Annotated in this window: 63 protein-coding genes and 1 tRNA gene (1 of these 64 running past the window's edge); 41 read left to right on the forward strand and 23 right to left on the reverse strand. The window is 45.1% G+C overall.

The window, feature by feature from the left end:
- The first annotated feature begins 220 nt into the window (after positions 1-220).
- From oxlT to AOC28_RS09870, 3 genes are all read left to right on the forward strand, one after another.
- The gene (gene oxlT, locus AOC28_RS09860) at positions 221-1,474 is read left to right on the forward strand and encodes an oxalate/formate MFS antiporter (RefSeq protein ID WP_072583812.1); all 1,254 of its coding nucleotides are present in this window, start codon (positions 221-223) and stop codon (positions 1,472-1,474) included.
- Between the two features lie 114 nt (positions 1,475-1,588).
- On the forward strand, positions 1,589-1,960 hold the full coding sequence (locus AOC28_RS09865) for a DUF2946 domain-containing protein (protein WP_072583813.1): 372 nt from the start codon (positions 1,589-1,591) through the stop codon (positions 1,958-1,960).
- Between the two features lie 36 nt (positions 1,961-1,996).
- Complete coding sequence (locus AOC28_RS09870; RefSeq protein WP_072583814.1) at positions 1,997-3,109, forward strand: hypothetical protein; 1,113 nt, start codon at positions 1,997-1,999, stop codon at positions 3,107-3,109.
- Here the strand turns inward: AOC28_RS09870 and AOC28_RS09875 are convergent, their stop codons facing one another.
- Positions 3,110-3,568, reverse strand: coding sequence for a TlpA disulfide reductase family protein (locus tag AOC28_RS09875; RefSeq protein ID WP_158009061.1), 459 nt, complete (start codon positions 3,566-3,568; stop codon positions 3,110-3,112).
- Between the two features lie 98 nt (positions 3,569-3,666).
- On the opposite strand from AOC28_RS09875, the gene AOC28_RS09880 reads away from it, so the two are divergent.
- On the forward strand, positions 3,667-4,146 hold the full coding sequence (locus AOC28_RS09880) for a copper chaperone PCu(A)C (RefSeq protein WP_083564290.1): 480 nt from the start codon (positions 3,667-3,669) through the stop codon (positions 4,144-4,146).
- 78 nt (positions 4,147-4,224) lie between these two features.
- Here the strand turns inward: AOC28_RS09880 and ilvD are convergent, their stop codons facing one another.
- Positions 4,225-5,916 (reverse strand): dihydroxy-acid dehydratase, encoded by a 1,692-nt coding sequence (gene ilvD / locus AOC28_RS09885; RefSeq protein ID WP_072583815.1) that lies wholly within the window; start codon positions 5,914-5,916, stop codon positions 4,225-4,227.
- 229 nt (positions 5,917-6,145) lie between these two features.
- On the opposite strand from ilvD, the gene AOC28_RS09890 reads away from it, so the two are divergent.
- Together AOC28_RS09890 and AOC28_RS09895 are read left to right on the forward strand one after the other, a co-directional pair.
- Entirely contained in the window at positions 6,146-6,775 is a 630-nt protein-coding gene (locus tag AOC28_RS09890) for a response regulator (protein ID WP_072583816.1), read from the forward strand.
- Between the two features lie 78 nt (positions 6,776-6,853).
- Positions 6,854-7,888, forward strand: a complete 1,035-nt coding sequence (locus AOC28_RS09895; protein ID WP_072583817.1) for a helix-turn-helix domain-containing protein — start codon at positions 6,854-6,856, stop codon at positions 7,886-7,888.
- A gap of 34 nt (positions 7,889-7,922) precedes the next feature.
- On the opposite strand, the gene AOC28_RS09900 is transcribed toward AOC28_RS09895, so the two are convergent.
- The 3 genes from AOC28_RS09900 to ppa form a co-directional block, all read right to left on the reverse strand.
- Complete coding sequence (locus tag AOC28_RS09900) at positions 7,923-8,261, reverse strand: P-II family nitrogen regulator (protein ID WP_072583818.1); 339 nt, start codon at positions 8,259-8,261, stop codon at positions 7,923-7,925.
- A 70-nt stretch (positions 8,262-8,331) separates the two neighbouring features.
- Complete coding sequence (locus AOC28_RS09905; protein ID WP_072583819.1) at positions 8,332-9,951, reverse strand: NAD+ synthase; 1,620 nt, start codon at positions 9,949-9,951, stop codon at positions 8,332-8,334.
- Positions 9,952-9,982: 31 nt separating this feature from the next.
- Positions 9,983-10,519: an inorganic diphosphatase gene (gene ppa, locus AOC28_RS09910; RefSeq protein ID WP_072583820.1), complete on the reverse strand. Its 537-nt coding sequence runs from the start codon at positions 10,517-10,519 to the stop codon at positions 9,983-9,985.
- A gap of 182 nt (positions 10,520-10,701) precedes the next feature.
- Here ppa and AOC28_RS09915 point away from each other — a divergent pair, with 182 nt between their 5' ends.
- A complete protein-coding gene (locus AOC28_RS09915; protein ID WP_072583821.1) occupies positions 10,702-12,762 on the forward strand; it encodes a sodium-translocating pyrophosphatase in 2,061 nt (686 codons plus the stop codon).
- Positions 12,763-12,889: 127 nt separating this feature from the next.
- Positions 12,890-13,072 carry a hypothetical protein gene (locus AOC28_RS09920; RefSeq protein ID WP_143143930.1) on the forward strand — a complete coding sequence of 61 codons (183 nt, stop codon included), beginning with the start codon at positions 12,890-12,892 and terminating at the stop codon, positions 13,070-13,072.
- Between the two features lie 32 nt (positions 13,073-13,104).
- On the opposite strand, the gene trxB is transcribed toward AOC28_RS09920, so the two are convergent.
- Positions 13,105-14,061 carry a thioredoxin-disulfide reductase gene (gene trxB, locus AOC28_RS09925; protein ID WP_072583823.1) on the reverse strand — a complete coding sequence of 319 codons (957 nt, stop codon included), beginning with the start codon at positions 14,059-14,061 and terminating at the stop codon, positions 13,105-13,107.
- Between the two features lie 39 nt (positions 14,062-14,100).
- On the opposite strand from trxB, the gene AOC28_RS09930 reads away from it, so the two are divergent.
- Genes AOC28_RS09930 through serS form a run of 3 tightly spaced genes read left to right on the forward strand, consistent with a single transcriptional unit; the run spans position 14,101 to position 18,463 of the window.
- Positions 14,101-16,413, forward strand: a complete 2,313-nt coding sequence (locus AOC28_RS09930; RefSeq protein WP_072583824.1) for a DNA translocase FtsK — start codon at positions 14,101-14,103, stop codon at positions 16,411-16,413.
- Positions 16,373-17,104: an outer membrane lipoprotein carrier protein LolA gene (locus tag AOC28_RS09935; RefSeq protein ID WP_237767788.1), complete on the forward strand. Its 732-nt coding sequence runs from the start codon at positions 16,373-16,375 to the stop codon at positions 17,102-17,104. Before AOC28_RS09930 ends, AOC28_RS09935 begins: the two co-directional genes overlap by 41 nt.
- A gap of 48 nt (positions 17,105-17,152) precedes the next feature.
- Entirely contained in the window at positions 17,153-18,463 is a 1,311-nt protein-coding gene (gene serS / locus AOC28_RS09940; protein WP_072583825.1) for a serine--tRNA ligase, read from the forward strand.
- On the opposite strand, the gene AOC28_RS09945 is transcribed toward serS, so the two are convergent.
- Together AOC28_RS09945 and AOC28_RS09950 are read right to left on the reverse strand one after the other, a co-directional pair.
- Entirely contained in the window at positions 18,460-18,882 is a 423-nt protein-coding gene (locus tag AOC28_RS09945; RefSeq protein ID WP_072583826.1) for a type II toxin-antitoxin system VapC family toxin, read from the reverse strand. The two genes, serS and AOC28_RS09945, sit on opposite strands and share 4 nt — an antisense overlap.
- Positions 18,882-19,127: an AbrB/MazE/SpoVT family DNA-binding domain-containing protein gene (locus tag AOC28_RS09950; protein WP_072583827.1), complete on the reverse strand. Its 246-nt coding sequence runs from the start codon at positions 19,125-19,127 to the stop codon at positions 18,882-18,884. The genes AOC28_RS09945 and AOC28_RS09950 overlap by 1 nt, the downstream gene beginning before the upstream one ends.
- A 136-nt stretch (positions 19,128-19,263) precedes the next feature.
- Here AOC28_RS09950 and AOC28_RS09955 point away from each other — a divergent pair.
- From AOC28_RS09955 to phoR, 9 genes are all read left to right on the forward strand, one after another.
- Positions 19,264-19,353, forward strand: a tRNA-Ser gene (locus AOC28_RS09955).
- 120 nt (positions 19,354-19,473) lie between these two features.
- Complete coding sequence (recQ, locus tag AOC28_RS09960; protein WP_072583828.1) at positions 19,474-21,312, forward strand: DNA helicase RecQ; 1,839 nt, start codon at positions 19,474-19,476, stop codon at positions 21,310-21,312.
- 215 nt (positions 21,313-21,527) lie between these two features.
- Entirely contained in the window at positions 21,528-22,550 is a 1,023-nt protein-coding gene (pstS, locus tag AOC28_RS09965; RefSeq protein ID WP_072583829.1) for a phosphate ABC transporter substrate-binding protein PstS, read from the forward strand.
- Between the two features lie 73 nt (positions 22,551-22,623).
- Positions 22,624-23,610 (forward strand): phosphate ABC transporter permease subunit PstC, encoded by a 987-nt coding sequence (gene pstC / locus AOC28_RS09970; RefSeq protein WP_072583830.1) that lies wholly within the window; start codon positions 22,624-22,626, stop codon positions 23,608-23,610.
- Positions 23,607-24,473, forward strand: coding sequence for a phosphate ABC transporter permease PstA (gene pstA, locus AOC28_RS09975; protein WP_072583831.1), 867 nt, complete (start codon positions 23,607-23,609; stop codon positions 24,471-24,473). The genes pstC and pstA overlap by 4 nt, the downstream gene beginning before the upstream one ends.
- Positions 24,470-25,318, forward strand: a complete 849-nt coding sequence (gene pstB / locus AOC28_RS09980; RefSeq protein ID WP_304442074.1) for a phosphate ABC transporter ATP-binding protein PstB — start codon at positions 24,470-24,472, stop codon at positions 25,316-25,318. Before pstA ends, pstB begins: the two co-directional genes overlap by 4 nt.
- A gap of 12 nt (positions 25,319-25,330) precedes the next feature.
- Positions 25,331-26,038: a phosphate signaling complex protein PhoU gene (phoU, locus tag AOC28_RS09985; protein WP_072583832.1), complete on the forward strand. Its 708-nt coding sequence runs from the start codon at positions 25,331-25,333 to the stop codon at positions 26,036-26,038.
- A 16-nt stretch (positions 26,039-26,054) separates the two neighbouring features.
- The gene (gene phoB, locus AOC28_RS09990) at positions 26,055-26,768 is read left to right on the forward strand and encodes a phosphate regulon transcriptional regulator PhoB (protein ID WP_072583833.1); all 714 of its coding nucleotides are present in this window, start codon (positions 26,055-26,057) and stop codon (positions 26,766-26,768) included.
- Between the two features lie 64 nt (positions 26,769-26,832).
- Complete coding sequence (gene phoR, locus AOC28_RS09995; protein WP_072583834.1) at positions 26,833-28,131, forward strand: phosphate regulon sensor histidine kinase PhoR; 1,299 nt, start codon at positions 26,833-26,835, stop codon at positions 28,129-28,131.
- Between the two features lie 3 nt (positions 28,132-28,134).
- Here the strand turns inward: phoR and AOC28_RS10000 are convergent, their stop codons facing one another.
- Complete coding sequence (locus tag AOC28_RS10000) at positions 28,135-28,335, reverse strand: hypothetical protein (RefSeq protein WP_072583835.1); 201 nt, start codon at positions 28,333-28,335, stop codon at positions 28,135-28,137.
- An 83-nt stretch (positions 28,336-28,418) separates the two neighbouring features.
- On the reverse strand, positions 28,419-28,895 hold the full coding sequence (locus AOC28_RS10005; protein ID WP_072583836.1) for an MgtC/SapB family protein: 477 nt from the start codon (positions 28,893-28,895) through the stop codon (positions 28,419-28,421).
- 349 nt (positions 28,896-29,244) lie between these two features.
- Here AOC28_RS10005 and AOC28_RS11420 point away from each other — a divergent pair, with 349 nt between their 5' ends.
- The 7 genes from AOC28_RS11420 to ppx all read left to right on the forward strand — a co-directional run bounded on the left by AOC28_RS11420 (position 29,245) and on the right by ppx (position 35,944).
- On the forward strand, positions 29,245-29,421 hold the full coding sequence (locus tag AOC28_RS11420) for a hypothetical protein (RefSeq protein ID WP_158009062.1): 177 nt from the start codon (positions 29,245-29,247) through the stop codon (positions 29,419-29,421).
- Between the two features lie 24 nt (positions 29,422-29,445).
- Positions 29,446-29,949 carry an arsenate reductase ArsC gene (locus AOC28_RS10010; RefSeq protein ID WP_072583837.1) on the forward strand — a complete coding sequence of 168 codons (504 nt, stop codon included), beginning with the start codon at positions 29,446-29,448 and terminating at the stop codon, positions 29,947-29,949.
- 54 nt (positions 29,950-30,003) lie between these two features.
- On the forward strand, positions 30,004-31,446 hold the full coding sequence (locus AOC28_RS10015; RefSeq protein ID WP_083564291.1) for a DUF2252 domain-containing protein: 1,443 nt from the start codon (positions 30,004-30,006) through the stop codon (positions 31,444-31,446).
- Between the two features lie 83 nt (positions 31,447-31,529).
- Positions 31,530-33,275: an alkaline phosphatase gene (locus AOC28_RS10020; RefSeq protein ID WP_072583838.1), complete on the forward strand. Its 1,746-nt coding sequence runs from the start codon at positions 31,530-31,532 to the stop codon at positions 33,273-33,275.
- Between the two features lie 18 nt (positions 33,276-33,293).
- On the forward strand, positions 33,294-34,010 hold the full coding sequence (locus AOC28_RS10025; RefSeq protein WP_072583839.1) for an MgtC/SapB family protein: 717 nt from the start codon (positions 33,294-33,296) through the stop codon (positions 34,008-34,010).
- Between the two features lie 52 nt (positions 34,011-34,062).
- A complete protein-coding gene (locus AOC28_RS11620) occupies positions 34,063-34,269 on the forward strand; it encodes a GDCCVxC domain-containing (seleno)protein (protein WP_072583840.1) in 207 nt (68 codons plus the stop codon).
- 112 nt (positions 34,270-34,381) lie between these two features.
- Positions 34,382-35,944: an exopolyphosphatase gene (ppx, locus tag AOC28_RS10035; protein ID WP_143143931.1), complete on the forward strand. Its 1,563-nt coding sequence runs from the start codon at positions 34,382-34,384 to the stop codon at positions 35,942-35,944.
- A gap of 68 nt (positions 35,945-36,012) precedes the next feature.
- Here the strand turns inward: ppx and AOC28_RS10040 are convergent, their stop codons facing one another.
- The 4 genes from AOC28_RS10040 to AOC28_RS10055 are packed head-to-tail and all read right to left on the reverse strand — an operon-like array spanning position 36,013 to position 39,208.
- Positions 36,013-36,939, reverse strand: coding sequence for a GNAT family N-acyltransferase (locus tag AOC28_RS10040; protein WP_192846865.1), 927 nt, complete (start codon positions 36,937-36,939; stop codon positions 36,013-36,015).
- Positions 36,940-36,958: 19 nt separating this feature from the next.
- The gene (locus AOC28_RS10045; protein ID WP_083564292.1) at positions 36,959-37,363 is read right to left on the reverse strand and encodes a diacylglycerol kinase; all 405 of its coding nucleotides are present in this window, start codon (positions 37,361-37,363) and stop codon (positions 36,959-36,961) included.
- Positions 37,364-37,376: 13 nt separating this feature from the next.
- Positions 37,377-38,405, reverse strand: coding sequence for a glycosyltransferase family 1 protein (locus tag AOC28_RS10050; protein ID WP_072583842.1), 1,029 nt, complete (start codon positions 38,403-38,405; stop codon positions 37,377-37,379).
- A complete protein-coding gene (locus AOC28_RS10055) occupies positions 38,402-39,208 on the reverse strand; it encodes a UDP-2,3-diacylglucosamine diphosphatase (RefSeq protein WP_083564294.1) in 807 nt (268 codons plus the stop codon). Before AOC28_RS10055 ends, AOC28_RS10050 begins: the two co-directional genes overlap by 4 nt.
- Before the next feature lie 106 nt (positions 39,209-39,314).
- Between AOC28_RS10055 and AOC28_RS10060 the strand changes: the two genes are divergently transcribed.
- Both AOC28_RS10060 and ppk2 (AOC28_RS10065) read left to right on the forward strand, forming a co-directional pair.
- Positions 39,315-40,109, forward strand: coding sequence for a lysophospholipid acyltransferase family protein (locus AOC28_RS10060; protein WP_072583844.1), 795 nt, complete (start codon positions 39,315-39,317; stop codon positions 40,107-40,109).
- Positions 40,110-40,155: 46 nt separating this feature from the next.
- Complete coding sequence (gene ppk2 / locus AOC28_RS10065) at positions 40,156-41,061, forward strand: polyphosphate kinase 2 (protein ID WP_072583845.1); 906 nt, start codon at positions 40,156-40,158, stop codon at positions 41,059-41,061.
- 4 nt (positions 41,062-41,065) lie between these two features.
- On the opposite strand, the gene ppk2 (AOC28_RS10070) is transcribed toward ppk2 (AOC28_RS10065), so the two are convergent.
- Entirely contained in the window at positions 41,066-41,839 is a 774-nt protein-coding gene (gene ppk2, locus AOC28_RS10070; RefSeq protein WP_072583846.1) for a polyphosphate kinase 2, read from the reverse strand.
- Entirely contained in the window at positions 41,839-42,129 is a 291-nt protein-coding gene (locus tag AOC28_RS10075; protein WP_072583847.1) for a serine/threonine protein kinase, read from the reverse strand. Before AOC28_RS10075 ends, ppk2 (AOC28_RS10070) begins: the two co-directional genes overlap by 1 nt.
- Before the next feature lie 160 nt (positions 42,130-42,289).
- Between AOC28_RS10075 and AOC28_RS10080 the strand changes: the two genes are divergently transcribed.
- The 7 genes from AOC28_RS10080 (at position 42,290) to AOC28_RS10105 (ending at position 46,735) form a co-directional block, all read left to right on the forward strand.
- Complete coding sequence (locus tag AOC28_RS10080; protein ID WP_072583848.1) at positions 42,290-42,619, forward strand: metalloregulator ArsR/SmtB family transcription factor; 330 nt, start codon at positions 42,290-42,292, stop codon at positions 42,617-42,619.
- Positions 42,616-43,095: an arsenate reductase ArsC gene (locus tag AOC28_RS10085; protein WP_072583849.1), complete on the forward strand. Its 480-nt coding sequence runs from the start codon at positions 42,616-42,618 to the stop codon at positions 43,093-43,095. Before AOC28_RS10080 ends, AOC28_RS10085 begins: the two co-directional genes overlap by 4 nt.
- The gene (arsB, locus tag AOC28_RS10090; RefSeq protein ID WP_072583850.1) at positions 43,092-44,135 is read left to right on the forward strand and encodes an ACR3 family arsenite efflux transporter; all 1,044 of its coding nucleotides are present in this window, start codon (positions 43,092-43,094) and stop codon (positions 44,133-44,135) included. The genes AOC28_RS10085 and arsB overlap by 4 nt, the downstream gene beginning before the upstream one ends.
- A 5-nt stretch (positions 44,136-44,140) precedes the next feature.
- Positions 44,141-45,910: a right-handed parallel beta-helix repeat-containing protein gene (locus AOC28_RS10095; protein ID WP_072583851.1), complete on the forward strand. Its 1,770-nt coding sequence runs from the start codon at positions 44,141-44,143 to the stop codon at positions 45,908-45,910.
- Positions 45,911-46,024: 114 nt separating this feature from the next.
- A complete protein-coding gene (locus tag AOC28_RS10100) occupies positions 46,025-46,243 on the forward strand; it encodes a hypothetical protein (protein ID WP_072583852.1) in 219 nt (72 codons plus the stop codon).
- The gene (locus AOC28_RS11330) at positions 46,191-46,421 is read left to right on the forward strand and encodes a hypothetical protein (protein ID WP_143143932.1); all 231 of its coding nucleotides are present in this window, start codon (positions 46,191-46,193) and stop codon (positions 46,419-46,421) included. Before AOC28_RS10100 ends, AOC28_RS11330 begins: the two co-directional genes overlap by 53 nt.
- A gap of 56 nt (positions 46,422-46,477) precedes the next feature.
- Positions 46,478-46,735 carry a hypothetical protein gene (locus tag AOC28_RS10105; protein ID WP_237767789.1) on the forward strand — a complete coding sequence of 86 codons (258 nt, stop codon included), beginning with the start codon at positions 46,478-46,480 and terminating at the stop codon, positions 46,733-46,735.
- 32 nt (positions 46,736-46,767) lie between these two features.
- On the opposite strand, the gene AOC28_RS10110 is transcribed toward AOC28_RS10105, so the two are convergent.
- Complete coding sequence (locus AOC28_RS10110) at positions 46,768-47,646, reverse strand: hypothetical protein (protein WP_072583854.1); 879 nt, start codon at positions 47,644-47,646, stop codon at positions 46,768-46,770.
- A 217-nt stretch (positions 47,647-47,863) separates the two neighbouring features.
- Here AOC28_RS10110 and AOC28_RS10115 point away from each other — a divergent pair, with 217 nt between their 5' ends.
- Positions 47,864-48,079 carry a YdcH family protein gene (locus tag AOC28_RS10115; protein ID WP_072583855.1) on the forward strand — a complete coding sequence of 72 codons (216 nt, stop codon included), beginning with the start codon at positions 47,864-47,866 and terminating at the stop codon, positions 48,077-48,079.
- Between the two features lie 39 nt (positions 48,080-48,118).
- Here the strand turns inward: AOC28_RS10115 and AOC28_RS10120 are convergent, their stop codons facing one another.
- On the reverse strand, positions 48,119-48,463 hold the full coding sequence (locus tag AOC28_RS10120; protein ID WP_072583856.1) for a zinc ribbon domain-containing protein YjdM: 345 nt from the start codon (positions 48,461-48,463) through the stop codon (positions 48,119-48,121).
- Positions 48,464-48,528: 65 nt separating this feature from the next.
- On the opposite strand from AOC28_RS10120, the gene AOC28_RS10125 reads away from it, so the two are divergent.
- Entirely contained in the window at positions 48,529-50,328 is a 1,800-nt protein-coding gene (locus AOC28_RS10125; protein ID WP_072583857.1) for an AsmA family protein, read from the forward strand.
- A 27-nt stretch (positions 50,329-50,355) separates the two neighbouring features.
- Here AOC28_RS10125 and AOC28_RS10130 read toward each other — a convergent pair whose 3' ends face one another.
- The 3 genes from AOC28_RS10130 to AOC28_RS10140 are packed head-to-tail and all read right to left on the reverse strand — an operon-like array spanning position 50,356 to position 51,196.
- Positions 50,356-50,703: a phage holin family protein gene (locus AOC28_RS10130; RefSeq protein ID WP_072583858.1), complete on the reverse strand. Its 348-nt coding sequence runs from the start codon at positions 50,701-50,703 to the stop codon at positions 50,356-50,358.
- Positions 50,704-50,763: 60 nt separating this feature from the next.
- A complete protein-coding gene (locus tag AOC28_RS10135) occupies positions 50,764-50,964 on the reverse strand; it encodes a SlyX family protein (protein WP_072583859.1) in 201 nt (66 codons plus the stop codon).
- A gap of 10 nt (positions 50,965-50,974) precedes the next feature.
- Entirely contained in the window at positions 50,975-51,196 is a 222-nt protein-coding gene (locus AOC28_RS10140) for a hypothetical protein (protein ID WP_072583860.1), read from the reverse strand.
- Positions 51,197-51,229: 33 nt separating this feature from the next.
- On the opposite strand from AOC28_RS10140, the gene AOC28_RS10145 reads away from it, so the two are divergent.
- Entirely contained in the window at positions 51,230-52,228 is a 999-nt protein-coding gene (locus tag AOC28_RS10145) for an LLM class flavin-dependent oxidoreductase (RefSeq protein WP_072583861.1), read from the forward strand.
- Here AOC28_RS10145 and AOC28_RS10150 read toward each other — a convergent pair.
- Positions 52,223-52,639: a putative toxin-antitoxin system toxin component, PIN family gene (locus tag AOC28_RS10150; protein WP_072583862.1), complete on the reverse strand. Its 417-nt coding sequence runs from the start codon at positions 52,637-52,639 to the stop codon at positions 52,223-52,225. The two genes, AOC28_RS10145 and AOC28_RS10150, sit on opposite strands and share 6 nt — an antisense overlap.
- Before the next feature lie 9 nt (positions 52,640-52,648).
- Positions 52,649-53,194, reverse strand: a complete 546-nt coding sequence (locus tag AOC28_RS10155) for a YaeQ family protein (RefSeq protein WP_072583863.1) — start codon at positions 53,192-53,194, stop codon at positions 52,649-52,651.
- Positions 53,195-53,314: 120 nt separating this feature from the next.
- On the opposite strand from AOC28_RS10155, the gene AOC28_RS10160 reads away from it, so the two are divergent.
- Both AOC28_RS10160 and hemN read left to right on the forward strand, forming a co-directional pair.
- On the forward strand, positions 53,315-54,928 hold the full coding sequence (locus AOC28_RS10160; RefSeq protein WP_072583864.1) for an NAD(P)/FAD-dependent oxidoreductase: 1,614 nt from the start codon (positions 53,315-53,317) through the stop codon (positions 54,926-54,928).
- Between the two features lie 18 nt (positions 54,929-54,946).
- Positions 54,947-55,493: the 5' portion of an oxygen-independent coproporphyrinogen III oxidase gene (hemN, locus tag AOC28_RS10165; protein WP_072583865.1), read on the forward strand. The gene runs 869 nt beyond the window's last position; 547 of the gene's 1,416 nt are visible here — the first part of the coding sequence; the start codon lies at positions 54,947-54,949; its stop codon lies beyond the right edge, outside the window.

Raw genomic sequence — 55,493 nt, forward strand, 5'->3', positions numbered from 1 at the left:
TTCGGGTGGCTTTTTTTATGACCAAGGGGAATTGGGAATGCTGGCAACTAAGTGGAAGTGCCTTGCAATTCAATTACTTGGCTTAGGGGTAATCACTAGTGCGCAAATAAAATTATCTTGATTCCAATCAAGATAATAAAGAGGATGATGTTTGAGAATGATTGAGCCCCTAAAGAGGGCGTGAAATTTATAAGAGAAATAATTAAAAGGAGCACGGACAGTGAATAAGCCATGGCATAACCGTTGGGCGCAGTTGGTATTTGGGATTATTTGCATGGGATTGGTTGCCAATCTTCAATATGCATGGACTTTGTTTGTTAACCCCATTCAAATCAAAACCGGTTGGGCCTTATCTGCAATTCAATTGTCTTTTTCTATCTTCATCGTAGTTGAAACATGGTTAGTCCCTGTTGAAGGTTGGATGGTGGATAAGTTTGGTCCAAGAATTGTTATTCTGATTGGTTCAATCTTTGCTGCTGCCGGATGGGTGATGGATAGCTATGCCAACTCAATCGAAATGCTGTATGCGGCAGCTGTCGTAGCGGGTATTGGTGCTGGCTGCGTGTATGGAACTTGCGTTGGAAATGCGCTCAAATGGTTTCCGGATAAGCGCGGTCTTGCCGCGGGCTTAACTGCTGCTGGCTTCGGTGCTGGTGCAGCAATTACCGTAATTCCAATCGGCAACATGATTCTTTCTGATGGATATGAACATGCTTTCTTGTTCTTTGGCCTTGCACAAGGCGCATTGATTTTTTGTTTAGCATTGCTCATGACTAAGCCAACCCCACCAAAGGGGGTGCAGGCTGCGCCTCGCATTGTTACAACTAAAGTGGATTACACCTCCGGACAAATGATCAGAAAACCTTTGTTCTGGCTAATCTATGTCATCTTCGTGGTTGTAGCTGCTGGTGGATTAATGGTAACTGCGCAAATTGGCCCGATTGCTAAAGATTGGGGTCTCGCGAAATTGCCAATGGTGTTATTCGGCACTACTTTGCCACTACTCACAATGACTTTATCAATTGATAACCTGTGCAATGGCTTTACTCGCCCTCTGTGTGGATTTATTTCGGATCGTTTTGGGCGGGAGAACACAATGTTCTTCGTTTTCCTTGGTGAAGGTTTATCAATGCTCGGTTTGATGCATTTTGGTAAAGACCCATATGCATTTATGACTTTTGCTGCATTGATCTTCTTGTTTTGGGGTGAAATTTTCTCGATCTTTCCAGCGATCTGTGCGGATACATTTGGTGTGAAAAATGCGGCTGGTAATGCCGGCACTTTATACACAGCAAAAGGAACTGCTTCTTTGTTGGTGCCTTTGGCATCCATTCTTTCCTCAACCGGGGATTGGAATACGGTTTTCATTGCGGGCGCAATCGTGACAATTACTGCGGCCTTTGCGGCAAAGTTCATTTTGGCGCCGGCTCGTAAGCGCTTTATTGATGATGCCAACAAGAATGCTGGTCATTAAAGTAGCAGTCTAAGTTTGTCAAAAGGGGTCTTCGGACTCCTTTTTTATTGCCTGCACCAATACGAGGGCAAACCCAAGATGAGGTAGGGGAAAGTCAGATAAAATCCCATCATCATGAATTCCTCCAAAAACCGCTTCGTTCACTGGATTGCTGCCTTGGCAATTGCAATGAGTGCGCTGGCGCCGGCTGCATCTCAAGCAGTTTCAGTCGCTAAGCATGGCGAAGGTTTTGCAATGGAGATTTGTTCTATTGATGGCAGCAAGATGCAAATTGATGTTCAGGATGAAGGGCAGGATGGTGCCAATCAAGTGCAGCCATGTCCTTATTGTTTGGCGCATAGCGCAATTACCCCAGCATTTAATACCAACCTTACATTTGCAGCGCCACAAACGTATGCATTGCTTCCCCAGCTTTTCTATCAATCACCCAAACCACTTGCTGTTTGGGTAACTCCACCTTCAGCGGCACCCCCAGCACAAGCCTAATTCTTTTGAGGGCATAGCCTAGCTATGTAGTGGGTAATGAAGACAAACCATTACCGTAAATATGTGTGGAGAAGTAAATTGAAGTTTAGAAAAATTGTTATTGCTGTTGCGCTTTCTATTCCTGGGGCAAGTGCATTTGCTTGCGCTAGTTGTGGTTGTAGCTTAAATACCGATATTGGTACACAAGGAATGGGTATGACCTCTGGTTGGTCCTTAGATCTTAGGTATGACACTCTGAATCAAAATAAGTTGCGTTACGGCACCAAGGGTATTTCACAATCACAGGCTGCCAATACAACCAATGGCGCAACGGGCGCACCTGCTGAGGTCGAGGGATATACCCAAAATAATTACATTACCGCTTCATTGGATTACAACGATGGTGAAAATTGGGGTCTTACAACGGTAGTCCCATTCATCGTGCGTAATCACATGACCTATGGTTCAAACTCAGACGATGGTGTGGGCGGATTTCCTACCGGAGAAAATGGTTATAGCTCCAAAGGTTCTGGAATTGGAGATATCAAACTCATTGGGCGCTACTTTGGGTTTTCAGAGCAAAAGGATTGGGGTCTACAGTTTGGTGTGAAACTGCCAACTGGTAGTAATTCTCAAAGTGCTGTTGCAAATTCAGGTGGAACGGTAGCGGTAGATCCTGGTTTACAACGTAGCTCAGGATCGACAGATTTAATTGGTGGAATTTATAAGTTTGGTTTTGTAAATGATTTGGAGAATTGGGGGTATTTTGCCCAAGCCCAATATCAAGCGGCAGTGATAGTGACTAATGTGCCAACCTCCTTGGTTGGCCTATCTAGCGGACCAAGTGATGCACCAACTGTATCCACTGGAGGTTCTTATCGACCCGGTAATTCACTTAATGTGAACGTCGGGGTGAACTACCAAGCATTTGAAAAATGGGTCCCCACATTGCAATTAAATGTGATTAACAAGAGGGCTGACAGCGGAACAGCTGCAGACACTTGGGCTACTGGTGGAACGCTAGCTTATTTAACCCCTGGTGTTTTATATCGTCTTACTGAGCAAACTCAGGTCTATGCTAATTTGCAGCTTCCGGTATATCAAAACGTGAATGGCATTCAATTAACGCCCTCATATATTGCTTCAATGGGCGTCCGGGTGCACTTTTAATCACTGAGCTAATAAAAGCGGGGTAACTATTTCTTCTAAAAGTTTGGCATCCACCTTGGGGTCACCAGTGAGGCCATTCTTGCGAAGAATTCCCTGCTTATCGATGATGAATGAACTTGGAATACGCCAGATTCTGCCATAGCCAGAGTAATTCATTTGATTTTTATCAGCAAAGAGAAAAGAGTAATTACGCATGATTTGCTTTGCTTGTTCCATGTCGGTGGGCTTATCTACCGTAATCGCAAGCACTTCAAATCCTTTGGTTTTATTTTTCTTTAGATAGGTTTCGATGGCTGGCATTTCCTCCCTGCATGGCTCGCACCAGCTAGCCCAAAAGTTCACCAAGACTACTTTGCCCTTAGTGCTATTGAGTGAGAAAGGCTTGCCATCGATTAGCGTTCCTTCTATATTGGGTGCAGGCTGCCCGAGCTCGAGACCAGCAAATGCCGTGCTAGACATGAAGCAAATCAACAGCACTAAGTAGGTGAAGGAATTGGGAAAACAAGATTTACGCATAGCAACTAGTATTTCATGAATATCAATTAAAGGATTAATCAATGATAAAGAGTAATAAAGGTTTGGTGTTTAGGTTGGCGGCGGCTTGTATTGGCGCAACCGTGATTCTGAGTACTCAGGTTTGCGCTCAAGCTGTTAAGGTGGATGCAGTAAGTGTTTCGGATGCTTATACCCGGGCAACGGTACCAGGGCAAAAAGTGGCTGGCGGTTTCCTAAAAATTCAAAATAAGGGCAACACCCCTGACCAATTAATTTCTGCGAGTTCACCTTCTGCTGGTGACGTACAGCTTCATGAGATGGCAATGGAGGGCAACGTCATGAAAATGCGTCAAGTGAAGGATATTGCTGTGCCAGCAAATGGTTCAGTTGAGCTTAAGCCGGGTGGCTACCATTTGATGTTCCTTGATCTTAAGGGACCGTTTGTAGCTGGCGAAACGATTCCAGTCAAACTCAAGTTTGCTAAATCAGGTGATGTTGAGGTGAAGCTTCCTGTGAATGCAGCTGGTGCAATGAAACATTAAATAATTTACGAAGTAGCAATAAAAAAGCCCCTAGTTTTACCTGGGGGCTTTTTCTTTTAAGGCTCTTACTTGATTAGCTTAGTCACCCAAGTTCAGGTCAGTTACCGCGCCTTTACTTGCAGTACTGGCAAGGCGAGCATATTTTGCCAATAGGCCACGAGTGTAGCGAGGCTTAGGTTGCACCCAAGCTGCGCGACGCTTCGCAATTTCTGCTTCATCAACGTTCAATTGAATCAGTAGTTGATGGGCGTCAATCGTTACCGAGTCGCCTTCATGAATGAGGGCAATCGTGCCACCTACGTAGGCTTCAGGAGCTACGTGACCTACAACCATACCCCAGGTGCCACCAGAGAAGCGGCCATCAGTGATGAGACCCACAGACTCACCTAGACCTTGCCCTACCAGAGCGGAGGTTGGGGCAAGCATCTCACGCATTCCAGGGCCGCCTTTAGGGCCTTCATAACGAATCACAACAATGTCACCATCCTTGATCTTCTGCGCCATGATGGCTGCCATGGCATCGTCTTCAGAGTCAAACACACGAGCTGGACCAGTGATCGATGGATTCTTGAGGCCAGTAATCTTAGCCACGCAACCCTCTGGAGAAATATTGCCCTTCAAGATTGCCAAGTGACCTTGTTTGTACAAAGGATTGTCTAAGGTGCGAATCACTTTTTGATCAGCGCGCGGTACTGACGGAACATCTTTTAGTACTTCAGCGATCGTCTTGCCGGTAATGGTCATGCAGTCACCATGGAGTAATCCGCCATCAAGCAAAATCTTCATGACTTGTGGAATGCCGCCGGCTTGATGCAAATCCGTTGCAAGGTAAGTGCCAGATGGCTTCATATCGACGATCACGGGAACGCGTTTACGAATACGCTCAAAGTCATCAATTGTCCAATCAATTTCAGCTGCGCTCGTAATGGCCAAGAAATGCAATACGGCATTTGTGGATCCACCAACTGCCATGATCACACTGACAGCGTTCTCAATGGACTTCTTGGTGATGATGTTACGGGGACGCAAGTTATTTTTGACTGCTTCAACCAGTACGCGTGCTGATTCGGCAGCACTCGCTACTTTTTCAGCATCCACGTTCGCCATCGTAGAGGAGTAGGGCAAGCTCATGCCCAAAGCCTCAAATGAGGAGCTCATGGTGTTTGCGGTGTACATGCCGCCACAAGAGCCGCTACCTGGACAGGCGTGCTGTTCCACACCTTTTAAATCTTCTTCACTCAATCGACCGGAAGTAAATTCACCAACCGCTTCAAATGCGGAAACAATATTGAGTTCCTTGCCCTTGTAATGGCCTGGTTTAATCGTGCCACCGTATACATAGATGCCGGGTACATTCGTGCGGGCTAAAGCCATCATGCCACCAGGCATATTTTTATCGCAACCACCAATGACGACAACACCATCTTGCCAAAGACCATTGACACACACTTCAATACTGTCAGCAATCACTTCACGTGACACTAGGGAGTACTTCATACCCTCAGTGCCCATACCGATACCATCGGAAACGGTTGGTGTGCCAAACACTTGTGCTTTTGCGCCAGCCGCTTCTAGGGCTTCAACAGCAGCGTCAGCTAATTTTTGTAAACCACTATTACAAGGGGTAATAGTGGAGTGGCCGTTCGCAACGCCAACCATTGGCTTTACGAAATCCTTTTCTTCGTAACCCATTGCGTAATACATCGAACGATTAGGTGCGCGAGCGACCCCTTCGGTGACCATGCGCGAGCGTTCATTAAGGCGTTTCATGCTTATTACTCCAGAAAAGGTTTGTGTCGAAAGGCTCTATTGTGCCGTGAGATGGGTTAAGGGTGCTCTAGATCGATGAGCTCATATTAATTACTACAAATGCTGCACTGCAGTATGAAAATGCCAATGAAATCATTGATTTAGATCTATATATTAGCTAAGGAGCTAATAGCTTAGTAAAAGAGGCTGCAGTACATTAAGTCATCAATCACTTTTTCCTTTGAATTCAATGACTAAAGTCGGTCACATATACCTAGTTGATGATGACGAGTCGATGCGCATCTCTCTATCTAGAATGCTGCGTGAATTAGGCTATCTTGTCGATGACTATGCGTCTGCTACCGTTTTCTTGGAGAAATCAGTTCCAGTCTCACCCGCTGTCATTCTCTTAGATATGCAGATGCCAGATATGACTGGCCTTGATTTACAAGAAAAACTGCAAAAGTTAGGTCGTAAAACGCCCATCGTATTTGTGAGCGGTCAAAGTCACCCACACCAAATTGTTCAAGGCCTTAAGCGGGGCGCACTAGATTTCTTATTCAAGCCTTTTAATTTAGAGGAGCTCTTAAAGGCCGTGGCAGACGCAATTGACTTTGATAGTCGCCAATTGAAGCGCGTTTCTTTAGATGTTGAAGCTAAGAAAGATTATGAAAGTCTCACCCCTAGAGAGCGTGAGGTATGCGGATGGCTTGTTAAGGGGCTTCTAAACAAGGATATTGCTGTAAAGCTGGGAACTACCGATGCAACCATTAAAGTCCATAAGGCTAGGGTGATGGACAAAATGCATGCGGATTCTGTTCAGGCGTTGGTGAAAAAGTATCTTGAATCCAATCTTGAGAACCATTCATTAAACACCTAGCTTTGTGGCTAATTACCCTTGTCCCATTTTGGCATTACTATCAATCTTATTAATTTCATATGAGATGGTTATTGCGTAGTGAATAAACCGGTCAAACTCCCTGAGATTCGCAAAGAGGCATTTACTAAGGCTAGAGAAAGCCTTGGCCTCAGCACGAAAGATCTTTCGGGAATGGCCTGTCTATCTGTTCGCCAAATTGAGCAGATTGAGAATGGTGAAAGCAGCTCTTTTTACGGTGATCAAGTTAAATTCACAGCAACAAAAAAGGTAGCTGGATTACTCAAGCTCACACCTGAAGAGGCATTTGATTTTTCTGGTGTCGTGCAGCCTGTTAAAGCAGCTGATGTTGAAGAGAAATTTCAGGTGGAGACAAAAGCTTCTGCGGTAGAAAAAAAGGCAAAGACCGAAAAAGTAAAAGAAAAAGAGGCTAGCCCTGTAGCGGTAGAGAAAGTCGCAGAACCAAAACTAAAACCTGAGAAGGTCAGTGCTAGCAAATTCTCACAAAAAGCGATTGATTACAGCCAGAAATCAAAAGCTTCAGTAGGACCTAAAAAGAAACTTTTTTTACTGTTGGCAATTGGTGCGGCAGTGATTTTCTCTGTAGTGAACTTGCGCCCCCTATTTTTTCCCGAACCGGCTAAAGAAGAGGTGGTGATTATTCAAGAAGTAGCACAAGAGCCTGCGCCAGCAAATGCACCAGCAGAGCCTGTGACAGAGACTAAGCCAGCTCCAGCAACGGTACTAGAGCCAACTCCAGTAGCAGTTACGGCGGAATGCCCACCTGCAGATGCATCCGCACTCAATTACAAGCCCGAAGCCCCTAAAAAAGCGGGTGACATGGTTTATCTGCAATCAAAGACTGCGCAAACAGTATGTGTGGTGGATGCTACCGGTAAGACCCAGAATAAAACTCTTGAGCCAGGAGTTGGTGCGAGTGTTTATGGCAAGCCACCATTGAAGGTGCTTACTGGCGGTTTAAATCAAGTGGATTTGTATTACCAAGGTGCAAAGGTGCGTGTGGGTAGTACTGCTGGTAAAACAATTATTTTGGAGCCGGCTGAAATTATTCAGCCTGCAGCTCCATCAAACTCCACAGACTCTCAGTTGCGTTGATGGCCTGAGAGGTTCGCAGGTTTAATTCGTTGAATTAAACCGCAGCGTTATCAGTTTCACCGGTACGAATACGAATCACTTGCTCTACTGCAGTCACGAAAATCTTGCCGTCACCAATCTTGCCGGTGCGTGCAGCTTTAGTGATTGCCTCAATAGCAGCTTCAACACGGTCATCAGAGACCACGGCTTCTACTTTTACTTTAGGCAAAAAGTCGACCACATACTCAGCGCCACGATAGAGTTCAGTATGTCCTTTTTGACGGCCAAAGCCCTTAACTTCAGTAACGGTCAGGCCTGTAACACCGACTTCTGCCAATGACTCACGAACTTCATCGAGTTTGAACGGCTTGATGATGGATGTAATTAATTTCATGTGTTCCCCCTAATGCACTAATCATACCTAGATCTGCTCTGAAATACCAAAAATCGACCCGCTGAACGTTCTAGGCTCTAAATTGGGAGGTAATGGGGTAGCGCCAATCGCGGCCAAAGGCACGAGTGGTTACACGGACTCCCGGTGGGGCTTGGCGACGCTTATATTCATTAAGCTTGATTAAGCGGGTTACTTTTTCTACGCTCTTAGCATCAAAACCTGCAGCAATGATTTGAGCAATCGATTGGTTTTGCTCCATATAGCGCTCAACAATGCCATCCAGCACTTCATAAGAGGGCAGGCTATCTTGATCTTTTTGGTCTGGGCGTAACTCTGCCGAAGGTGCGCGGGTCAGAATTCGCTCCGGAATCACTGGCGTAATACTGTTGCGATAGGCGCACAGGTGATACACCAAAGTCTTGGCGATATCTTTAATGACTGCAAAGCCACCCGCCATATCGCCATAGAGTGTGCAGTAGCCGACTGCCATTTCACTCTTGTTGCCGGTAGTCAAAACGAGTCGACCTGTTTTATTGGATAGGGCCATCAGTAGGGTCCCACGCACGCGTGCCTGAATATTCTCTTCGGTAGCATCTACTTTTAAACCGGCAAATTGCTCAGCTAGAGAAGCTTCTAAAGCATCCACTGGCCCACTAATCGGAATCTCGTCGTATTGCACGCCTAAGTTCTTAGCCATCTCCCTTGCATCGATCCAGGAGATATCAGCGGTATAGCGAGAGGCCATCATGACGGTGCGTACCTTATCAGCGCCTAAGGCATCGACGGCAATTGCCAATACCAAGGCTGAATCTACGCCGCCAGATAGGCCAATAATCACGCCAGGGAAGCGATTTTTAGTGACATAGTCACGTACACCCAAGACCAGCGCTTGATAAGCCTGCGCCTCAACAGATTGGGGCAGGGTGATCAAACCTTTTTCTAGTTCTCCAGATGCTGTCACTGTAACAAGGCCTAGGCCGGTTTCAAACTGAGGCATTGCCATCACGACTTTGCCATCACTATTTAATGCAAATGAGCCGCCATCAAAAACCAATTCATCCTGACCGCCAACAGCGTTGACGTAAACCAGTGGCATTTTGGTTTGTGCAATATGCCCACGGAGCACTTCAATACGCAAGGCTTCTTTTTGGAGGTGGTAAGGAGAGGCGTTGGGGACTAACAATACTTGTGCGCCAGCAGCATGAGATTGTTTGGCGGGACCTGCATGCCAGGCATCTTCACACAAGATCAATCCATAGCGAACACCTTCGCATTCAAAAACACAAGCTTCATTGCCAGGTACGAAGTAACGAACTTCGTCAAATACTTCATGGTTAGGTAATTCTTGTTTTGCGTAGCCCGCAATGACCTTGCCGTTTCGTAAAACAGATGCGTGGTTTTGCAAACCTGCGGATGTTTGTTTGGGATGGCCGACGATGACTGTCAGATCAGAGTACTGAGCTAGCTCTTTCATCAAGAGCTCGAGCTGTAATTGTGCTGCCTCAATAAAAGCAGGGCGGAGGAGTAAGTCTTCTGGGGGATAGCCGGTCAGCGAAAGCTCAGGGGTTACAACAAGTTTGGCGCCTTGTGAGTAGGCGTCTAGAGCGGCTTTGTGAATGAGTTGCGCGTTGCCAGCCAAATCACCCAGTAATGGGTTGATTTGGGCTAAGGCAATTTTCTGCGTGCTCACTCCGAATCACAAAGCCTTTTCAATAAAAGAATTACTTGTTCTCTTTGTTGTAGCGCTCGATGCCTTCAAGAATTTCTTTATGAGCATCAGCAACGCCACCCCAGCCTTTAACTTTTACCCATTTACCTTTTTCGAGATCTTTATAGTGCTCGAAGAAGTGTTGAATTTGATTCAAGCGCAATGGGTTCATGTCTTCAGGTTTTTGCCAGTGTGTATAGATAGGCAAAATTTTGTCTTCTGGAACGGCCAATAATTTAGCATCTTGACCAGCCTCATCTTCCATTTGTAAGATGCCAATTGCACGGCAGCTTACAACTACACCTGGAATGAGTGGGAATGGAGTAATTACGAGAACGTCAACAGGGTCGCCATCACCGGCAATCGTTTTATTGATGTAACCGTAGTTGCATGGATAGTGCATTGCAGTACCCATAAAACGGTCTACGAAAATTGCGCCGCTCTCTTTATCTACTTCATACTTGATTGGATCAGCATTCATTGGGATTTCAATAATGACGTTGAAGCTTTCAGGGATCTTTTTACCTGGCTTGACCTTTTCGAGACTCATAAATACTCCGAATAATGATTAGTAAATACCCTGATCCTAAAAAGGGGGCGCAGGGGTGATTCTGTTACATACTGATACAGCTTAAAGACCATAGTTTAAAGCTTTCGGAAACCAGGTCTACCTAAGTGCAGTTATACAAAACAATAAAGATTAACAAATGATTAACTTTGGGGAGTTCAAGCATGAGTAATGTCACTTTAGGCTTGTATTTTGCCTTGGCGTGCGGTGTCCTGGCCGTGATTTACGGTTTTGTGATGCGCGGCTGGATTTTGAAGCAAAGTACGGGCAATGCCAAAATGCAAGAAATTGCCGAGGCGATTCAGCAGGGGGCGGCAGCGTATTTGTCGCGCCAATATAAAACGATTGCTGTGGTTGGGGTGGTTCTGGCCATTCTTATGGCGCTCTTCCTTGATTTTGCGACCGCGATTGGCTTTGTCATTGGCGCTGTGCTTTCCGGCGCTTGCGGATTCATTGGTATGAATGTCTCAGTACGCGCAAACGTGCGGACAGCGGAAGCGGCCACCAAGGGTATGAACGAAGCTCTTAATGTGGCATTCAAAGGCGGTGCTATTACCGGCATGTTGGTAGTTGGATTGGGTCTCTTGGGTGTTGGCCTCTTCTTTATGTTCCTCGTATCGATTGGCGCTGGACAGGATCTCTCTTCCGTGTTGCATCCCCTGATTGGTTTGGCATTCGGTTCCTCTTTGATTTCGATCTTTGCTCGTTTAGGTGGCGGCATCTTTACTAAAGGTGCAGACGTCGGCGCTGACTTGGTCGGTAAGGTTGAGGCTGGAATTCCGGAAGATGATCCACGCAATCCTGCGGTGATTGCTGATAATGTTGGCGACAACGTTGGTGACTGCGCAGGTATGGCGGCGGACTTATTTGAAACTTACGCGGTTACGCTGATTGCAACCATGGTGCTAGGATCCTTAATGGTTTCTAGCGCACCAGTGGCTGCGATTATTTATCCATTAGTGCTGGGTGGCGTTTCTATCATCGCCTCCATCATTGGTTGCTCATTTGTAAAGGCAACTCCTGGCATGAAAAATGTGATGCCTGCTTTGTATAAGGGTCTGATCATTGCTGGTGGTTTGTCATTGATTGCTTTCTACTTTGTAACCAACTTCATCATGCCAGACGATGCATTAGGCATCCCCGGTAGCCAATGGCGTTTGTTTGGTTCAACTGTAGTGGGCTTGTTGCTTACAGCAGGTTTGGTATGGATTACCGAGTACTACACCGGTACCCAGTTCAAGCCAGTGCAGCATATTGCTGAAGCTTCAACCAAAGGTCACGGTACCAACATTATTGCTGGCTTAGGTATTTCGATGAAGTCAACTGCTTACCCAGTGCTCTTTGTTTGTGCAGCGATTTTTGCGGCGTATTGGTTGGCTGGTTTATATGGCATTGCAATTGCAGCAACAGCCATGTTGTCCATGGCAGGTATTGTGGTTGCGCTTGATGCATATGGCCCAATTACAGATAACGCTGGTGGTATTGCAGAGATGGCAGGCTTGCCACAATCTGTTCGCGATATTACCGATCCATTGGATGCGGTTGGCAACACTACTAAAGCAGTTACTAAAGGCTATGCAATTGGTTCAGCTGGTTTGGCATCGCTCGTACTCTTTGCTGACTACACCCATGCTTTAGAGGGTATGGGCCAACAAGTGTCTTTTGACTTGTCCAATCACATGGTCATCATTGGCCTCTTTATTGGTGGCATGATTCCTTACTTGTTTGGTGCGATGGCGATGGAAGCAGTTGGTCGTTGCGCTGGCGCGGTAGTAGAAGAGGTGCGCCGTCAGTTCCGTGATATCCCTGGAATCATGGAAGGTACTGCAAAGCCAGAGTACGGCAAAGCTGTAGATATGCTGACTTCTGCTGCTATTAAAGAGATGATCGTTCCTTCCCTCTTGCCAGTAGTTGCCCCAGTTGTCGTTGGTCTCTTGTTAGGGCCGGCTGCATTGGGTGGTTTGCTTATGGGAACTATCGTGACTGGCCTATTCGTAGCGATCTCGATGTGTACCGGTGGTGGTGCTTGGGATAACGCCAAGAAATATATCGAAGAAGGCAACTTCGGCGGTAAAGGTTCTGAAGCTCACAAAGCTGCAGTGACGGGCGACACCGTAGGTGATCCTTACAAAGATACTGCGGGCCCTGCCGTTAACCCACTGATCAAGATTATTAACATCGTGGCATTACTTATCGTGCCACTCTTGCCAATGGTCTCTCGTTAAGTAATGAGTAGTCATTAAATGCAGTAGCAATTAGACTGCAGCAAACAAAACGCCTAGCAATGCTAGGCGTTTTGTTTGTTATTGCCATTTGGATAATCTGGTTATTCCTTTATTTATTATTTGGTTGATGAAAAAAATTAAGTTAATTAGAGTGCGCGTCGATCTTGCCAATCCAAACACTTTCCCAAAAGGATTTATAAATAAAGATGCTCTTGATGCAACTACTGATGCTGAAGTTGAGTTGCATAAAAAAGAAGATGATGATCAGGCGAAATTAGATGCCCTAAATAAAAACACCCAGCAAAGCTAGGTGTTTTTATTATTGCTCAGTTACTTAGATTCTTATTCCAAGGTTTCTAAGTAACGCTGCGCATCCAGTGCAGCCATACAGCCTGTGCCAGCACTAGTAATCGCTTGACGATAGATGTGATCTTGAACGTCGCCAGCAGCAAACACGCCAGGGATATTAGTAGCAGTGGCATTGCCTTCAAGGCCTGAATGGGTCTTGAGGTAGCCATTGTTCATGTCGAGCTGACCAACAAAGAGTTCGGTATTCGGTTTGTGACCAATTGCAATAAAGGCGCCTGTTACAGCAAGATCTTCAGTGCTGCCATCTTGTTTCTTGATGCGCACACCAGTTACACCTTTTTCATCGCCTAGAACTTCGTCGAGAGTCGAGTTCAGTTTCAGCTCCACTTTGCCTTCAGCAACTTTTGCCATGAGGCGATCATTCAAGATTGGTTCAGCACGGAACTTATCGCGACGATGAATCACGGTTACTTTTTTAGCAATGCCTGTCAGGTAGAGCGCTTCTTCAACTGCAGTATTACCACCACCGACTACGCACACATCTTGATTTCGATAGAAGAAGCCATCGCAAGTTGCACAACCAGAAACACCGCGACCCATGAATGCTTCTTCACTGGGTAAGCCAATATATTGAGCAGAAGCGCCAGTGGAAATAATCAAAGCATCGCAGGTATAGGTTCCGGAATCCCCAACTAGGCGAATCGGCTTTTCTTTCAGGGCTGCTGTATGAATATGGTCAAAAATGATTTCAGTATTAAAGCGTTCGGCATGCTTTAAGAAACGCTCCATCAGTTCTGGGCCTTGAACACCATCAGCATCCGCAGGCCAGTTTTCGACGTCAGTAGTGGTCATTAATTGACCGCCCTGAGCTAGGCCAGTGATGAGGGTGGGGTTTAGATTAGCTCGGGCTGCGTAGACGGCTGCTGTATAGCCAGCAGGGCCAGATCCGAGGATCAGAACTTTGGAGTGTTTTGGGGTATTTGTAGTCATATTCAAATTATAGATTTGCTTGATTACAATCGGTAGAACATGGCAAGAACCGCATACCCGAAGTCTAAGGCCCCAATAAGCCCCCAGCCCCCAGATAATGGCCCGCAGGGCAGGATGCCCCGCCTATTATTGGAGGCTCGCTGGTTCATCTCTCTAGGCTTGTGCCTGGGCTTATTTGCCATTTTGCTGACCTATTCCAAGGCTGATCCAGCCTGGTCCCATGCCAGTTTTGAGGCTCCCAAGAATCTGGGGGGTCGTTTTGGGGCCTATTTAGCCGATTTAATGCTGTATATCTTTGGTATTTCTGCCTTTTGGTGGGTTGCTCTCTTTGGGCGCCGCGTCTTAAATGGCTGGCGCGAGCTTTGGAGCATACCTTTGCCACCAGATCCAGATGCTAAGCCAGACTCTCTACTAATGCGTTGGTTAGGCTTTGGACTGACTCTCGTCTGCAGTATGGGTTTGGAATCCATCCGTATGCATTCGCTGTCCTGGGAGCTCCCTAGACCTCCTGGCGGTATTTTGGGTGAGCTGATTGGTGATCCATTGCAAATGTCTCTTGGATTTACCGGTTCCACTCTGGTGCTCCTATTTGGCCTTTGTGCTGGCCTGTCTTTGTTCTTGCATTTCTCCTGGCTGGATGTGGCTGAAAAAGTAGGGCGTTTCTTGGAGGTGACTTATCACCGCATTCGTGAACGTCGCGACAGCGAAGAAGACCGTAAGTTAGGTGAAGTTGCTGCTGAAGAGCGTGAAGAGTTTGTAGAAGAGTTCCGCGGACGCGTTGAGGTTGCAGCGCCAGTGCAAATCGTTCGTGCTCCAATTGAAATTCCGAAGAGTGCTCGTGTAGAGCGCGAGAAACAGCAGCCATTGTTTGTGGATATTCCAGATTCAGAATTACCACCGCTCGCATTGCTTGATCCAGTACCCGAAGCAAAAGAAACTATCTCTGCTGACGTGTTGGAATTTACTTCGCGCTTAATTGAACGCAAGTTAGCCGAGTTTAATGTTCAAGTAAAAGTGATTGCCGCCTATCCTGGCCCAGTAGTGACTCGCTACGAGATTGATCCAGCTATTGGTGTGAAGGGCAGTCAGATCGTGAATCTCTCACGTGACTTAGCACGCTCACTAGGTGTTGTCAGTATGCGTGTTGTAGAAACCATCCCTGGCAAAACTTGTATGGCTTTGGAGTTACCAAACCCAACACGCCAGTCGGTTTACTTGTCAGAGATTCTGACCTCACAGGTATATAACGATAATCATTCCCTGTTGACTCTAGCCTTAGGTAAAGACATCTCTGGCAGCCCAATGGTGGCTGACTTAGCAAAGATGCCTCACTGTTTAGTTGCGGGTACTACGGGTGCCGGTAAATCAGTTGGTATCAACGCCATGATTCTGTCGCTACTCTTTAAGGCTAAGCCTGATGAAGTGCGTTTGATCATGATTGATCCGAAGATGCTCGAGATGGCCATCTACGACAAGATCCCCCATTTGTTGTGCCCAGTTGTAACGGATATGAAGCAGGCATACAACGCACTTAACTGGGCGGTAAATGAGATGGAGCGCCGTTACAAACTGATGAGTAAGTTTGGCGTTCGTAACCTAGCTGGCTTTAATAAAAAGATTCTAGAAGCAGAGGAAAAAGGTGAGAAGCTCACTAATCCATTTAGCTTAACTCCAGATGATCCAGAGCCAATCTATAAAGCACCAGTCATCGTCATCGTGATTGATGAGTTGGCTGACTTGATGATGGTATCAGGCAAGAAGATTGAAGAGTTGATTGCCCGTATTGCTCAAAAGGCTCGTGCTGCAGGTATTCATTTGGTATTAGCAACACAGCGCCCAAGCGTTGACGTCATTACCGGTTTGATTAAAGCCAACGTACCAACCCGTATCTCATTCCAAGTAAGTTCTAAGATCGACAGTCGTACGATTTTGGATCAGCAGGGTGCAGAAGCATTGCTAGGTATGGGTGACATGCTTTATATGGCTCCGGGTACCGGCCTGCCAGTTCGCGTTCACGGCGCTTTCGTATCGGATGATGAAGTCCATCGCGTTGTGGAATGGCTCAAAGAGAAGGGCGAAGCCAATTACATTGATGGCGTACTCGAAGGTGCTGACGAATCCAATGTGGATGCATTGACTGGCGAGGGTGGTGGTGAAGCAGATCCTCTTTATGACCAAGCCGTCGCTATTGTTCTTGAAAATAAACGCCCATCGATCTCGCTAGTACAGCGTCACCTGCGCATTGGTTACAACCGTGCTGCCCGCCTGCTCGAAGATATGGAAAAAGCAGGACTTGTATCTAAGATGGGTAATGGTGGTAATCGCGAGATTCTTCATCGCCCTTCAGAGTAAGGCAGCCATTTTGCAAAGATTCTTATCTGCAGTATTGCTTGGAGCAGCCATTCTGTTTTCAGGGGTTACTCATTCGCAAAGTGAAAGTGGCTCAGAGCAGTTACGTCAATTTGTACGGAACTCCAAAACTGCTGAAGGGGATTTTGTGCAACAACAGTTGCGCGCACCTAAAGCGAATGAATCACAAGACAAGGGCTTGAAAGTCCTCCGTCAAACCCAAGGTCATTTTGTATTTCAGCGTCCAGGAAGATTTATCTGGGATACCCAAAAGCCTTACGAGCAAAAGTTAATTGCTGATGGCAAGCAACTAATCTTATGGGATAAAGATTTAAACCAGGCGACTTTTCGTCCAGCGGGTCAGGCCTTAGCTTCGACGCCGGCGGCTATTCTGTTTGGTGAGACTTCACTAGAACAGCATTTTGACTTGGTTGAAGGCGAAGAGCGTTTAGGAATGAAGTGGGTAGCTTTGATTCCTAAGAAAGATCCCAATGCCAAGAATAAAAATGACCTGCCTTATACAAAGATCTCGATTGGCATGGCTAATGGCTTACCGAAAGCTTTGGAGTTAACCGATGGGCTTGGAAGCGTGGTCCTGGTGACTTTGGATAAGATCCAACTCAATGTTAATTTGCCCGCCAATCGCTTTACTTTCACTCCGCCAGCCGGAGCCGAAGTCTTGCGCTTAAACTAGAGCCCGTATAAAACTAAAACCTAGAACTCCTAATCTACAGAGCATCACATGATTGATCCGCAATTACTCCGTAAAGATATCACCGCAGTTGCTGCACGTTTAGCGACTCGCAAATTCCAACTCGACGTTGAGAAATTCAATGCCTTGGAATCTGAGCGTAAATCTTTGCAAACCCGTACTGAAGAATTGCAAGCCAAGCGCAATCAGCTATCTAAAGCCATTGGTATGAAAAAAGGTAAGGGTGAGGATGCCTCTGCCGAGATGGCTGAAGTTGCAGGCGTTAATGCTGATATGGAATCTGGTGCAGCCAAATTGGGCACCTTGCAAGCAGAGATTGCTGATTTCTTGATGGGTATTCCGAATCTGCCAGATGAGTCTGTGCCTGCTGGAAAAGATGAAACAGAAAACAAAGAAGTAAAGCGTTGGGGTGAAGAGCCTATTTTTGATTTTGAGATTAAAGATCACGTTGATCTCGGCGGTCCACTCGGTTTGGACTTTGAAGTGGCGGCTAAGATTAGCGGTTCACGCTTTGTAGTGCTCAAGGGGCCGATTGCTAGATTGCACCGCGCTTTGGCGCAATTCATGATTGATACTCATGCTACAGATCACCATTATCAAGAGGTGTATGCGCCTTACATGGTGAATGCTGCTTCTATGCGCGGTACTGGTCAGTTGCCGAAGTTTGAAGAGGATCTATTTAAGGTTCCCCGTCAAATGGGCGGTGAAGACGAGGGCGGTGAAGCTAAGACTGAAAACTTTTACCTTATCCCAACTGCAGAAGTGCCTGTAACGAATTTAGTCCGAGACGAAATCGTTAACGCAGATAGCTTACCAATGAAGTTTGTGGCTCATACACCATGTTTCCGTTCAGAAGCTGGTAGCTATGGTCGTGATGTCCGAGGCATGATTCGTCAGCATCAGTTTGACAAAGTTGAGTTAGTACAAATTACTAAGCCAGAAGATTCCATGCAAGCCTTGGAAGAGCTCACGGGCCACGCTGAGCGTATTCTGGAATTGCTTGAGTTACCTTACAGAAAAGTATTACTCTGCACCGGTGATATGGGTTTTGGTAGTACCAAGACTTATGACTTAGAGGTTTGGGTCCCTTCACAAAAAGCCTACAGAGAAATTAGCTCATGCTCCAGCATGGGTGATTTCCAGGCAAGACGGATGCAAGCCAGATTTAAAGCGGGTCAAGGCAAGCCAGAATTGGTGCATACCTTAAATGGTTCAGGTCTTGCAGTTGGCAGGGCGTTGGTTGCATTACTTGAGAACAAGCAACAAGTAGATGGCAGTATTGCTATTCCGAAGGCACTACAACCTTACTTAGGTGGCTTAGAGATATTAAAGCCGAATTAAATTAAAACGGCTTTAATTTTTACTCTAGCAACATTTTTTGCTAAAACTTTATCAAGAGTTGCCAAAGATTTAGATTTGAATTGCTTTGCGGCGGCAAGATGAAGTGCGTCGCCAGCCCTGAGATTTGATTTGCTATCAACAACTAAAATCCCAGCAGAGTAATACGTTTTGCTCTCAATGGGCATTAGTTCAATATCGTTTTGGCAAAGACTGTCAAATTTTTTCCAAGCTTCACGACTCTGTTTTTCAGTTATTTGATTGGTTCTGACCTTTAGACTAAGTGCGCTAGAGAATTCTGTAAATGCCCAAGTAGATGAAATCATTTTTGTGGAGCTGTTTTCATGCCACGTGTCAACAGCGTCACTCTTTTCTTCTGTTGTGCATAAAGCCACTAAGATACTGGTATCAACATAAATCATTAGTAGCGCGCCCCTGAGCGAACTTCATCCATCACTGATTTACCCATCTTTAAAGTAGCTCTAAATGCTCTAAGATCTGCTGCAATCGCTTTGCGATCTAATTTTTGCGGCCTAATAATTAGTGAACCATCCTTCGATAGGGTTGCTTCAACCTTATCCCCATCCTTTAGTTGGATTTCTTTAATGAATGCAGCGGGAATCCGAAGCGCTAGGCTATTACCCCACTTTGAAATTTGAATATTCATGTTTTAACCTCTTTAATATAGATATACATATATGTATATCTATATTAAAGAGACTGAGCTCTTTTGGCTAGCCATTTTTAAGTCAATATTGCCTATATGGCTTTATGTATCGCTGGCTATAATGATTTCTCGGTTCGGAGAGGTGGCAGAGTGGTCGAATGTACTTGACTCGAAATCAGGCGTAGGGTCAAACCTACCGAGGGTTCGAATCCCTCCCTCTCCGCCATTCAGACTCTATATTTGTTTTATAGAGAAAATATTTAAAAAGCCCCGCGTGACGTGGGGCTTTTTATTTATACGTAGTTTGCAATCCGCAGGTATTGAATAAGACAAGGGAGTATTACTTTTGCAGTCGAGCCACCAAGTTCTTCATGATGTTTTTGGTTTTGATCAATTCCGTGGCGCTCAAGAGTCTATTGTTAGACATGTAGTGGCAGGAGGCGATGCTTTGGTTCTCATGCCCACCGGCGCCGGTAAGTCGCTGTGCTATCAAATTCCCTCGCTTGTTCGACGTGGTGTAGGGGTAGTGGTGTCACCCTTAATTGCGCTTATGCAGGATCAAGTCGATGCATTAACCCAGTTAGGAGTTAAGGCTTCATTTTTAAACTCTAGCTTGGATGCGTCCACATCTCAAAAGGTCACTAGTCAATTGCTGGCTGGAGATCTTGACTTAATCTACGTGGCGCCTGAACGCCTAATGAATCCTGGTTTTCTATCAATCCTTGATAGGCTCAATGCGGGCCCCGGAATTGCCTTGTTCGCGATTGATGAGGCGCACTGTGTTTCTCAATGGGGTCATGATTTCCGCCCAGAATATCGTCAGTTAACTGTTTTGCACGAGCGATTCCCTACGGTGCCTCGTATCGCCTTAACGGCAACCGCAGATGCGCCAACCCGAGCAGAAATTGTGGAGCGTCTTTCGCTCGAATCTGCCGAGCAGTTTGTCTCGAGCTTTGATCGGCCCAATATTAAATATCGAGTTCTGCAAAAGCAGAGTGCTAAACAACAGTTAGAGCACTTTTTAGATGCGGAGCATGCCGATGACTCAGGGATTATTTATTGCCTATCGCGTCGCAGTGTAGAAGAGACTGCTCAATGGTTGGTAGACCGCGGCTGGGATGCTATGCCGTATCACGCAGGTTTAAGCGTTGAAACACGCAGCGCCAATCAAAAACGTTTCTTACGTGAAGAGGGTGTCATCATGGTCGCAACCGTAGCTTTCGGCATGGGCATTGATAAACCTAACGTCCGCTTTGTAGCCCATCTAGATCTGCCTAAAAGTATGGAAGGCTACTACCAGGAAACTGGGCGAGCAGGACGTGATGGCTTACCCGCAAATGCCTGGATGGCCTATGGATTCGGAGATGTGGTGAGCTTGCGGCAAATGGTAGATTCTGGCGAAGCTTCTGAAGATCGTAAGCGGGTAGAGCGCCAAAAACTCAACGCACTACTGGGCTATTGCGAATCCACAACATGCCGCCATCAAACAATCTTGCGCTACTTTGGGGAGACGCATCCGGGTGGCTGCGGGAACTGTGATAACTGTCTAGAGCCCGTGGCGACTTGGAATGCCACACAGGAAGTACAAAAGGCGTTGTCCTGTGTTTATCGGACAGGCCAGCGTTTTGGTGTGACCCATTTAATTGATGTCCTCCTTGGTAAGGTTACCCCCAGAGTGAAGCAGTACTTTCATGAGCAGGTCAGTACCTTTGGAATCGGCACAGAACTCAATCAGGCCCAATGGAATAGCATTTATCGTCAATTGGTAGCAGGCGGTTATTTAGATGCGGATATTGCCTTGCATGGTGGCTTAAAGTTAGTCGATGAGATCGCATTACCTGTGTTGCGTGGCGAGCAAGAGGTTTGGTTGCGCAAAGAAACGGGCTACTCCAAGACTAAGGCTACGAAATTGGGAGCAAAGAAAAGTTCTACGCATCCCTTTAGTAATATTGCAGATGAAAAATTGTGGGAGGCACTCAAAGCTAAGCGCACTGAGCTGGCACGTGAGCAAGGAGTCCCACCCTATGTGATTTTTCATGACAGCACTTTGCAGGAGATGGTAAGGGCTACGCCAACGACCTTAGATCAATTTAGTCGTATTGGCGGAGTGGGGCAGGCCAAGTTAGAGCGCTATGGCGAACACTTTATTGAAGCCATTCAGGAAAACCTAGTGAATCCCGCATAAATCTCTATATTTACTGGGATTACTATTAAATGAATTTCGTTCATTTAACGTGCTTGATAGCTTTTCTATTAAGAGTGATTTGGGTGATTAATGCCTCTAGGCATGCAAAAAACGCAGTTTTTGGGGTGTCATAGAGCTGTCATATAGCTGTCACATTCCATCCGTATCGTTCTTATATCGCACTGCTGCGCATATTGAATCTAAGGACGAATTAAATGAAATCTTTTTTGAAAAAAGCCCTCGTTATTGGTGCTATTTCTCTTGCTCCAACAGCATTCGCTGTGGAGATGACGGGTGCTGGTTCTTCATTTATTTACCCAGTTCTAAGTAAGTGGGCTGAATCCTACAAAGCCAAAATTGGCGACAGCTTAAATTATCAGTCGATTGGTTCTGGCGGCGGTATCAAGCAGATTAAGGCAAAAACTGTTGATTTTGGCGCTACTGATGCTCCATTAAGTTTTGATGATCTGCAAAGCCATGGCATGGTTCAGTTTCCAGCAATTATTGGCGGTGTAGTTCCTGTAGTGAACATTGAAGGCATTGGTCCTAACCAGTTGAAACTTTCTGGTGACCTATTGTCAGATATTTTCCAAGGTCAAGTAACTGATTGGAGCGACAAACGTGTTGCCCTGCTCAATCCTGGCGTGAAGATTCCTTCTGGCCCAATCACAGTTGTTACTCGTGCTGATGGCTCTGGTACTACGGCAATTTTTACCAGCTTCCTTTCTAAAGCAAGCAGCAACTTCAAGGATGCCGTTGGTTTCGGTGCGCAAGTTAAATGGCCAGCAGCTTCAACTGTAAGCGGTAAGGGAAATGAAGGCGTTGCTGCAAACGTTGCACGTATTAAGAACTCTGTTGGCTATGTTGAGTACGCTTACGCCAAAAAGAACAATCTGAGCTACACGCAGGTTCGCAATGCTGATGGCGTAATGGTATCTCCAACAGCAGAAGCATTTGCTGCTGCATCTGCTGGTACAGACTGGTCTAAATTTCCTGGAATGAATACTTTCATTACCTATGCATCAGGCGCTAAAGCATGGCCAATCACAGGCGCAACTTTTGTGGTGGTTTACAAAAAGCCTGAGAATAAAGTACAAGCCGCAGCAGTACTGAAATTCTTTGACTATTCATTCAAGGATGGTAAAAAAGCTGCTTCAGAGTTAGATTACGTCCCAATGCCTGATGCAACCGTGGATTACATTCGCAAGCAGGTTTGGTCGCAAGTTGACTCTAAATAATAATTATTTTTATTATTATGTTTTTAACGACCCTGTTGTTCAGGGTCGTTTTTCTACTTAAGTTAAGCATAGAATGAATACTCTAGAATCTTCCGGTGCTCCGACGCTCATGGCTTCAAGAATTGCGCGACTCCAGCGGGTTCAGGATTTTTTATTCCATCGCGTTACCCAATTTTTTTCTCTATCGGTGTTATTCGCGCTATTAGGAATTATTGGCTCTTTGTTCGTAAATGCATGGCCTGCCTTGCAAGAGTTCGGCCCCCAGTTTTTTATAACCTCGAACTGGGATATTGTTAATGGCGAATTCGGCGGCTTGATAGCAATTTATGGAACATTAGTTTCTTCAGCGATTGCATTGTTGATTGCTGTCCCCCTGAGTTTTGGTATTGCCTTTTTCTTAACAGAAATTTGCCCTCCATCGCTCCGCCGCCCTCTTGGTACGGCAGTTGAGCTATTGGCTGCAGTGCCTTCCATCATCTATGGCATGTTTGGTTTATTTGTTTTTGCCCCAATATTTGGCGACTATATTGAACCTGCTCTTCAGGCTACTTTAGGTCAAATTCCACTAATTGGAATCCTGTTTTCAGGAGCGCCCAATGGCATTGGTATGTTGTGCGCCGGATTAATTCTTGCCCTCATGATTTTGCCTTTTATTGCCTCTGTGATGCGTGACGTATTTGAAATTGTTCCACCAGTTCTCAAGGAATCGGCCTACGGAATAGGTTGTACAACCTGGGAAGTTGTCAGAAATATTGTGTTGCCTTATACAAAGGCAGGCGTCATTGGTGGTGTGATGTTAGGTTTAGGTAGGGCACTCGGAGAGACTATGGCAGTCACCTTCGTGATTGGAAACGCCCAACGTATTTCACCATCCCTCTTTGCGCCAGGTAGCTCTATTGCATCGACTTTAGCAAACCAATTCGGTGAGGCGGAAGCTGGTTTGCATTACTCCTCGCTTTTTGCCTTGGGGCTAGCGCTATTTTTTATTACATTTATTGTTCTAGCCTTTGCTAAATGGCTTTTAATTAGCATGGAGAAAAAACAAGGGCTTAAATCATGAGTTCCAATGTTAATTTGGATATGGCAGTATTTGCCCGTCGTAAGAGAGCAAACAAAATTGGATTAACTCTCTCTATGCTAGCTATGGCCATTGGTATGGCTAGCCTTATTTGGATTCTCAGCATCCTTTTCATTAAAGGATTCTCTGCCATTAATTTGAATATGTTCACAGCAAGTACTCCTGCCCCTGGCACTGAAGGCGGCGGTTTAGCCAATGCCATTGTGGGAAGTCTCTTATTGGTTGGCTCATGTACCTTTATTAGTACACCTGTTGGAGTCCTGGCTGGCCTATATTTATCAGAATACGGGGATCGCAGCAAGGTTGCCTCTCTTACCCGTTTCGTGACTGACATTATGCTTTCCGCACCTTCGATTGTGATTGGCCTGTTTGTTTATGCCTTATATGTTGCCAAGGTTCAGCATTTCTCAGGATGGGCTGGGACCGTAGCATTAGCTTTGATTGCTATTCCGGTAGTTGTACGCACTACTGAAAATATGTTGCGTTTGGTTCCTGGTAGCTTGCGAGAAGCCGCCTATGCATTAGGGACTCCCAAGTGGAAAGTGGCCTTTATGGTTACTTTACGTGCTGCGCAAAGCGGCATCATGACAGGAATTCTGTTGGCATTAGCTCGGGTTAGTGGTGAAACAGCGCCTTTACTATTTACCGCCCTAAGCAATCAGTTTTTCTCAACAGATATGAATAAGCCTATGGCTAATTTGCCGGTGGTGATTTTCCAATTTGCTATGAGTCCATATGACAATTGGGTTAGCTTGGCCTGGGGTGGATCTCTCCTGATTACATTTGCGGTGCTGGGTTTGAATATTTTGGCGCGCGTTGTATTCCGTGACAAGGTGCAGGGATGATGAGCAATATGAGAACAATGTTTGACTTAAATAAGATTGATGGTCAAGGGGGTAGAGTGGATACGGTAAACCAAGAGCCGAAAAAAACGGCTATTAATGCTATTGAAGTGCGCGATTTGAATTTTTACTATGGCGCATTTCAGGGATTAAAAAAGATTAACTTAGATATTGAGCAAGGCAAAGTAACTGCTTTTATTGGTCCATCAGGCTGTGGAAAATCCACCCTATTGCGAACACTAAACCGGATGTATGACCTCTATCCAGGTCAACGTGCTGAAGGCGAAATTAACTTCTACGGTCAGAATATTCTAGAGCCTGGACAGGACCTGAACTTATTGCGTTCTCGAATTGGTATGGTTTTTCAGAAGCCAACCCCATTCCCAATGTCTATTTATGAAAACATTGCTTTTGGTGTTCGTCTCTACGAAAAGCTTTCCCGCTCTGAAATGGATGAGCGCGTAGAGTGGGCATTGAATAAGGCAGCCTTGTGGAATGAGGTGAAAGATAAGTTAAACCAGAGTGGTTTATCCCTTTCTGGTGGTCAACAACAGCGTTTATGTATCGCACGTGGTGTAGCGGTCAAGCCTTCAGTGATTCTTCTGGATGAGCCAACATCGGCTTTGGACCCTATTTCTACTGGAAAAGTGGAAGAGTTGATTCATGAGCTCAAAAAGGACTATACGATTGCGATCGTGACTCATAATATGCAGCAAGCAGCGCGTGTATCTGACTATACGGCCTATATGTATTTGGGCAGCATGATTGAGTACGGCAAAACGGACGAAATATTTATTAAGCCTAAGCGTAAAGAGACCGAAGACTACATCACCGGCCGCTTCGGTTAATTGGAGAAATATATGCCAGATAAACACCTATCATCACAATTTGATGCCGATCTCAATTCTCTTTCAAGCCGCTTGCTTGAAATGGGCGGTCTAGTTGAATCCCAAATCGCAACAGCGATGCGTGCTTTTACCCAAATGGATCTCGATACCTGCAATGTAGTGATCGAAAATGAAAAGTTAGTCAATGACTTAGAGATTCAGATCGACTTGGCTTGTACTGAACTGATTGCACGCAGACAACCAACTGCTCGAGACTTGCGTTTGGTAATGGCAGTTTCTAAAGCCATTACCAATCTAGAGCGTGCTGGTGACGAGGCTGAGCGCGTTGCTAAGCGCACTAAGCGCTTAATTGAATCCGGCTTGCCACACAATATTAACGTTGCAGAAATCCGTCTTTCAGGTCAAATGGCAATTTCCTTATTGCGTCGTAGCCTAGATGCTTTTGCTCGTCTAGATACGATTGCAGCGGCCGATGTGGTCCAGGAAGACCGTCAGATTGATGAGGAGTTCAGGGGCTTTGTTCGTAAGCTCATCACCTATATGTCTGAAGATCCACATATGATCAGTACAGGCTTGGATATGCTGACGATTGCGAAGGCAATTGAGCGTATCGGTGATCACGCCAAAAATATTGCAGAGTTCGTCATCTACATTGCTAAGGGGTCTGATGTACGTCACATCCCGCATGAAGATTTAGTCCGCGAAGCCAACAGACAATAATTAGGGGCCCCTAATAATGACTCACCGCATACTCATAGTAGAGGATGAGCCATCAATTGCAGAATTGATTGCGATTAACCTGTCACATGCAGGCTATGAAGTTGAAAAGGCCATGCAAACTGATTTGGCATTGACGATGATGAAGGATCAGCTGCCTAATCTGATCATTTTGGATTGGATGTTGCCCGGCAAATCTGGCGTCCAGTTTGCAAAAGAGCTGCGCTCTAATGAACGCACTAAGGCATTGCCGATTTTGATGCTGACCGCCAAAAGTGAAGAGTCTGATAAGGTTCTTGGTTTGGACTCGGGCGCCGATGATTACGTTACTAAGCCATTTTCACCAAAAGAATTGGTGGCTAGGGTGAGGGCAATTCTACGGAGGCAGATGCCGATCGAAGATACCGGTCCGCTGACTGTTGGCCCATTAAAGTTGGATCCAAGCTCTCATCGTGTGCTGGCTATCTGGCCAAATCAGGAGCCTAAATCCATTGCTCTTGGGCCAACAGAGTTTCGATTGCTCCAGTATTTCATGGCTAATCCTGAGCGTGTTCACTCTCGGGGCAGCTTGCTGGACAAGGTGTGGGGTAGTGAGGTTTATATTGAAGAAAGAACAGTCGACGTTCATATTAAGCGCTTAAGAGCAGCTCTCGCTCCGTTTGATTGTGACCGCTATATTGAGACGGTGCGTGGTAGCGGCTACCGCATTACCAAGACTCCAACCGAATCTTAAGCCCGTATTTCTCTATTTTATTGGGAATCTCCAGGGATTTTTGGAGATGCTCTAATATTGCATCATGCTATCTGTGCTCACCCGTTTCTTTGTCATTATTTGCGTCGCATTTGTGTTGGCGTTCACAACATTGTCTTTATGGGGTGCGCAGTGGGCTATCGCAGTGGGAATATCTGTACTCTCCATTCCGCTGGTCTACGCTTATATCAACTTAGCGCGCCTGAGAAAATATACCCTTGCTGATTCTGTTGAAAGCATGCCCTTACCCAGTGGCTTTTGGGAAGAGGTGTTTTTTAGGCTTCAGCGTCTCGTCAGAAACCTAAAGCAACATATCCGAAGTATTGAGCAGCAACACGAGCACTTTATTGAGGCATTCCAGGCCTCCCCCAATGGAATTGTCATGCTCGATGAGAGCGACCAGATTGAATGGTGTAACGGTATTGCGGAGAGATTCTTTGGCCTCATCTTTAAACGCGATGTCATGCAGCGCATTAATTTTTTGATACGACGCCCAGAATTTATACAGTATTTAAATAAGCGTAATTTTGATGAGCCTTTGCTAATGGAGCGCATGGGGCCCGATGGTAGCTTGAGTTTGATGTTGCAAGCTTTCCCCTTTGGTCAAAAGCGCAACCTTCTTTTGATTCAAGATGTAACCGATTTGCAAAAAGCGGATGCCATGCGTCGTGATTTCGTAGCCAATGTTTCTCATGAAATGCGCACACCGATTACTGTATTAATGGGCTTTCTGGAGACCGTCCAATCCCTGGAGCTTAAGAAAGATCAGCAGGATCAATACTTTGAAATGATGATGTCGCAGGCACAGAGGATGAAGAGTTTGGTTGAGGACTTATTGACCTTGGCAAACCTCGAGTCAAATGCATTGCCAGCCACAAATACGGTAGTCAAAGTCGAGACTTTAATGGCGCTGCTGAAGAATGATGCTGAAGCGCTTTCTCAAGGTAAGCATGCATTTAATTTTGTTGTGAATTCCAAACAGAATTTATTGGGCGATGAAAGAGAAATTCTTTCTGCATTCAGTAATTTGGTATCTAATGCCATTCGCTACACGCCTGATATTGGTTCTATCGGTGTTGAATGGAATGTTAACGAGCAAGGGCAGGGTGAGTTCTCGGTTACTGATACGGGTCCAGGCATTGCATCTGAGCACCTATCAAGGTTAACTGAGCGCTTTTATCGTGTAGATCGAAGCCGATCAAGAGATACTGGTGGAACGGGTTTGGGATTGGCTATTGTGAAGCATATTGCCAATCGGCACCAGGCTCAGCTGATAATAGAAAGTACTCCGGGAAGAGGTAGTAAGTTTATGCTCCGATTCCCTAAAGAGCGCGTTACTTCTTAAGCCTTAATCTTTTTTCTTTTTCTTCTTCTTTTTGGATTCTTTAGGTAGCTTCTCGGCTTTGCCGTTGGCATAAAGACACCAAACCTTAATTTCCTCAAGCAGTTCTACTAGATCTTCATGGGGGAGGTTTTTTAAGTCCGCCAATCCAATGCTGCCAGACTCTTGTAATTGTTTTACAGCGTCTTCGTATAGGTATTTGCTCATATTTTTTCAACTAAGGATCAAGATGGGGCCAATCCTAGCAAACTAATATGACAAAACTGCTTTTTAAGGCCTCAATACGGGTTTTAGTCTGGATCGCTAGATACTTCGGAGCTCCGCTTGATCCCATTAAGCCTGGCGACAAACCTTTCAAGGGGGCCACCAATGACTAATGTCAGTAGGATGGCGCCCAAGCTAAGAACTCCCAGGGCAAATTGACCCGCCCCAAAAGCAGCACCAATTAAGGCGCAAGACCAAATACTTGCTGCGGTAGTTAGTCCGTGAATTTTTTGTAATCTTTGTTCGCGAATGATGACCCCAGCCCCTAAAAATCCAAGGCCGGTTATCAGGCCTTGTAAAACACGGCTAACAGATTGCGCATCATCTTGAACAAAATCACTGATGAGTAATACTGCAGTTGCAGAACCAATGGCTACTAGCGAATGTGTACGAATGCCTGCGGGTTTGTGATGAAGCCAGCGATTTAGGCCCAGTATGGTGCCTACTAACAAAGCCAAGCCTAGTCTTAGGGCAATGGCCCCATATATTTCCCATTGAGTCATATGACTTCCCTTTAACAATCAGACTTCTTATAACTTCAGTGTATATCAGATGCTTTGATTGGTCACAAATAAGCCATCACCTTGACATGTTTCAAAGTCACACTAGTCATGAAGGTGTTTTGGAATAATTCTTTAAACAAAGGGATGACGCGATGAAAAAATTTCTTATGATGGTTTGGCAAACATGGTACGAAGCAAGACGAGCTTATGCAAAGCGCTACGTCTTTCATAGGCTGGGCAGTTGAGTTGAATGCCAGCTTTATTGGGCTTCTCACTTTGCATATTAATAAAACTGCCATAAATTACGCCTAATATTGATCTTAACTTTATACATAAGAATGCATTTCAAATGACTGAGAATCTTGTTAAGTATCTTCCTTTGGCGCTCAGAATTGGTGTCGATGGAAAATCCACAATTGAAAAAATTGAGAAAGAAATCATTTCTCATAATCAACTATTAGATTCTCATCAAAATCAATTTTTGATGGATGGGAGATTTTCTCTTCGTCTTGACGAAATTATTTAATCCAATTGAAGTGCATAAATATTAATGAGTAATCAGTACAATATTTTATTTTTATGCACTGGCAATTCCGCAAGATCCATTCTTGGTGAAGTATTGGCAACCACTCTAAGCCATGGACGATTTAGAGGGTATTCAGCTGGATCTAGGCCATCAAAGTATGTGCATCCAATCGCATTGCGTATTGCCAGACAATTAGATTACCCACTAGAGCTGCTGAACAGTAAAAGCTGGGATGAGTTTGGAGTAGATGGGGCTGTACGTATGGACTTCATTATTACCGTCTGTGACTCTGCTGCTGGGGAGGAGTGCCCTTACTGGCCCGGCCATGCTGTGAGCGCCCATTGGGGGTTTGCCGATCCTGTCGCTGTAGATTCAGGGGATGCAGCCATGCTAGATGCATTCAGGCAGGTTGAAATGGGGCTGCGAAATCGCATTGAACTACTCATGGATTTACCCATAGATAAATTAGATCATGTGCAAATTAAGGATGAACTACAGTCCATTCATCATCGCCTAAAGTTTAGATAGGCAATAGCATCGAATTAAGGGTTAAGATTGAATATAACCCTTTTGAGGAAGCTGATGTCTATAGAGAAAAAGCCCAAATTTGCTGTTCTTAGGTCGGTAGAGTCTTTTAGTAATCCTAGGCCCAGCATCAAAAAGCGCATGGCAGATGGTAAAGCCTTGCGAAAAAAGGTCAGCATTGGTCAGCAGGGTATCTATACCCCCCCAAAACACCGAATTGACCCCATCACCATTCTGGAGAATCAAGCTAAGACTCGAATTGAGTCGCTGATCCCGATTCGTTATGAGCGCATGCTGCAGTCGCCCTTTGCATTTTATCGAGGGGGAGCCGCCATCATGGCTCAAGACTTAGCTAACCAACCATCTACCAATATCACGGTTCAGCTATGCGGAGACATGCACGTATCTAATTTCGGCTTATTTGGAACTGCCGAACATCGACTGGTATTTGGTATTAATGACTTTGACGAAACTTTGCCCGGTAGTTGGGAATGGGATCTCAAGCGTCTTGTTGCAAGTGCAGTTATTGCCTGTGAAAGTAATGGTGGCGATAAAGTATTAAGTAAAAAAATAGTATTACGTATTTGCGCTGAATATCAAAAGCGGATGGCTCAATATGCGCATATGCCTTATTTGGATTTAGCTCAAGACTTTATTAGTGGTTCAGATATACGTAAGCATTTTTCTAAAGAACATCAAAAGCAAATTGATGTTTATTTAAAGCAGACTAAAGGGCAGGGCAATATACAAGTACTGCAAAAACTGACTACGCTTGTTGGCAAAGATAGAAAGATCATCAACAAGCCTCCTTTAATTGAGCATTTCAAAGGGAGTGTTTACGGACAGTCTCTAAGCTCCCTGATTAATAGGGCCTTGTTAAATTACTCTAGTACTTTACTGGCTGATCGCAAGATTCTTTTTGAACGGTATGTCCTAAAGGATTTTGCTCGAAAGGTAGTTGGCGTAGGAAGTGTGGGCACCAATTGTATGGTTCTTTATTTTGAAGGCGATAGCGTAAATGATCCCTTGTTCTTGCAATACAAGGAAGCTCAAAAATCTGTCTTAAGTCCTTATTTAGGCGAGTCTATTTATCGAGATATGGGGCGGCGTGTGGTGGCTGGTCAGAGACTGCTACAGGGTGCTCCTGATATCTTTTTGAGTTTCGGCTCCATGCAGTTTGATGTTGATAAAAGTGAAGGATTTTATCTCCGCCAATTACGCGATATGAAGGGAGGTATTCCGATCGGTCCGGGTGGCATCTCTCTAAAGAACTTTGCCGACTATTCAAAATTGTTCGGCTGGGCTCTTGCCCTGGGTCACGCTCGCTCTGGAGATGCGGCTGAACTTACTGGTTATTGTGGTGAAACAAAGGAATTTGGCGAGGCAATGTATTCCTTTGCAAGATCCTATGCAAAGCAGAATGAACAAGACTTCGATTTATTTCGTAAGGCGGTCAAATCGGGTAGATTGAAAGCGGCCAAGAAAAAAGCAGCCCTTTAAGGCCTATCAGGGCGTAGTCATGAGAGTGTCACTTTATTGGTGGATATTGTAGCTTCCCTAAGCTTATTCACCATTTCAACTCTATGAAAACTCCCCGTCTTATCAGGATTGCCTCCTTCATTTTTTTTGGATCAATTACAGGATTTCTTCAGGCAGCAGCTATCTATCCAATCGACCAAGCTACCATCTTGGCTGGATCTAAGTTTGATATCAAGATTGAATTTAATACCGTCATTAATCTTGGGGATGCTGAGATCGAACTCAATGGCGCACCAATAAATAAAATTATTAGCGCCCAACCCGAGTTTATTTCTAATGAAAATGGCAAAGGTAGCTCCATCCTGTATCGAGAGGTTCAGTTAACTAAGGCTGGTAAATATCAAATCGTGGCTCGAGCACCCCAGGAGCGTTTGCAAGTAAATTGGGATGTATATGCAACTGGTCCTCGCCGCGTAAAAAATGTGATTCTATTTATTGGCGATGGTATGACGATTGCTAACCGGACAACCGCAAGAGTCCTCTCGAAGGGAATTCAAGAGGGCAAATATCAAGGCAGATTGGCATTTGACGATATGCCCAGTACAGCCATGATAGGTACTTCAGGGTCTGATTCACTAATTACAGACTCTGCAAACTCTATGAGCGCATACACAACAGGGCATAAGACAGCAGTGAATGCCATGGGCGTTTATGTATCCCGAGCTAGCGATAATCTCTCGCATCCCAAAGTGGAAACCATTGCAGAGCTGATCAAGCGCAATACCAAGATGGCAGTAGGCATTGTTTCTGATGCCGAGTTGGAGGATGCAACCCCGGGCGCCATGGTATCTCATACTAGGCGTAGAGCAGATAAACAATATATTGCTGATCAGCTCTTATCTAGTGGCGCTGAAGTCATCCTAGGCGGTGGCTCTGCCTATTTTTATCCGCAATCCACTAAGGGCTCAAGACGTAAGGATGAGAAGAATTTGGTTGAAAACTTCAAGTTGAAGGGCTATCAGTTAGCTTTTACAAAACAAGAATTACTTTCAGCATCAGAGAGTAGGGGTACAAAAACACTATTTGGTGTCTTTCATCCAGACAATATGGATGGATCGCTGGATCGTTTGTATCTGAAAAAGAATACGGTTGAACAATTTCCTAATCAGCCCGATTTAACCGAGATGACCCAATCTGCCATTGATGTGTTATCCAGAAATCCCAATGGATTTTTCTTGATGGTAGAGGCGGCTTTGATTGATAAGTTCAATCACCCTCTTGATTGGGAGCGAGCTGCATTTGATACCATCATGCTTAGTAATGCCGTGCAAATCGCTAAGGACTTTGCTAAAACGCATCCAGATACTTTAATCATCGTGACACCTGATCATACTCACAGCGGATCCATTAGCGGGGTAGTGCATGATGACAAGCCTGGACCTTTACGTGAAAAGGTAGGTATTTACGCCGAGGCCGGCTATCCAAATTATCCAAAAGCAGATATTCAGGGTTACCCAAATAAGATCGATGTATCTAAGCGCATTGCTTTCTTTTATGGCAGCTATCCCGATCACTATGAAACCCTACATCCTAAAATGGATGGCACTTTTGTTCCTGCCGTTAAAGATGATTCTGGTAAATATGTAGCCAATCCAAAATATCTCCAGCTTCAGGAGGATGCAATTCATGTGGGCGGTAATTTGCCATCGCACCAAGAATCTGGCGTTCATACGGCAGATGATGCCGTTCTGAATGCAATGGGCCCCGGCTCAGAAAACTTCAAGGGCTTTATGGATAACACGGAAGTGTTTAAGATAATGGTGCAATCCTTAGGTTTGGGATCAAAATAATTTTGGATTAAAGCTGCCATGGAATTCATTAACAACATCAACTATGGATCACTGACAGATACGAGCGTCAGCCTCTGCGCTGCTTTTATTTTGGGGGGATTAATTGGTTTAGAGCGCCAATACCGCCAACGGACTGCGGGCTTAAGAACAAATATTCTAGTTGCTATCGGAGCTGCAATTTTTGTGGACGCTGGTAATCGCCTCACTGGTCATGATGGGGCTGTTCATGTGATGGCTTATGTTGTTTCTGGGATTGGCTTTTTGGGCGCCGGTGTCATCATGCGAGAAGAGGGTAACGTCAGGGGTATCAACACTGCTGCTACTTTGTGGGCATCGGGCGCAGTTGGTGCATGTGCAGGAGCTGACTTAATTTTAGAGGCTTGCCTAGCCACTGTTTTTGTTCTGGCAGCGAATACCTTACTTCGCCCAGTAGTCAGCTTAATTAATAGGCAGCCACTAGATACCGAAGCAGTAGAGGTGACTAATTCGGTATATATCATCACTCCTAAGCATGCTCAAAAGCATGCCTTAAAGCAATTTATTAAGACGCTCGAAGAGGCGGGCTATCAAACCCAAGATATTGAAGTGCATCAATTTGACAGCGATGATGTTGAAATACAGGCCGTTTTAACTGCATCGGCTGTTGATGGCGATGAGATGGATCAGTTGATCGCTAAGATTGCTGATCAAGAATTTGTGACCCAGGCGTTCTGGAGTCCCAGCACAACCGACTAAGCCATTTATTTATTGACACAATATTGAAATATTTCTGGTTCACTATTGTGATGTGAATAAGACCAACTATCTCCAATCTATCGTTACCTGCCCCCATTGCCAGGCTTCCGAGCTGATTAATTCCGATGAAGGTGCTCAGCACTTGTATCGCTGCCGCTCATGTAGCGCTATCTTGAAGCCAAAATCTGGTGATTGCTGCATTTTATGTAGCTTCGGTAATCGCGATTGTTCTAGCTCAGAGCAAAACTTAGCAGCCTAAATAAGGCTCGTATATCCCAGCCACAAAGGCTTGCTGTTGATTTCATCAAGATGTCATGGTTTTTACATAAAATAGACATAATTGATACAGCATTCCATTTTTGGGGAATATTTTGGCCAGAAATCCCGTAGATCCTTTAGTTCATTCAGAAGACCTTGTTGCTGCGGTCGACTTGGGGTCGAATAGTTTTCGTATGTTAGTAGCCCAAGCAGTAAATACCCCCTCTGGCACACAGTTACGCCCCATTGATACCTTGCGTGAGACAGTCCGATTGGCTGCTGGCCTCACTGAAAATAAATTGCTTGGCAATGACGCCTATCAGCGGGGATTGATAGCTATTCGGCGTTTTGGTGAGCGTATTCGTGGATTTGATCCCGCTAATGTTCGAGCAGTCGCAACGAATACTTTGCGCGTTGCTAAAAATTCCCAACAATTTATAGAAGATGCGCAAGTAGCTCTAGGATTCCCGATTGAAGTGATTGCCGGCGTCGAAGAAGCTCGGCTGATTTATATCGGAGCGGCACATGAGGTTCAGGCCGAACAAGGCAATAGACTAGTAATTGATATCGGTGGCGGCTCTACAGAATTCATCATTGGCAAAGGTTATGAGCCAAAGCTGATGGAAAGTCTCTATATTGGTTGCGTATCTCATAGCATGCGTTTTTTCCCTAAGGGAAATATTGATGCCCATGCTTTTAAAGAGGCTGAGTTGGCAGCGCGTCGTGAAATACAGGTAATTTCTGGCGCTTATTTAAGAAGCGGCTGGAAGCAGGTTATTGGCTCTTCCGGTACCGCTAGAGCTTTAGCAGATCTCATAGGAAATAATCATTTCAATGGAAGTGGCGATGGCTTAATGATGGGCCGCGTCAATAGCTCGAGTGGAATGATTACCCGTGAAGGCCTTAAGAATCTAAAAAAACACCTTCTCAAGTATGAACATGTCAATCAAGTGGAGCTAGAGGGTCTGAAGGATGACAGAAGATCTGTGTGGCCAGGCGGTTTAGCGATTATGTTGGCAGCATTCGATGAATTAGGTATTGAAGAGATGGAGGTAACGGACGCTGCATTGCGAAGTGGTGTCTTGTATGACTTACTTGGCCGATCACAACATCACGATATGCGCTATGTGACTGTAGAGCAATTTATGCAACGCTACACCGTCGATCGAGAGCAGGCAGATCGGGTTGGTAAATTAGCCGCAGATTTTTTACAGCAATTGCCAAAACCTGAATCGGAAAGCAGGGCGGATAACGTGGCTTTATTGCAGTGGGCAGCCAATTTACATGAAATCGGCTTATCAATCTCCCACAACGGTTATCACAAACATTCTGCCTACATAGCAGGTAACGCAGACATGCCGGGCTTCTCTAAAAATGATCAGGCTAGGCTGGCTGCATTACTCATTGGACATACTGGCAAGCTAGGCAAGCTGGCGAATAATGCTAGCTTTGAAGATTGGCGCATGCTCTTTTGTTTGCGACTTGCTCAAGTGCTGTGTCGCGGCCGAAATGACACCAATTTTCCTAAAGTAAAAGTCTCTGAACACGACGGTTCATATTTAGTGAGTCTGCCAAAAGAATGGGTTGCCGAGCATCCTTTGACTGAATTTAGCCTTCTGAAAGAGGCAGCAGAATGGGAAAGGGTAGGGCGCTCCTACCAAGTCAGCTTTAAGTAAATATATATCTCGGAATACAAAAGCCACTTCTATTCGAAGTGGCTTTTTGTTTTAGGACTGATCCTAGACTATTGCAAACCTAAAAAATGCTTTGCGTAACGAGGGTTGATTTCTGAAAGGCGGAGCATCGTCAATAAGTCAGCTGTATTGAAGTCTGGATCCCAGGCTGGGGAGCTGCAAATTTTAGCCCCCAGCTTTAGGTAACCCTTGATCAATGGTGGCGGCTGCACTTCTAAACCACCATTTAGCTTATCAAGAGGCAAAGGCAAGCGCGGGAATGCATGAAATTCTGTTGGCGCCATTTGATCATTGCCTAGGGAGTTATAAAGACTCGCTGCAAAGTGACCGCCATCTGCCATTGGAATGCTGGCACAACCAAGCATGATTTCATAGCCGTTCTTTTGCATATATTGAGCCAAGCCACTCCATAGCGCCATGATGACTGCTCCTGAGCGATAGTCTTGGTGCACGCAAGATCGACCAAGCTCAACCAATTTAGGGCGCAGGTGATCAATACGAGATAGATCAAACTCAGAATCAGAATAGAGGCGACCGATTTCTTGTGCCTTATGTGGGGGCAGTACGCGATAGGTGCCAACTACTTTCAGGCTGTCTTGATCACGAATCAATAAATGATCGCAATAAGAGTCAAACTCATCGACATCTAAGCCTTCAGCGTTCTTGGGGAGATTGGCACCCATTTCTTCGGCGAATACTTTATAGCGCAATCTTTGTGCTTCTTTAATCTCGCCCGTTGTGCTTGCCCAAACAATTTGAAAGGCAGGTTTTTTTGGTTTATCAATCTGAACCGCAGGAGCAGGAGCTACTTCTCTGAGCTCAGCCCTAGTTTTTGTCACAAACTTCTTGCCAAACAGCTTTTTGGCCAACTTTTTAGAGAGCTTTTTAAGCGGGTTTGGTTTATTTCTTTTTAATGCTTTGACCTTCTTAGGGGTGAAAATCTCAAATGAACCAATTGGGTTAGGGATATCAGACATGGCTGGCCTTAGTAGGTAATTAAAGTTTCAGAAGCAAGGGGATGCAGACTGCAGCCCAGAGTAGGGCTGCGACAAATAGCGCAAGCATGACGGCGGCACTGCCAAAATCTTTTGCCCTTTTGGAGAGATCATGATGTTCGAATGAGATTCGATCGATCGCTGCTTCCACGCTGGAGTTCAATAGTTCAATAACCAGCACCATCATCAAGGAAGAAATTAGTAATGATTTCTCTAGCAGTGTGATCGGCAACAAGAGGGCGACTGGTGTTAGTAAGGCAAATAAAGTCAGCTCTTGTCTAAAGGCGCTTTCCTCCATGAATGCATAAACCAAACCACACCAAGAGTTCTTGGCTGCATGCCATGCTCTGGCAAGGCCTCGATTGCCCTTATGGGGGTTCTGATCTATGTGATATGGGGAGTTCAAGATGCGTTTTTCTTTAGGCTAGTGCTGTTACATGAACTTCTGTTGTTGGTACAGGCTTAAGGTGATTGGCAAATTGCTCTGAGGCCGCTCTCCAGGAGAATTTCTCAGCATGTGCACGTGCTACTTCACGAGGAATTTTCAGGGCCTGCATGCAAGCTTCACGAAGGTCTTCATTCATGGCACCTGAATTGGAGTTGCCTAAGACATCAATAGGGCCAGTAACAGGATAAGCGGCTACTGGCGTCCCGCATGCCATGGCTTCTAGTAACACCAAACCAAATGTATCGGTCTTACTAGGAAATACAAATACATCTGCTGCCGCATACACTTTTGCTAACTCATGCTGCTGAAGTACTCCCAGATAGTTCACTTCTGGATATTTTTCTTTGATTCCAGCCATCGCTGGACCGTCTCCTACCACCCACTTTGAACCTGGTAAATCGATTTCTAAAAATGCATTGATATTTTTCTCAACAGCAACTCTGCCCACGTATAAAAAGATGGGATGCGCGGTATTTAAGGCTTTGGAATCTTGCATCTTAAAGATATCCAGATCAACGCCTCGTGACCACAACACCACGTTATTTAGACCATAAGCTTCCAGATCATCCTTTACGACAATCGTTGGCGCCATAACGGCCATTGACGGTTTATGAAACCAGCGAATAAAGGCATAGGTAATTGCTAGAGGAATACCGGTACGCGCTTTGACATATTCTGGGAAGCGGGTGTGATAGGCAGTGGAAAAAGGCAGGCGATTTTTAACTGCATAGGCACGAGCCGATAAACCTAGTGGGCCTTCTGTTGCAATATGCATGGCATCCGGTGCGAATTCTTTAATACGACGAGCCACTTCTTTGCCTGGGAAGAGTGAGAGGGCGATATCAGGATAGGTTGGGCATGGAATGGATTTGAAGCCATTGGGAGTAATCATTTCTACTTGATGCCCCATGGCAGTTAATTCAGCGCGGGTTTGTTTCAGGGTGCGGACAACACCATTAACTTGTGGGTCCCATGCATCAGTAATGATCATAATTTTCATAGCGTAGCCTCTTTGATGAGTGATTCGATAGCGGGTTGAAGAGTGATTTGAGGTGACTCAACTGGCTCACCCTTGATCTGTGTCCAGTGAATAATTTTGAGTTCACCTGTTTGTGTTTCAACTAAGGCAGTAAGGCTCTCGACCCAATCACCATCGTTGCAATACAACAAGCCATCAATCTCGCGAATTTCTGCTTTGTGAATATGTCCACAAACTACGCCATCACAGCCTCTTAAGCGGGCCTCTCTGGCCATGATGTGTTCAAAGTCTGCGATATAGCTGACGGCATTTTTGACTTGATGTTTTAAGTATTGAGATAGCGACCAATACTGCAGCCCCATCTTGGCGCGCACCATATTGAAATGACGATTTACGTAAAGAATGAGCGAATAGAGGTTGTCACCAACGTATGCAAGCCACTTGGCGTATTGCATCACGCCATCAAACTGATCGCCATGGGTTACCCATAGTTTTCTACCATCAACTGTCGTGTGAATCACTTCCTCAACTACCTTGACATCACCAAAAGACATTCCAAAGAATTGTCTGGCGCTTTCATCATGATTTCCAGGAACATAGATGACTTCTGTCCCCTTACGTGCCTTACGCAAGAGTTTTTGTACTACATCATTATGTGATTGAGGCCAGTAGAAAGACTTCTTCAGTCTCCAGCCGTCAATAATGTCGCCAACTAGGTAGAATTTATCTGCTTCGTTGTGCTTAAGGAAATCGAGAAGGTAGTCTGCCTGACACCCTGATGTTCCTAGGTGTACGTCTGAAATCCAGATGGCTTTGTAATGCATCATGAAACAGTATTAAGCCTACTGAGTATGAAACCAGCATGACAGTTCTAAGACAGTTTTATGACTACGGAGTATTTTCTGAGATTGTTTTATATTCATACAGCATATGAGCCTGACTAAACACTCCAAACAGCCTCCGTTTCAATATTGGGCTTATGCATGGTCGTGGATTTTAGTGTGGAGTCATGTGATTGCTGGATTGGCGACTCTATCTTTTCAGTTTCCATTTGCAACTCAGGAAACTAAAAATAGCCATATTCAGAAGTGGTCAAGAAGACTGCTAGCTATTTTTGGTATTGAATTAAGGCTCAGGAATCCAGAAATTCTTCCTGCCACAGCCTATCTACTGGCATCAAACCATATCTCTTGGATGGATGTCCACGCTATCAATGCTTTCAAACCCATTCGCTTCGTAGCAAAGTCCGATGTAGAGGGTTGGCCCATATTTGGATGGATGGCCAAGCAATTGGGTACGGTATTTATCAAGCGTGATAGTGCTCGTCATGGAAAGTATGTTGCTAACGAAGTGAGTGATGTACTTAAAGCTCAGTCTGTTTGTATTTTTCCAGAGGGCACCTCCACAATAGGTGAGGGTGTCCTACCCTTTAAGCCCAATTTATTTGAATCTGCGGTTATTGCTCAAGTGCCAGTCTATTCGCTTGCAATTACCTATAGATCCCTGTCATCTGGCGAGAGAAGTGAAGTGCCTGCATTTGTGGGTGAGATGGGGTTACTGGAATCCATGGCTCAGATCTTGAGGGATCGTAACCTGATCGTGGAGCTTACCTTTTTATCACCCTCGGGAGCTAGTCCTGAGGCTTCCAGAGACCGAAAATGGCTGGCTTTGCATAGTCAAGAGGCGATTTCTAATCAATTAAAGGGTAATCAGCCCTCTATGTAACAAAAGTGTCATTTTCCCCCGCTATAAGTATTATTAGGGAAACAATATGACATCAAAACACAACGAAATGGCCGAGTGGTATCGCCGTGCACAAGAAGAGATTCTGGACAGCATGGATGAAGAGCTTGAAATGGAGCTCGATGATGACCGCCTATCTCCTGATGGTGATAGTCATTCACAAATTCCACGTAACGTTTACTTCCGAGAACTCTTTAGACTCCAGGGTGAGTTGGTAAAGCTTCAAGACTGGGTGGTAGAGAACAAGCTTAAGGTGGCAGTCCTATTTGAAGGTCGAGATTCTGCTGGTAAGGGTGGGGCGATTAAGCGCATTACCCAGCGATTGAATCCCCGGGTTTGTAAAGTGGTTGCTTTGCCCGCACCTAACGAACGTGAAAAGACGCAGTGGTACTTTCAAAGATATATTTCCCAGTTACCCGCTGGTGGCGAGATCGTTCTATTTGATAGAAGCTGGTACAACCGCGCTGGCGTTGAAAAGGTAATGGGTTTCTGTACTGATGATGAGTATGAAGAGTTTTTAAGAACGGTTCCTGATCTGGAGCGCATGATGATTAGTTCAGGCGTTATCTTGATCAAGTACTGGTTCTCAATTTCTGACGAAGAGCAATACAACCGCTTCATGATGCGGATTCACGATCCTTTAAAGCAGTGGAAGTTAAGTCCAATGGATTTAGAGGCAAGAAGGTTGTGGGAGGCCTATACCAAGGCCAAAGAGACCATGCTTGAACGTACGCATATTCCTGAGGCGCCTTGGTGGGTGGTTGCTGCCAATGACAAGAAAAAAGCACGTCTAAATTGCATTACGCATTTATTGGATCAAATCCCGTATAAAGAGATTGATCACCCAGTGATTACCTTGCCAAAACGCGTTCATAACCCGGATTACCTTCGAGGCCCAGTACCGCCTGAGATGTATGTTCCCGAGGTTTTTTAAGGGCTTATTTTTCGAGCTTAGATAGTTTGCTGTCCCATTGGAAGACGATATCCTTATCAGCCTTCAGCAAGCCTTTATCTTTTCCTGGGTATGAAACTCTAGAAAGAAGATCCTGAATCATATTGAGATGAGCAACTTTTTTATCGTTCGCCTTAACAACGATCCAGGGCGCATCTTTAGAGCTGGTTTTTTCTAGCATGTCATTTCTACATTTGCTATAGGCATCCCAGTTTTTCTGCGCTTGCTGATCAATCGGGCTAATCTTCCATTGCTTGAGTGGATCTTTAGCTCTATCTGCAAGACGAACAGCCTGTTCCTTTTTTGAGATGTCTAAATAGTATTTGAGAATCGTTATGCCAGAGCTGGTCAGAATAGATTCGAGCTCATTTACGGTTCCCATGAAGTTGGCGTACTGCTCCTTCGTGCAGAAATTCATGACCATCTCAACGCCGGCACGGTTGTACCAGCTGCGGTTGAATAGAACAAACTCACCTTTTTTGGGAAGCTCAGCTACATATCTCTGAAAGTACCATTCTGCAGATTCGGTATCAGATGGTTTTCCGAGGGCAACCACGCGAGTTTCCCTGGGGCTTAAGTGCTGCGTAATGACTTTTATAGTGCCATCCTTGCCAGCCGTATCGCGGCCCTCAAGAATGACCAGTATTTGATCGCCTTTGCTGATCAGACTATTTTGCAGCTTGACCAACTCAATCTGCAATAAGCGGAGCTGATCGTCGTAACTAGATTGCTCTAGCTTATCTTTGCCTTTTTGACCCATTAGCTTGCTTCATTTGTATTGGCAGGGCTAGCAGGAGTAGTTTTCTTTGCAGCCGCTTTTTTAGCAGGAGCCTTTTTAGCTGGGACTTTCTTGGCGGGGGCCTTTTTAGCAGGCGCTTTCTTGACCGGAGTCTTTTTGGCGGCAGCTTTCTTAGCCGGAGTTTTTTTGCTAGCTACTTTTTTATCTAACTTATCCAACGCTTTTCCAAGCTTGTCGATCAGCTTTTCTCTATCTGACTCTAATTTATCGAGCTTTTTTAATAGCTGCTTAACTAATTTCTTTTGGCTCATGCTGATTCCTGGGTTGATTGTGAATTCGTTGTATTGGCGTATCTTCAATCAATCCTACGTTTAATTTTCTCTATTTTCAAGCATATATGACACATATATGTCAGTTATGTGACATTGATTGTCACTATTGTGAAATATATATTTCGATACAATTGGAAATATGAAAAATACTGATGCCATCAAAGCATTCCTGGCCCTGGGTCAAGAGACCCGTTTGAATATTTTTCGCTTGATAGTTCAGCGTGGTGATACTGGATTAACGCCTAGCGAGATGATTGAAAAGCTAGGGGTTGCTAACGCCACACTGAGTTTTCACCTGAAAGAACTAGTAGGCGCTGACTTATTGTCAGTAGAGCGTCAAAGCCGCAATCTCATCTATCGACCTAATGCAGGCTTGGTGCAAGAGTTAAGCGGGTTCTTGCTTGAAAACTGCTGCGGTGGCAAATCATGCGCTCCAGTATTAATCTTGAAAAAGGCGAAGGCTAAATGAAGCAGTTCAATATTCTCTTCTTATGTACCCATAATTCTGCTCGGTCTGTTTTGGGGGAGGCACTTGCTTCAACTCATGTCAGCGGAAAATTTGTGGGCTACTCAGCAGGATCCACTCCAGGCACTTCAGTAAATCTATTTGCACGTGAGTTGGCTTTGCAGATGGGTTACGATGAATCTAAATTACGCTCCAAGTCCTGGGATGAGTTTGGTTTGCCAGAAGCTCCAAAGATGGATTTCATTATTACGGTTTGTGATAACGCGGCAGGCGAAGTGTGCCCATTCTGGCCTGGAAAACCTGCTACTGCCCACTGGGGCTTCCCAGACCCATCACAAGTGCCTGGCACGGATGACGATAAACGCCGTGCATTTAAAGAAGTCATGATTGGCTTAAAAAAACGCATTGATCTTCTGGCGGATATGCCATTAGATCGACTCAATTCACTTAGCCTTCAAGAAATTCACAATAAATCATGAGCACAGTTACCAGCAAGCTTTCCTTTTTAGATCGATACCTCACTGTTTGGATATTTGCTGCCATGGCGGCAGGTATTGGGTTGGGATATTTTGTTCCTGGGGTAGAGGAGTTCATTAATTCCTTTCAATCGGGCACTACTAATATCCCAATAGCCATTGGATTGATATTGATGATGTATCCACCGTTTGCAAAGGTAAAGTACGAAGACTTGCCTGATGTCTTCAGAGACAAGCGAATCTTTGGTTTGGCATTCTTGCTCAATTGGATTGTTGCGCCTACCTTGATGTTCTTCTTGGCTATCCTCTTTGTTCCCAATCAACCGGAATACATGGCAGGTCTTATCTTGATTGGCATAGCGCCTTGTATTGCCATGGTGATTGTCTGGAACGATATTGCCAAAGGTTCTACGGAATATGCGGCTGGCTTAGTAGCTTTTAACGCAGTGTTTCAGGTGCTGTTCTTTAGTGTGTACGCCTATTTCTTCTTAACTGTCTTGCCGCCGTATTTTGGCCATGCAGGATCCGTTGTCAATATCACTATTGGTGAGATCGCTAAGACAGTTGCTATCTATCTAGGGGTTCCTTGTGTTGCGGGATTCTTGACGAGATACATTGCCCTCAAATTTGTGTCGAGAGAGTCGTATCAAAATACTTTCGTCCCTAGAATAGGCAAAATCACCTTAATTGCTTTGCTTTTCACGATCGTAGTGATGTTTAGTTTGAAAGGTAAGTTAATTCTTCAGTTGCCAATGGATGTGGTTACCATCGCAATTCCATTGCTAGTCTTCTTTGTGGTGATGTTCTTGCTGACATTCTTTATCACCATCAAAATGGGTATTGAATATAAGCGTTGCTGCACTTTGTCATTTACGGCATCTAGCAATAATTTCGAGTTAGCTATTGCCGTAGCCATTGCCGTCTTTGGGATTAATTCTGGGGCGGCATTTGCTGCTGTGATTGGCCCACTGGTGGAGGTGCCGATCATGGTTGGTCTGGTTTCGGTTGCCTTATGGCTTAGAGATAAGTTCTTTCAGGCCTAAAGCCTATGATTTTGGCCTCCAAAGGGGGCTTATATTATGTAGCTGGTAACACCACTACTGCGCCATTGGTTGCGGTGAACTTCAATAACGTTGCCTCAGGTTTTACTTTTAACAGTGGCTCTGCAGGTTCTGGCATTTATGCTTTGTCAATCATTGGATCTAATTCAAATGGCATTACCTTAAATGCGGGCAATATCGTTTTATTAAGAAACTATATTGGCCTGAACTTAAGTGGTGCAGCTTCTGGCAATGCGAAGGATGGTATTTATATTGCAACCTCTTCTACTAACAACGTTATTGGCACAAACCCAAATAGTATCTCTGGTCTTTACTCTAATGTGATTTCCGGTAATACGCAGAATGGTATCCAGATCTATGGCAGCGCAGGCAACAAGATTCAATCCAATGCCATTGGTACCAATCCAGCAGGAACAGCAAAGATTGCTAACGGTTTCAACGGTATCTATGTAACTTATTATGCGGTTGATAACACCATTGGTGGAACTGCATATATCAATTCCGCTACAGGGCAAACTAATAATCCAACGGGCAACAAGGGTACAGTCCCAATCGTTTCTATTGCTCCGCCATTAGGTAATCTGATTTCCGGCAATTCGCTTAACGGGGTTTTAATTGATGGTGGTTCAGAGTTAACGGTGTTAAGTGGCAACTTTATCGGTACTAATAATGTTGGTACAGCAGCTGTGGGCAACACCTTGGATGGTGTATTAATTCGCAATGCGAATAACAATCAACTGATTGGTTGTACTTTTGAAGACAACCCATTTATTTATTACAACGTATTGAGTGGTAATGGAGGCAATGGTTTGCATATAGCCGACTCCAATGCAATTTTGGTTCAGGCTAACTTTTTTGGTGCTGGTGCAAATAATGCATCCATGGTTCCAAATGGCGGCCACGGCATCTTAGTTGACGGCAGCTCTGCAGGAGTTCAGGTTGGCGGTGTAATCCCGCTTGGTAACGTGTCAGCCGGCAATACACTTGATGGTATTAAGGTTTCAGGAACTGCTAGTGGCTTCACCACCTTCAATATGTTTGGTGGCTTGTACGCCTTTCAGGGCGCTGCTCCGAATGGTGGAAACGGGATCACAATTGATTCTACTGGCGGCTCCAATTTAGTTCGCACTAACGTATTCTCTGGAAATATGCATCATGGTATTGAGATTTCCGGAAACGCATCTGGTGTTACTATCGATCCTAACGTGGTTGGTTTGAATACTGAAGGTACTGGTGCTCTTGCTAATGGTCCTGGCGCAAATGGTGCTGGTAACGGCGGTAGCGGGGTTTACATTGCGGGAACTGCCCATGGAAACTATATAGGCGGTTACAACAATTCTGTTATTCCGCAAAACACCTTCTCTGGCAACGCAAGATACGGAATTGAAATTGTCGGTACTGCAAATAGCAATACTGTATTTAACTCCGTAATTGGCCTTGGAACCACTCAGGTTTCTGCTTTTGGTAATGGACTGGGTGGTGTTTATATTGGCGGAGGAAGTAACAATAACTCTGTTATCGCCTATACACCTTCCAGTTCATATACTGCAATGTCTAGTGTAATCAGCGGAAATACAGGGGATGGTGTTCTTATTGCTGATACTGCATTTAATAATACTGTTCAAGGAAATTATTTTGGTTATGGTAAGCGTTCTATTGTCGGTAATTTGGTTGCGGGGCTGTTTCCCAATTCACTACTTCCGGTTCATGTAACGAGCTCTGGCTCGGGGAATGTGACCACCCCGAACAACCCTTAATATGAGGATTAGTCTAAAACTTACTTAAGTTGCCGTTGATTTATAAAAGCCAGCCAGTCTTTGACTGGTTGGCTTTTTTATTTCCTGGCATGCCAATATGAAAGAGATTGTGTCATGACAAAACTCATCATTTATTTATTAGTAATCGCAGAATTCTCTAGTTTTGCTTTCGCACAAATGCCGCCCCCAATGATGCCTCCTCAAGGAATGCAGCAGGGCATGCCTAGATCACCTCAAGGGGGTCCAGTTGGCTCAGGAGGCATGATGCGCGATGATCCTCATGGACCCGTTGACCAAAAGTCGTGGTCTTGGAGTGACGCCAGACCAATTTAGAGCTTGCTTTAGTGATGTCAATCCTGCACCCCAAGGGACATTACCGGGTTCCAATCAGAAGCACGCCAATAAGCAAGTTCTCTTAAGCTGCCTCCAGCGTGCAAATCCGGGTATTACCAATGACAGCCTAGATGCAGTGATGGACCAATATAGGCCTGGGGGCAGGGCGGCTCAGTAATTTGGGCGTCCTAAGATAGAATCAATCTATCCCTCATCTTTTAGGCGGCATTGAAAATGGTAAGTCATTACTTAGTGGTTTTTCTAGGCCTGATGTTAGCGGCCTGCTCAACACCAGTCAGTCAGTTTGGTGTGTACAGGCAATCAGATGGCACGGTTGGTGTTCATGCGCCCAAAGATGCAAAAGAAAATGAAGCCCAGGAAGTGGCATTAGAGGAGTGTAAAAAGGAAGGGAAGAGAACTGCGACGATTCTAGAAAGCAGAAAAACGGTCAATGACCGTTTTCCCTTAACTTATATCTACCTTTGCAGATAGTGACGATTAGTTAAATCGCTATTGATTAGTGCTTAGCTAAGCAACCACTTCTTAATCGACTTATTGACACACATCGCATCTAAAGCAAGGCCAAAGAACTCAGAACCATTGGTAACCATGCTTTCGATTGCTTCCACTTTGCCAGACTTGATGCCACGCAAATAGGTTGCAGCACGGTAGCGCAAGAAGTGCTCAGTTTCACCATTTTCATTCTCGGTTGGGCAGATTTCTAGGCTGCCATAGCGAGTTTCTGGGTTAATGTTGAGAACGGCTAGGCTTAAAGCCCCAACCAATTTCTCAGGCACTGGGATAGGCACATAGGAGTAGAGGGAGATCATCATTTCCTCTTCATCTACTTCAATGATGTGATCAATATCCAGCACATCTTTTTCGGTTAACTCTGTCTCGCCAGAATCGCCACCACCAAATGTGGATTCAAACTGCAACATAGCAGTATTGCTTCCTTTGGAGATCTCGATCATGTCAGGGTAGCCAAGCAAACCTTTCCACCAATACATCAGCGAGAAAGTGCAGGGCTTTACTTCAACCAATCCCTTGTTAGTAGACTTTGCAAAATACAGGCCGTAAAACTCATCATCTTGCTCTAGACCATATTGGTCAACTTTAGGTGATTTAGATGAAGCAGGTTTTGCAGTCTTCTTGGCAACTTTCTTCGCTGCTGGCTTTTTGGCCGCAGGTTTCTTTGACGCTAATTTTTTAACTGCTACTTTTTTGGTAGCAGGCTTCTTTGCGGCCACTTTCTTGGCTGCTGGTTTTTTCACTACCTTTTTGACTGTCTTTTTGCTTGCTACTTTTTTAGCGGCAACCTTCTTGACAGCTTTTTTTACAGGGGCTTTTTTTACCACCTTGGTAGCTACTTTCTTTTTTGCTGGAGACTTCTTTGTAGCCATGGTTTATCACCCTTCTTTCGGTAGTTATCGTGCTTAAGGCACTATCTGATATTACTGCAAATTCTCTCGGGAATTCGCTTTTTCTATATGGGGTTTCTCCTGCGGATTGCAAGGGCGGGGATGAAATAAATAGATGGCGGAAGGCATTGTTCTTGGGATACGGGGTTGCTACACTAAAAGCGTGAATTTTTGTGCAACCTAAATATCAAGAGGACCTATGTTTCCTGAATATCGCGAACTCATCACCAAGTTGAAAACGTCAGATCGTCATTTCTCGCATTTATTTGATAAGCACAACAATTTAGATCAAAAGATCCAAAGAATGGAGTCCCATTCAGAGCCGAGTACCCCAGAAGAAATCGAGACCTTGAAAAAGGAAAAACTCCTTTTAAAAGACCAGATTTATGCCGTCTTAAAGAAGGCTAGTAGTTAAGCTCCTGGTGAATTAGAAAAGCCTAGATGCAAAATGCTTCTAGGCTTTTTTCAGGAAGCAGGCTTTGAGTAGCATATTGCCTGCTTCTGTTTTGCAGTCGACTTCGTGATCACCTGATACCAGGCGTATCCCTTTAATCTTGGTGCCGACCTTCAGGGTGGTTGAAGAGCCTTTAACCTTGAGGTCTTTGATGAGGGTGACTGTATCGCCATCTACTAGAAGATTGCCATTGGCATCTTTGACAATGAGCCCAGCCTCAGCCTCTTCTAAAGCAGTAGCCAAAGGCCATTCATGGCCACACTGGGCGCAAACATAATTTTCCCCATCGGGGTAAGTCATATCTTCCTGGCAGGCAGGACACTTCGGTAGATTATCTGTGCTCATCACTTCATTTTAGTCTAGGGGTGATGGTCTTGGCTCATATCTAGTACTCGATTTAGAATGGGTAGGTGAACAAAACCCTGAAGATTTCTCTTATTGCTCTGGTAGGCTGTCTTGCCCTAGTGGGTTTGGGCGCATGGTACGCATCATCTTTTATAAATCCTGCTCAGGTAACCAAGCTTCTGAGTTCTTCGGTCAAAGATGCAACTGGGCGTGAGTTGAAAATCGCCGGTCCAGTAAGTCTGAGTCTTTTCCCATCAATTAGCGTAAAAGCCGAACAGGTGTCTTTGAGCAATGCCTCATGGGCAAGCAATCCTGATATGTTTGTATTCAAGCAGATTGAATTAGATATTAGGATACTTCCGCTTCTGAAAGGTAGCGTTGAAATCAGTAGAATCGGTGTAAGAGGACTAGAGGCGAACTTACAAACCAATAAGGCTGGGGAGGGTAATTGGAATCTCACTCCGCCTACGATAGTTGCCAGTGGGTCGGCAACACAGTCTGTAACTAGCGATTCTTCTAGTAATGCCCTTGTCTCCATTAAAACTCTTGATGTCGTAGATGCTCGTATCAATTATCAAGACGGAGAAAAAGCAGCCAGCCCGATTGGCATTCCTAAACTTTCTTTAGATGCCGGTGACGGGAAGTCTACGATTCTGGTAGATGTTCAGCGCGCTAACTACACCCTGAATCTAAAGGGTAAAACAACTTCACTGCGTAATGCTTACTTCGCTTGGAATCAATCTCCAGTAAACCTAGATCTCGATTTAGTTCTAACCTTAAACGGTAAGTCGCTTGCGATTACGGGCGACATTGATAAAAAGCCAGATCTATTACCAAAATTCAATATCAATCTCAATTCAAAGTCCTTTGATTTAGCGCCTTTAGCGGGTTCTGTTGTTATTGCTGGAGCAGCTGGAAAAACTTCCTCGGCTTCGACACATAAAGTCCAAGGAAAATATTTATTCTCCGATGACGCGCTGCCTTTTGATCTTTTACCTTTAGCTGATGGCTCGGTCAACATTAATATTGCTGAGCTTGGGATTCCGCATCAGGCGCCGTTTACTAACTTCAAAACGACACTCCAATTTCAGAAAGATAGGATTGATGCGAGCGATGTCAGCTTTAATGTTGGCAAGGGAAGCGCCCAAGCGCAGCTCTCTATTACTCAGTTTGCCAGCCCTGCGCCCAAGGTTTCTCTTAAAGGTGTTGCCAAAGACTTTACCTTGGAACAAATTATTGCCGTCACTGATTCGGGCGCCAGGGTTTCTGGTGGCGATACGAAATTAGCCTGGAACTTACAGGGAAGTGGTGTGAGTCCACATCAAATCGCTAGTCGAGCCATTGGGGCTATTCAGGTTTCAGTAGGGCAAAGTAAATTAGATTCGAAGTTCATCAATAAAGGCGGGGACTTTGTCATCACTGTAATAGATGCAATTAATCCGATGTATAAGAAATCTAATCAAACTACTTTGAATTGTGCTGTTGCCTACTTACCCATCAATAGTGGGCTGGTAAATATTCAGAATTCAGTTGGCATTGAGACGGATCGTCTTGACATCACCCTAGCGGGCTCGATCAATCTTGCCAGCGAGGCTCTCAATATCAGTATTAATCCAAGAGAAAAATCAGGCCTGACAACGGGCTTGGATCTGGCCGGACTTGTAAAGATTGAGGGTACATTACAAAACCCGCAAACTGGGGTGAATAAGGCAGGGGTGGTGAATAGCGCCGTCTCTATTGGATTGGGTTTCTTAACCGGCGGTATTAGTATCGCAGCGGAGAATGCTAAATCATTGGCGACCAAGTCGCAGCCATGTAAAACAGCGCTGCACTCTTGGTCTGATATCTATCCTGCTAGCAAGTAAGCCTAGCGAAGCTCGTAAATCAGCTTCTTAAAAAACTAAGCCGCTGACAAAGAGGCTAAATAAAGAAATAAAGATGCTGGCAAAGAATGCGGTCCAGAAGCTGGAGATCGTAAAGCCACTCACCACTGCAGAAACCAGCATCAATACCAAGGCATTAATCACGAGCAAGAAGAGGCCCATGGTTACTACCGTTAATGGTAACGTGAAAAGAACGAGCAAAGGCTTAACGATCGCATTAGCAAATCCTAAGAGGAGGGCAGCAATTAATAATGAGCCGCCATCCGCAAAGCGCAAGCCACTAAAAATATAACTGGCAACCCAAAGGGATAAAGAAGTTAAGCCCCACTGGACTAGAAATAGAGTTAAGTTACTCATGGATGATTCCTTTGCTGGTGTTGAAAGGGGTTTATGCCTAGTGACTATATTAGCAGTTGATTAATAGTGCGGGGGGATTTCATCCTGAGAACTTGCGCCGCCGCCTCCACCGCTGCTGGCTTGTTCTTTAATTGCCTTTAATTCGCGATACAGAAATTCGATTTGCTGTTGCTGTTTATAGACGGTCTCATTGAGTTTTTCAATTAAGTCTTCCGTGAAGCTCAATTTGATTTCTAGATTAGTGATGCGTTCTTCTGACATAACTTACTTTCTATTCTGAGATAAGCTCAAATCGCCCATCTTCCATTTCTGCTTTGGGTCTAATCCAAAAATCATGCGATTGCATGGATTCGTAAACATAAGCTGGCTCCAGATTTGCCTCTACGTTAGCCAAGAAGGCCACCTTATAAAATCCACCAGTCTTAATGTGGCGCAATCTACTGCCTGGCTTAAATAGGCCATCGTCAGGATCAGCCATTTTGGGTTTACTCATGTCAACAATGCACTTTCTCGGTATGATCTAGCGATGGCAAATTCCATCCCATACTCCATTCTAGATATATCTCCGATTCCTCAGGGTTTTACTGCTGCCGATGCACTGCGCAACTCCTTGGATGTGGCAAGGCATGCCGAAAAATGGGGCTATACCCGCTATTGGGTAGCAGAGCATCACAATATGACGGGCAATGCGAGCTCTGCAACTGCAGTTTTGATTGGCTATATTGCTGCTGGCACCTCCCATATCCGAGTGGGCTCTGGCGGCGTTATGTTGCCAAATCATGCTCCTTTAGTAATTGCTGAGCAATTTGGCACCCTAGAAGCTTTATACCCAGGAAGAATTGAGCTTGGCTTGGGTCGTGCACCTGGTACCGATCAAATGACTGCCAGGGCATTGCGCAGGGATTTATTGGGTAGCGATGATCGTTTTCCACAGGATGTCCGTGAGTTACAGCATTATTTTGGCCCGTTACAAGAAGGGCAATCTGTAAAGGCGATACCAGGGGTCGATAGCAATGTTCCGATCTGGATTTTAGGTTCTAGTTTGTATGGAGCTCAATTAGCCGCTCACTTTGGCTTACCTTATGCCTTCGCTTCTCACTTTGCGCCAGAGCAACTTTTAGAGGCAATGAAGATTTATCGTGAGCTCTTTAAGCCATCGGCACAACAAGATAAACCCTATTCAGCATTTGTGATGAATGTAGTTGCAGCAGATACAGATGAAGAAGCTCAACATCTATTTACTACACTGCAACAGAATGTTGTCAGAATGCGGCGCAATACCCGCGGGCAATTACCACCCCCAATTACTGACATGAATGAATTTTGTGAGCCTCATGAACTAGCAGCGGCAGATCATACCTTGCAGGTTTCAGTAGTGGGTTCGCTAGAGACGGTAAAGCGGGGGATTCGTCGTTGGTTGGATCTTACTGGCGCAAACGAAATCATCTTGACTGGGCAAATTTTCGATCATCAGGCTCGTCTCAGATCTTTTGAGATTGCCGCACAGGCCGCGCAAAGCCTATAAGATCGCTGCGTTGTAATCTGCGGTAATGAATACTTGTTCTTTTGCAGCATGATTCGCAAATCGCAGCACTGCATTGTCTTTGCTGATTAAGAAGCAGGGCTTTGCAGTGTAAGCAAGGTCTAAAAAGACTTGATCATCTGGGTCTTGGCATATCCAGGGGGCTTTGGCCAAGTTTTTATCATCCATCAATCTTGCTAAACCATGCCATTGCTGGCGAATTTGCTCTTGTTGCACTTCATCGAGCGAAAACAGAGGGCGAGCAATCACATCAGCAAATTCTTCTAAAGTGTTTGGAGTTGCGAGCGCATCTATTTTGCCTTCGATCAGCGTTTGCTTTAAATGAAGCGCTCTAAAGTCATTAAAGACAAAAAGATCTAGCAAGACATTGGTATCGAAAACTACTACCTTCATTTTTAAGGCCTATTGATTGTTGCGCCAAATCTCTGGAGTAATGGTGACCTGCCCTTTATCAGAGGAGACGTAAGCTTCACCATCTTGAACATTGACATGGATCACCATGCTGCGCTCAACCAACTTGTTCAGCTCTTCCGCTTGTTCTGCTGGTATAGCGATTATTTGTAAATTGCGAGCACGAGTGAGTTTGTTAGCAATGCCATCCCACCAGATTTTGCTGGTATGTCCGCCATAGCAATAGACAATTACTTGATCAGCACGACCACAGGCTTTCAGAATACGACGCTCGTCTGGTTGGCCGATTTCAATCCACAACTTGATTGCATCGGTAAGATCTTTAATCCACAGATCGGGTTCATCGGTATCACTCAAACCCTTTGTAAACGCTAGATCCTCATTTGCCTGCAATGCAAAGGCGATGATGCGGACCATCATGCGCTGCTCAGTCTCAGAAGGGTGCTTAGCAATAGTTAACGAATGACTGCCATAGTAATGGCGATCAGAATCTGCGACATGAAGGTCGGCTTTGTGGATAGTTGCGCGTAGAGCCATGACCTATTATCGCCTTTATGAACCAACTCCTGGCCTGAGTGAGCTCATAACCAGTATTATTTGGCTTGAGGCTCATGATGAGCCTAGAAATGCCTCAAATTACTGTGTACCGTAAAACCCATGATCCGTATTACTGAATTACGTCTACCAATTGACCACGCTCCAGAATCTTTGGAGAAGGCGATATTGAAGCGTCTCAATCTAGATGCCAAAGACTTAATACGATTTGAGGTCTTTAAGCGTAGTTACGATGCTCGAAAGAACGTCGCCCTCTCTTTTATCTATACGGTTGACTTATCTGCAAAGCATGAAGAAGTTCTTCTGAAGCAATTTGCTGGAGACATTCATGTAAGACCATCCCCGGATACGAGCTACCACTTTGTAGCAAAAGCCCCTGAAACTATAGACTCTGGTAAAGCGCTGCGTCCAGTAGTCATTGGATTTGGCCCATGCGGTATTTTTGCCGCTCTAGTGTTAGCGCAAATGGGTTTTAAGCCAATTGTCCTTGAGCGCGGCAAGAAAGTTCGCGAACGCACTCAAGATACTTGGGGCTTGTGGCGTAAGAATGTTTTAAATCCAGAATCCAATGTGCAATTTGGAGAGGGAGGGGCTGGTACGTTTTCAGATGGCAAGTTGTACAGCCAGATCAAAGATCCTAAGTTTTATGGACGCAAGGTCATTCATGAGTTTGTGAAAGCTGGCGCTCCTGCAGAAATTACGTATGTAGCCAAACCCCACATCGGCACCTTCCGCCTGGTTGGCGTGGTGGAGAAGATGCGTCAAGAAATTATTGACTTAGGTGGTGAGATTCGGTTCTCGCAAAAAGTAATTGGCTTTGATATTGAGAGTGAACAAATTACCGGGGTCAAGATTGAGGGGCAGGCAGATCTACCTGCCAACCATGTCATCTTGGCTTTGGGACACAGTGCGCGGGATACCTTTGAAGCCTTGCATCATGCTGGCGTCTTCATGGAAGCTAAACCCTTTTCTGTTGGTTTTCGGATTGAGCACCCACAATCTCTGATCGATAAAGCACGCCTGGGTCCTCATGCTGGCAATGAGTTAATTGGCGCGGCAGATTACAAATTAGTCCATCACGCCAAAAATGGTCGTTCCGTCTATAGTTTTTGCATGTGCCCCGGAGGGACAGTAGTCGCTGCTACCTCCGAACCGAATCGAGTCGTAACCAATGGCATGAGCCAATATTCTCGTAATGAACGAAATGCCAATGCAGGCATCGTTGTTGGCATTACGCCTGAGGATTACCCGGGTGGCCCATTAGCAGGCATTGAGTTTCAGCGTGCTATTGAATCAAAGGCTTTTGAATTGGGTGGTAGAACTTATGAAGCGCCGGGTCAGCTGATTGGCGATTTCTTAGAAGGGAAGGCTTCCACTCAGTTTGGTGGCGTGATGCCGTCGTATAAGCCCGGCGTTCATTTAACGGATCTGGCAGAAAGCTTGCCCGCTTATGCCATTGAGGCGATTCGTGAGGCGATTCCTGCTTTTGAGAAGCAAATTAAAGGCTTTTCTATGAAAGATGCCGTTTTAACTGGTGTGGAGACGCGCACTTCCTCTCCTTTGCGAATTACTCGAGACGCGAACTATCAGAGTCTGAACATTAAAGGTCTTTACCCAGCAGGCGAGGGCGCAGGTTATGCGGGTGGAATCTTGTCTGCAGGAGTTGATGGGATTAAAGTAGCAGAAGCAGTGGCGTTAGACTATCTGTCAAAGTAAATACCCCATAAGAATCCTATGAACTCTGTAGTAACTCTTTCATCAGCCGAAGAAAATGAAGTGCTTTTTCATCCTGAGCTGTTGAAAAAGTTTGATATCAATGGGCCGCGTTATACGTCCTACCCCAGTGCTGATCGATTTCATGGGGACTTTTCTGAAGCTGATTATCTTGAGGCATTGGAGCGGGTAGCTCAAGCGAATGAGCCGCTGTCCTTATATTTCCACTTACCATTTTGTCCCAATATTTGTTATTACTGCGGCTGCAACAAGATCATCACCAAGGATCATGGGCGTAGCGCCAAATACATCAAATATCTCGCTAAAGAAATGGCCATGGTTACTAAAGCCATGAGTGCTCAGAAAAAGATTCCCGTTACACAATTGCATTGGGGTGGTGGCACGCCTACTTTTCTATCGCATGAAGAGATGACTGAGTTGATGCAGCACACTCGCGAGTATTTTGAGCTACTGCCTGGCGGTGAGTATTCAATTGAGATAGATCCGCGCCGTGTTATTGAGCAAGATATTGCACTCTTGGCTGAATTGGGCTTTAACCGTATTAGCT

The sequence above is a fragment of the Polynucleobacter sp. MWH-Adler-W8 genome, from assembly GCF_001889925.1.
GTDB lineage: Bacteria > Pseudomonadota > Gammaproteobacteria > Burkholderiales > Burkholderiaceae > Polynucleobacter.

Excerpts from the sequence above, each read along its gene's own strand:
- AOC28_RS10150 (WP_072583862.1), bottom strand. The coding sequence starts at position 52,639 with ATGAAGGTAGTAGTTTTCGATACCAATGTCTTGCTAGATCTTTTTGTC.
- phoB (WP_072583833.1), top strand. The coding sequence starts at position 26,055 with ATGACTCACCGCATACTCATAGTAGAGGATGAGCCATCAATTGCAGAA.
- AOC28_RS10060 (WP_072583844.1), top strand. The coding sequence starts at position 39,315 with ATGAGCCTGACTAAACACTCCAAACAGCCTCCGTTTCAATATTGGGCT.
- AOC28_RS10085 (WP_072583849.1), top strand. The coding sequence starts at position 42,616 with ATGAAGCAGTTCAATATTCTCTTCTTATGTACCCATAATTCTGCTCGG.
- AOC28_RS10130 (WP_072583858.1), bottom strand. The coding sequence starts at position 50,703 with ATGAGTAACTTAACTCTATTTCTAGTCCAGTGGGGCTTAACTTCTTTA.
- arsB (WP_072583850.1), top strand. The coding sequence starts at position 43,092 with ATGAGCACAGTTACCAGCAAGCTTTCCTTTTTAGATCGATACCTCACT.
- AOC28_RS10100 (WP_072583852.1), top strand. The coding sequence starts at position 46,025 with ATGACAAAACTCATCATTTATTTATTAGTAATCGCAGAATTCTCTAGT.
- AOC28_RS10105 (WP_237767789.1), top strand. The coding sequence starts at position 46,478 with ATGGTAAGTCATTACTTAGTGGTTTTTCTAGGCCTGATGTTAGCGGCC.
- ilvD (WP_072583815.1), bottom strand. The coding sequence starts at position 5,916 with ATGAAACGCCTTAATGAACGCTCGCGCATGGTCACCGAAGGGGTCGCT.
- AOC28_RS09945 (WP_072583826.1), bottom strand. The coding sequence starts at position 18,882 with ATGATTTATGTTGATACCAGTATCTTAGTGGCTTTATGCACAACAGAA.
- AOC28_RS09920 (WP_143143930.1), top strand. The coding sequence starts at position 12,890 with ATGAAAAAAATTAAGTTAATTAGAGTGCGCGTCGATCTTGCCAATCCA.
- AOC28_RS10005 (WP_072583836.1), bottom strand. The coding sequence starts at position 28,895 with ATGACTCAATGGGAAATATATGGGGCCATTGCCCTAAGACTAGGCTTG.
- pstS (WP_072583829.1), top strand. The coding sequence starts at position 21,528 with ATGAAATCTTTTTTGAAAAAAGCCCTCGTTATTGGTGCTATTTCTCTT.
- AOC28_RS09880 (WP_083564290.1), top strand. The coding sequence starts at position 3,667 with ATGATAAAGAGTAATAAAGGTTTGGTGTTTAGGTTGGCGGCGGCTTGT.
- AOC28_RS10135 (WP_072583859.1), bottom strand. The coding sequence starts at position 50,964 with ATGTCAGAAGAACGCATCACTAATCTAGAAATCAAATTGAGCTTCACG.
- AOC28_RS10075 (WP_072583847.1), bottom strand. The coding sequence starts at position 42,129 with ATGAGCCAAAAGAAATTAGTTAAGCAGCTATTAAAAAAGCTCGATAAA.
- AOC28_RS09950 (WP_072583827.1), bottom strand. The coding sequence starts at position 19,127 with ATGAATATTCAAATTTCAAAGTGGGGTAATAGCCTAGCGCTTCGGATT.
- ppk2 (WP_072583846.1), bottom strand. The coding sequence starts at position 41,839 with ATGGGTCAAAAAGGCAAAGATAAGCTAGAGCAATCTAGTTACGACGAT.
- AOC28_RS10000 (WP_072583835.1), bottom strand. The coding sequence starts at position 28,335 with ATGAGCAAATACCTATACGAAGACGCTGTAAAACAATTACAAGAGTCT.
- ppa (WP_072583820.1), bottom strand. The coding sequence starts at position 10,519 with ATGAGTCTCGAAAAGGTCAAGCCAGGTAAAAAGATCCCTGAAAGCTTC.
- AOC28_RS09890 (WP_072583816.1), top strand. The coding sequence starts at position 6,146 with ATGACTAAAGTCGGTCACATATACCTAGTTGATGATGACGAGTCGATG.
- AOC28_RS10155 (WP_072583863.1), bottom strand. The coding sequence starts at position 53,194 with ATGGCTCTACGCGCAACTATCCACAAAGCCGACCTTCATGTCGCAGAT.
- AOC28_RS09915 (WP_072583821.1), top strand. The coding sequence starts at position 10,702 with ATGAGTAATGTCACTTTAGGCTTGTATTTTGCCTTGGCGTGCGGTGTC.
- AOC28_RS09930 (WP_072583824.1), top strand. The coding sequence starts at position 14,101 with ATGGCAAGAACCGCATACCCGAAGTCTAAGGCCCCAATAAGCCCCCAG.
- AOC28_RS09900 (WP_072583818.1), bottom strand. The coding sequence starts at position 8,261 with ATGAAATTAATTACATCCATCATCAAGCCGTTCAAACTCGATGAAGTT.
- AOC28_RS09935 (WP_237767788.1), top strand. The coding sequence starts at position 16,373 with ATGGTGGTAATCGCGAGATTCTTCATCGCCCTTCAGAGTAAGGCAGCC.
- AOC28_RS09865 (WP_072583813.1), top strand. The coding sequence starts at position 1,589 with ATGAATTCCTCCAAAAACCGCTTCGTTCACTGGATTGCTGCCTTGGCA.
- AOC28_RS10115 (WP_072583855.1), top strand. The coding sequence starts at position 47,864 with ATGTTTCCTGAATATCGCGAACTCATCACCAAGTTGAAAACGTCAGAT.
- AOC28_RS10120 (WP_072583856.1), bottom strand. The coding sequence starts at position 48,463 with ATGAGCACAGATAATCTACCGAAGTGTCCTGCCTGCCAGGAAGATATG.
- AOC28_RS10110 (WP_072583854.1), bottom strand. The coding sequence starts at position 47,646 with ATGGCTACAAAGAAGTCTCCAGCAAAAAAGAAAGTAGCTACCAAGGTG.
- AOC28_RS10160 (WP_072583864.1), top strand. The coding sequence starts at position 53,315 with ATGATCCGTATTACTGAATTACGTCTACCAATTGACCACGCTCCAGAA.
- phoR (WP_072583834.1), top strand. The coding sequence starts at position 26,833 with ATGCTATCTGTGCTCACCCGTTTCTTTGTCATTATTTGCGTCGCATTT.
- AOC28_RS10010 (WP_072583837.1), top strand. The coding sequence starts at position 29,446 with ATGAGTAATCAGTACAATATTTTATTTTTATGCACTGGCAATTCCGCA.
- pstB (WP_304442074.1), top strand. The coding sequence starts at position 24,470 with ATGATGAGCAATATGAGAACAATGTTTGACTTAAATAAGATTGATGGT.
- serS (WP_072583825.1), top strand. The coding sequence starts at position 17,153 with ATGATTGATCCGCAATTACTCCGTAAAGATATCACCGCAGTTGCTGCA.
- phoU (WP_072583832.1), top strand. The coding sequence starts at position 25,331 with ATGCCAGATAAACACCTATCATCACAATTTGATGCCGATCTCAATTCT.
- ppk2 (WP_072583845.1), top strand. The coding sequence starts at position 40,156 with ATGACATCAAAACACAACGAAATGGCCGAGTGGTATCGCCGTGCACAA.
- AOC28_RS09875 (WP_158009061.1), bottom strand. The coding sequence starts at position 3,568 with ATGTCTAGCACGGCATTTGCTGGTCTCGAGCTCGGGCAGCCTGCACCC.
- AOC28_RS10025 (WP_072583839.1), top strand. The coding sequence starts at position 33,294 with ATGGAATTCATTAACAACATCAACTATGGATCACTGACAGATACGAGC.
- AOC28_RS10020 (WP_072583838.1), top strand. The coding sequence starts at position 31,530 with ATGAAAACTCCCCGTCTTATCAGGATTGCCTCCTTCATTTTTTTTGGA.
- AOC28_RS10140 (WP_072583860.1), bottom strand. The coding sequence starts at position 51,196 with ATGAGTAAACCCAAAATGGCTGATCCTGACGATGGCCTATTTAAGCCA.
- AOC28_RS11420 (WP_158009062.1), top strand. The coding sequence starts at position 29,245 with ATGACTGAGAATCTTGTTAAGTATCTTCCTTTGGCGCTCAGAATTGGT.
- AOC28_RS09870 (WP_072583814.1), top strand. The coding sequence starts at position 1,997 with ATGAAGACAAACCATTACCGTAAATATGTGTGGAGAAGTAAATTGAAG.
- AOC28_RS10145 (WP_072583861.1), top strand. The coding sequence starts at position 51,230 with ATGGCAAATTCCATCCCATACTCCATTCTAGATATATCTCCGATTCCT.
- AOC28_RS11330 (WP_143143932.1), top strand. The coding sequence starts at position 46,191 with ATGGACCCGTTGACCAAAAGTCGTGGTCTTGGAGTGACGCCAGACCAA.
- AOC28_RS10050 (WP_072583842.1), bottom strand. The coding sequence starts at position 38,405 with ATGAAAATTATGATCATTACTGATGCATGGGACCCACAAGTTAATGGT.
- AOC28_RS10095 (WP_072583851.1), top strand. The coding sequence starts at position 44,141 with ATGATTTTGGCCTCCAAAGGGGGCTTATATTATGTAGCTGGTAACACC.
- pstC (WP_072583830.1), top strand. The coding sequence starts at position 22,624 with ATGAATACTCTAGAATCTTCCGGTGCTCCGACGCTCATGGCTTCAAGA.
- AOC28_RS10015 (WP_083564291.1), top strand. The coding sequence starts at position 30,004 with ATGTCTATAGAGAAAAAGCCCAAATTTGCTGTTCTTAGGTCGGTAGAG.
- AOC28_RS10055 (WP_083564294.1), bottom strand. The coding sequence starts at position 39,208 with ATGCATTACAAAGCCATCTGGATTTCAGACGTACACCTAGGAACATCA.
- pstA (WP_072583831.1), top strand. The coding sequence starts at position 23,607 with ATGAGTTCCAATGTTAATTTGGATATGGCAGTATTTGCCCGTCGTAAG.
- trxB (WP_072583823.1), bottom strand. The coding sequence starts at position 14,061 with ATGACTACAAATACCCCAAAACACTCCAAAGTTCTGATCCTCGGATCT.
- AOC28_RS10040 (WP_192846865.1), bottom strand. The coding sequence starts at position 36,939 with ATGTCTGATATCCCTAACCCAATTGGTTCATTTGAGATTTTCACCCCT.
- AOC28_RS10080 (WP_072583848.1), top strand. The coding sequence starts at position 42,290 with ATGAAAAATACTGATGCCATCAAAGCATTCCTGGCCCTGGGTCAAGAG.